Raw genomic sequence first — 57,149 nt, forward strand, 5'->3', positions numbered from 1 at the left:
TCGAACAACTGGCGGAACAGATCGCTCTCACGAAAGCGGCCATGGCGGTTCTTCGAAAAGGTCGAGTGATCGGGCACGTCGCCGTCGAGACCTAGCAGGCTGTTGAAGAAGTCGGTGGCGTAGCGGGCGTGGACGTGATTCACTCGCGCACGGATGTGATCTGAGGTTGCGGGATGCGTGGAACGGACCGGCGTTCGGGAGAGCTGTTCTCCTACATTGATCTGGAGGCGCGGGTGCGAGCGGATCATCCGCTTCGATCCATTCGGGCCGTTGCTGATGAGGCGCTTGGTGCGCTGTCGAGCGATTTTGCGCTGCTGTATTCGGGCTTGGGCCGGCCCTCGATCGCGCCGGAGATGCTGCTTCGCGCGATGCTGCTGCAAGCCTTCTATTCGGTACGGTCGGAACGGCAGCTGATGGAGCGGCTGGAGTTTGACCTCTTGTTCCGCTGGTTCGTGGGCCTTGGGGTCGACGAGCCCGTGTGGGATCACTCGACCTTCTCCAAGAACCGTGACCGGCTGCTGGCTGGCGAGATCGCCGCAAAATTCCTGACCGCAATTCTCGAGCGGCACCGCGTTCGCCGGCTGCTCTCGAGCGATCATTTCAGCGTCGATGGCACGCTGATCGAAGCCTGGGCTTCACTGAAGAGCTTCCGACCGCGCAATGACGACGATCGTGGTGCCGGCGGTGGCGGTGGCAGTCGAAATGGGCTTGCCGACTTTCGGGGCGAGAAACGGTCGAACGACACACACGCAAGCACCACGGATCCCGATGCGATGCTCTACAAGAAGGGCCCTGGAATGGAGGCGAGGCTATGCTTCATCGGCCATGGGCTCATGGAGAACCGGTCTGGTCTGCTGGTCGATGCCCGGCTCACCCGCGTCTCAGGCCATGCCGAGCGGCTCGCCGCGCTCGAGATGATCGAGCCCTTTGCTGATCGGCCGCGCGCCATCACGCTGGGCGCCGATCGCGGCTATGACGCGGCGGATTTCGTTGAAGAACTCCGCACGCTCAACGTCAGGCCTCACGTCGCACAGAACGTGAGCAAGCGCCGATCTGCGATCGATGGACGCACGACCCGCCACGCGAGCTATGCGTCCAGCATCCGGGCACGCAAACGCATTGAAGAAGCGTTCGGCTGGATCAAATCCATCGCAGGCCTGCGCAAGTCCAAGCTCCGCGGCCTTCATAAGGTCGACTGGGCCTTCACCTTTGCCGCGGCTGCTTACAATCTGATCCGGCTACCAAAGCTGCTTGGAGCGCCAGCATGAGCGTCACTGGCAAATGGCGCATCGTCGAGATGCCTGGCTTCCCGGCCGACTATCCGGATCTCGTCGAGCCAGCCTATATACAGTTCGAGAAGCAAGGTGGCGAGTTCGCCTTCGGTGCCTGCACTGGTCACATCTGGGAAGCCAGCACCACAGAAGCCACCAGCATCGACTTCTCGTGGGATGGCAGCGACGAGATGGACGAGGTCTGCGGCGATGGAGACGCCGAACTCCAGCCAGACGGCTCACTCCATGGCGGAATCCGTTACCGGCACGGCGACGATCTATCTTTCATCGCTCGAAAATGGACTTCTTCAACAGCCTGCTAGGCGGCAGAACCAGCGGTACGCCAGATTGAGATGCACCTCCTCGCACAGGCGTCGCTCCGACCTGATGCCGAAGCAGTACCCCACGATCAGCATCCGCAGCGTCAGTTCAGGGTCGATCGAAGGGCGTCCGATCGCGCTGTAGAAACCGCGCAAGTGCTCGCGCATGTCCGACAGGTCCACGAACCGGTCGATCGCCCGTAGCAGATGATCGGCAGGAACGTGCCGATCCAGGCTGAACTCGTAGAACAGGGCCTCCTGCGCCACCCGGCGCTCGCCCATCATCGCTTGGCGTCCTTCTGCATCTCGATGCTGAATCAGACACTCACCCCGAGTGCAAGGCCGACTTTTTCAACGGCATCTCCCAAATGTAGACATTCTCATTGAGGCTTGAGATTACACATGCGCCTCATTGAACCAGCGACCGGCTGAAGTCTATGAGGCGGCGACCAAACGCTTGGTGCGCTGAAGCCGGGGAATTTTCGATCCCCAAAAGTTCTTCTCGATGAACCTGATCACCGTATTGATCGAACGTGTCTGCGGCCCGCTTACGCGCGGCCCCAACCAGATCCTGGTTTGCAGCTTCAGCGCGTGCAAAGCCGATTTCATCTGGAACAATACCGTGAGTTCGTGTGACCCAACCATATTCGCTTTGCCAGACATGTCGGGAACGCGCTTCCCACTGTTCAAAGGCCGCATCGGCAGCGTCCTTTACTTCAGCTCGCGTCCAGCCGTTGATGGTCATCAAGTGCCGCGTGACCTCCTCCTCGCGACCATCAACGAGTGACTTGCCCCAATGCCGAACGTGATGGCAGTCCGGACAGAGCGCGACGACGCCCTTGAGTGTCTGGATATGCCGATCATCATCGTATTCCCAGGCTTCGTCTGCCTCCACGGGCCATCGCGGCCCCCGCCCCCCGCACACTCGACAGCGATTTCCAGCTCGAGCGTAAGCCCCCCGCCGAACGACATCCCATTGATCCTTTGGGAGTACAGAACGAAGATTTTTCCCCCAGAGCGTCTGCGGCACCATCCAGGGGCGGATATACGGCAACATCAGATCTCGCCGGTAAATCCGCGGCACGAAGGGCCGCAACCTGAAATACGCGTTACTGGTCAGCAAGCCTGCGTCGCACGCCCAAAATCTTTCCTCAACATTCCAGCGAGCTCCTGCGCGACGCGCTTCATCCTTGCGCTCGAACGGCACACACAGAGGTACGAGCTTCATTCAGACGAGGTCGCTCATTGTTGATCCGAACATCAATGCAGCTTCGTTTGGCCTTCTAACGGGCGATGATCACCGGCGGCAATGATCGAACCGCAATTTCAGCATCGATCGGACGCGAAGATCACATCAGTGGTCGGGCAATAACCTCCAACCCCCTGCTGCCATTTGACGCGCGTCGTGAACGAGGCGCCTGACGCGCGACTTCAGAAAATCACTGCCCTCCCCCCAACTGTCGCGGACCATACGCGGTCCGAACAGCGCTATTGCAATGTCGCGATGGCTCGCTCCGGACGCGCGCGCATCATGCACGCGAAGCAGTCTGCACCAGCGCGGCATCCTCTGTTCCTTCAGGAAAAAGGCTGCGCGGAACCTTCCACGCCGCCAGAGAGCGTCGAGCTGGTCGAGCGCCGGGAGAACTGACCCCAGACCGCCGAGTCCGGACACCCGCAGGCCGATGCCAATCGGACCGCGTGGCCAGCAGCGACCGTCCAGATCGATCCGCAGCCGCCGGTGTTTCTGGACAATCGCGATCGGCATGATCGATGTGCTGATCACTCCGTAACCGCAGCCATCGATGGCTGCAGGATCGATCGCCTCCGCACTACCGACAACCTGCGTCGCCGTGATCACCGTTGGATCGACCGCACGCGACCAGAGGAGGCGGGCGGAGCGGGCATCCCGCTCCGGCGCCTCGGCGAAAGTGAAGCCCCCACGCAGCAGCATCCGCGGCCGGCCAAAGCCGGGAGAAGGCCCCATCCGATTCGATCCGCACTTGAGGCTGCTGCTTGTGCCACGCGCGATATTGTGGATCGCGCCGCAACCATTCCCACATCAGCCCTGGCCGATCGACCACCTCGAGTGCCAGATAGCGCTCGGGCATCGACCAGTCTTCGGCCGCGATCAGTTCGCTGCCGATCGCCACTGCCGGATCTCAGTCATGACGCGCTGCCGCGGATCGGGTTGAACACGCACCGCTCCTTTCATCACGGGTGATGATCATCGGTCGGGCAGTTGGGATTTTCGATATGCCCCAAAGGAGGCATTGGTCTCATCGCCAGCTCGGGGCTTGATCGGGCTTTCGCCCGCCTTGACTGGATCCGAGATGCGTCACATCGGGACGTGTCGGCCGATCGATCCGTCGCGAAGCGCCGCCACGATAAGCTGAGTCCGCCGGGCCACGCCGTAGCGACCGCGTGCAGCGTTCATATACTTGGTCACCGTTTCTTCACTGAGACCCAGGATCCGGCCGATCTCCCAGTCCGTCTTGCCCTCGGCCGCCAACTCGACACATTGGATCTGCCGGCGCGTCAGTTTTGTCCGGATCGAGCTCCGCATCGGCCCGCGCAGCCTGAGCGCCGTGGAATAGGCCGCGACTGCAAGACATTGCGCAGCGATCAGGCACTGCCGCGATATGCCCGTGTCCGGACTCGACACGACCAGCGAGAGGCTGGCGGCAGGTTCACCTGGTGCGTGGAGCGGCACCGTCAATCCCGCGCCAAGACCAGCCGACTGTGCTTCTGCCAGCAAGGTCAGTTGGCGATCGCTCGGACGTAACCGCCGCATGACATCTGACCAGAGGAAGGCTGATGATGTTTGGCTTGCCAGCTGCTGGATCGGATCCCATCGGTGCAGGCCGTCCGCGCGAAACCGCTTGCCCCATTCCCGCGGATAATTCTGAAGCGAGACGAATCCGTTGGGTTTCCGCACGAGATCCCCGTGGTGGGTCAGTGCGAAGAATTCGAAGCCCAGGCTGCGAACCGTCGACGCAAGCAGCTGCTCCAGGGACCCCGGCTCTCTGACGAGCGCGCTGCGCTCGACGAACTCTGAAACCACGGAAAGCGCATAGGATTGCGGCATTTGCAGCCTCGAATCGCATCGTATTGCGTAATCCTGCGCTGTTTCTAATGCGATATTTCGAACCATCTCGGACGCCTCGAACGCGGAAAGAATCAAATTATATGAACAATATAGTTGAAATATATTGCGAGTGGACATTAGACCGTCACCAACCATCGTCGGTTGGCAGATGCCGTATTTGAGGATGGACGATCCGCGGACGGCATGCGGCGGTGCTTGAGAGATCGCTTCATCCGATGGAGGAAAGGCGGCAGCGGCGACCCTGCGTATTAAGAGCGTAATCGACGAAGCTGAAATTCACGAATGCCAGAATGGGCTTCGGTCAGCGATTTTTCGCGTAAGGTAGGGCAGATCAAGACGTGGCGCGGTCTTGAAGATGCGCTTCGACAGGCGTGCGGAGAGATGGGCATCCGCTATTTCGCGCTCAGCCAGCATGTCGACTTCTCGCGCACGCCATCGGGCGTTCGCCTCCACAATTATCCCGCCGGTTGGCAGGACTGGTACGACGCGCATGGGCTCGGCCTGAGCGACCCCGTCCACCGGGCAAGCTATCGGACTGGTCGCAGTTTCCTGTGGCGGGATATTCCCCACCTCCTCTCCTTGACGCGAAAGGACCGCGCCTTGTTGCGGCGCAGCCGCGAAGCGGGTTTCGGCGAGGGCGTGACGGTCCCCCATCATCTCCCAGGCGCGCTGTGCGGTTCATGCACCTTTGTCACGCACGCCGGTTTTTCGCTGCCTGATGGCGCGCTCGAATGGACCCAGATGATCGGCGCATTCGCCTTCGACACCGCACGCCGCATCGGTGAGCACTCAACGCCCCCTCCCCCGCGGATCAGCGATCGTCAGCGCGAGTGCGTCGTTCTGGGAGGACGCGGCATGACCAACCGCGCGATCGCCAAGCGTCTGGGCATCGCAGAGCACTCGGTGAACGAGCATCTTCGCGAGGCCCGCCAGAAGCTTGGCGTCAGCACGAAAGCCGAACTCGCCGTCAGGTTGCTCGGCTACGGCCTGATTTGCATCGACGATCTCTGGCAGCGACAGGAGCTGGAGTCGCGCGCCAATCGGGTCCGGATGCTCGGCTTTTCTCCCTAGAACAAGGGATGCTACGACGACGCGCACCCTGATCAGATCAAGCCTCTTCACATGCGGAGGTTTGTCATGATCCACGTCATACAGGGCGCCAGCAATCCCGCGGGCCGCGTGCTGCCGGCGATGTTCGAGGCGCGAAAGGCGGTCTTCGTCGATCTGCTCGGCTGGGACGTGCCCGTCATTAACGATCGGTTCGAGGTTGATCAGTTCGACGACGCCCGAGCCGTCTATATCGTCGTCACCGACGACGAAGGCCGCCATCGCGCTTCGGCTCGCCTGCTTGAAACGACGAAGCCGCATATCCTCGACACGCTGTTTCCGGATCTCAGCGACATGCCGCCGCCACGCGGCGAAACGGTGCGCGAAATCACGCGCTTCTGCCTGGATCGCGACCTGACCGCGGCCGAGCGCCGGAGCGCGCGCAACGAACTGGTGCTGGCGTTCGCCTATCACGCGCAGGAGGTGGGTATCACCACATACACCGGAGTCGCCGACCTGAACTGGTTCCGGCAGATTGTCGATTTCGGCTGGCGGTGCCAACCGCTTGGCACACCGAAACAGCACGGCTCGACCCGCCTCACCGCCATGGCGATCTCGATCGATGCCGACACGCTGCGGCTCCTGGGCGAGGCCGGGATCTCTGTCCGCTGCCCCGTTCGCCTGAGCGCCATCGCCGCATAAAGGGAGTTGCCGTCATGCCGCTATCCACCGTCACCGCGACAGCCGACACCGATCTGGTTTCGATCTGGAGCAGTCAATTGGCCGCGGAAGGCTATTGCATCATTCGCGATCTCGTCCCGACCGACAACATTGCAGCGCTCGACCGCCAGGTCATGGAAAGGTTCACGGCGACGCCCTATTGCCAGGGAGATTTCTACGGAACCCGCACCAAGCGCTTCGGTCGTCTTCTCCTGCAGGCGCCGGCTACAGCCGCGCTCGTCCAGCACCCCCTGATCGTAGCCATCGCAGAGCAACTGCTCGGCGATTATTGCGACAGGATCCAGCTGAACCTGACCCAGGCAATCGAGATCCATCCGCTTGAGATCGCACAGGCACCGCATCGCGATCAGGACATGTGGGCGGGAGAAAAGGGCCGGATGGAATATCTGCTTAACGTCATGTGGCCGCTGACGCCGTTTCGTGAGGAAAATGGCGCGACGCAGATCTGGCCGCGCTCACACGGACCGGCGGCGCTCGATCCCAGTCCAGTCACCCCCGCCATCGCGGCTGAGTGCGAGCCCGGCGACGCGATCCTGTTCCTCGGGTCCACCCTCCATTGCGGCGGCGCCAATCGTACCGCGAGGCCGCGTCGCTCGATCGTGACCGGCTATTCTCTCGGCTGGCTCAAGACCTATGAGAACCAGTTTCTCGCCTATCCGCCGAACATCGCGCGCGGCTTCGGCGAAGCCCTTTCCGATCTCGTCGGCTACCGGCAGCACCGGCCCAACCTTGGCAATTTCGAGGGACAGTGCCCCTCGCGGCTGCTCGGGCCGGACGCACCCGAACATCTCGCAGCGATTGATGCGTTGCGCCCCGATCAGGCGATGATGGTCGGCGCACACGCAGCGCAGCAGCGAACCGCAAGCCATGGACATCCGTCGTCGTCATGAATGCCGCACTGATGATGGAGCGCATCTATGACACGCTCAAGCAGCAGATCATGCAAGGCGACCTGCCGCCGGGCATCAGGCTCGATCCATCGCGACTGGCAAGCAAGCTCCACGCAAGCGTGACGCCCATCCGTGACGCATTGCATCGCTTGACGGGGGAGCGCATCGTCCAGGCTTGGCCGCAGGAGGGGTTCCATGCGCCATTGCTCTCGGAACCGGCGTTGCGCGATCTTTATGCGTGGCATGGTGAGATTCTCGCCAAGATCCTGAGGACGTCGATCTCCCACCAACTGATCGACACCGTTGGCATGGATGCCGCAGCGATCGCGATGGAACGCCGCTCAGGGCTAGAGACAAGCAGGGCGCTGTTCCGGGACATCGCATCGCGATCGCACAATCTCGAACACCGCCACGTTCTCCAGAATACCGCCGAGCGACTGGCCTGTGCCCGGCTGAAAGAAGAGCCACTGATCGAGGATGCGGCGGAAGAGGCGCAGTTGCTTATTCGCTCCTGGCGCGAAGGTGATATCAGGCGCCTGCGGCGGCTGATTGAGGTTTACCATCGGCGCAGGATCCGCCTGGTACCCGCCATCGCTGCTGCGCTCAGGCGTGACGCAGCAGACCTCAGGAGCGCATGAAAGGGCGAACAGATTATATTCGTCTAATTCAATCCGTATAAAATACTTATATGACGAAGACCTCCTAGACTGATCGAGCCGCAATAACGCGGCTCGATGATGGAGACACTTGTATGGAACGCGAAGGCGACAAGAACGACGACATCGAATTCGGTGCGGTCAGTGTCGAAACCCAAGGCCCCTCCGGCCTGCCCGTCGAAAATGGTGGTCGCCTGCCGATCACCGGTCTTTCGGACGACTGAATGCTGCGGGGGCGATCGCAATCGCGGTCGCCCCTCCTTTTACCTAGGGTTCGTCCCATGCTGCATTGCCGGCTCGCGCCCCACCTCAGCTTCTGCGAGGTTTCGGGTCGCCTGATCTTCCTCGATCTTCGCCAAGACCGCTATTTTCAGCTGGGCAACCGCAGCGCCCGGCGCTTCCGCGAGATCATCGCGAGGGGCGGCATGGTCGATCCGGACGATGATCTGGTCGCACGGGACATCCTCGTTCCCGGCGATGGCAGCGATCCGGCCGCCTGTCAGGTTGTCGTGCCGGAACGCAGCATGATCGAAGCTCACGCCGCCGACCGTCGGGGCCGGCTCTCGCTCTCCGCCGGGCTGGGCATCGTCCGTACCGCCGCTGCGCTACGAAGAGGGCCCCTCGACCATTTGGTCGGCCGCCTCCAGGCAAGGCAGGCCGGGATGCCAGCCGACGCCCCTGCGGACAGCGCGAAGCTAACCCGCCTGATCGCAACATTCGAACATACGCGCGCGTGGGTACCGATCCCGCGTGTCTGCCTGATCGACGGCCTCGCCCTGCTCGACCTGCTGCTGCGCAACACCGTCGCAGCCCGGCTGGTGTTCGGCGTCAAACTCGATCCGTTCGCGGCGCATTGCTGGGTGCAATCGGACACTACTATCCTCAACGACGCTGTCGACCATGCCCGCAATTTCACGCCGATCTTCGTGCTGTGACGCGACCCGCCTTCCTCGCGCTGATCGGATGCCGGGATGCGATCTCGCGCGACCAAGCCAGCCGATTGCGACACGCGGCCAGCGCTGCCGGGCTCATGACGACCACCGATCAGCCAGAACTGGCATTGTTCGCTGACCCCCGCTTGCAATGCCATGAGCATGACGGATGGTTCGCGCTTGGCCGGGTGTTCGGGCCGTCGCCGCGACAGCGCCAACGCATGGCGCCGAACGTTTCCCATGTCGATCAAGCGACGATGTTCGCGCAAGCCCATTGGGGCGACTATGTCCGGCTGCGTGCCAGCGGGCAGAATGCGATCGTCCAGCGCGCCGCGATGACCGGCATGCCGGTCTACTGGACCTGGCTCGATGGCGCGCTGCTGATCTTTTCGGACCTGTCGCTCGCCCTGACGGCCGGCCTCTTCCGCCCTTCGGTCGATTGGGACTTCGTCGTCCAGCGTCTGACCGTGCAGGATCTTCGCACATGCCAGACAGGGTTGAGCGGTGTCAGCGAATTGCTGCCGGGCGAAGCCCTCCTATTCGGCAACCGCGCGATCGAGGCACGGCAGCTATGGTCGCCGTGGCCGTTCGTCGAAGATCAGGCGCAGATCGAGGACCGCCTCGCCGCCGCCGCTGCTGTGCGCCGCGCCACGATCGAGGTCATGTCCGCCTGGGCTTCGGAAAGCGGCCGCATCCTGCTCGAACTGTCCGGCGGTCTCGATTCATCGATCGTCGCCGTAGCGCTTGCTGCCTGTGGTGCCGATTTCGCCTGCATCAGCGTCGCAAGCGAAGCCGCTGACGGCGATGAGCGGCGCTACGCACAAGCCGTCGCTCGTCAGATCGGCGCGCACCTGCATGAGGCGATCGCACTCACGAGCAGTATCGATCTGACCCGCGCGCCATCCACGATCACACCAAGGCCCCCGGCCAATCGCGTCCTGTCGGCTTTCGACGCCCACATCCGCCGGACCTTGACGGAAAATGGGTATAGTCGCTTCTTCAGCGGGATCGGCGGCGACAATGTGTTCGCCTCCAGCAATTCGACAGCGCCGCTGCGCGACGCCTTGCGTCGCTTCGGGCCGGGCCGTCATGCATTGGCGACGTTGACGGACGTGGCCACGCTCAACGGCACGACCATCGCCAGGGTCGCAAGAACCGCCTGGACGGCCGCGCGCCGTGCCGCACCGCCGGGCTGGACACCCGCCGACAGGTTCACGAGCCGCGATGTCGCCTCACACGATCTTGTCCGCCATCCCTGGCTCGATCGCCCACCCCGCCTGTCATCCGGCAAGCGCCAGCATGTCGATGCGCTGCTCAGGATCAGCGACTTCCTCGACCGTCCCGATCGCTTGAGCGAAGCCGAGCAGATCGCGCCGCTGCTGTCGCAGCCTCTGGTCGAAGTCTGTTTGAGGATACCGAGCTGGCTGTGGGTGGCCGGCGGACGCGATCGAGCGGTCGCCCGCGACGCTTTTGCCGACCTGCTGCCGCCGCTGATCGTACAGAGGCGAACCAAGGGAAGGCTCGAGGCGATGTGCGCCGGCGCCTATCTCGCGCAACGCAAACAGCTTGCTCCGATCCTGCTCGACGGCTGGCTGGCGCGTGCGGGCATGATCGACACCCGAGCGATCGAAGCCTATCTCGCCCGCCCGCTGCACGCTGGCGACTTCGACTATTTCCGATTGCTCGAGCTCGTCGATCTCGAGCTGTGGATCGGCTCCGTAGAATCCTGGCGGTGATGCCAGGGTCGAAGCCTTCGCCATCGCTCATATTGAGCGGCCTTGAGCGGGGACGGATCGGATCTGCCCAGAAGCCAGAAGCGGAACCAGTCGAGATTGCGCTCATAGGCCGCGCGTTTCTGGCGGGGCAGCACCTTGATGTGCGGCGCGTCAGGAAAGACGTGCAATTCTCCCATCGCGGCCGCCGACAGCCGCACTTGCAGCCGTGCCACCGACCGCGCCTCGATTTCCGGAAGCTGCATCAGCACGGGCGCGGACAGGTTCTGCGTGTTCATAGAGGGCAGACGCATCCATGCAGCCGGGTCCGTTTCCGGGTCAGCGAGGCCCCAGCGAGCCGAAAGATTTTTAGCGAAATCGGGTCGGTCGGCGGGCGCGTTCAACCAGTAGTAGCCCGGTTCCATCTGCACCGATGCGATCGAGACGGCGGCCAGCAAATCGCTGTGTGTGGCGATCCAGAACGCGACCTCGCTGCCGAAGCTGAGACCGCCCATGCCGACATTGTCCGGATCGACGAGGCCGCGGGCGGCCAGCCGTCCCACCACTGTGCGCACCGCCTCGAGACCCGTCGCATAGCGTTGCCCTGCAGGATCCGGCGCCGCGCTGACCGGCGGTGCATTGATACACAGGGCCGCGATACCTTCGGCCGCCAGCGGAACGAGCGGCCATTCGTCGCCGAGCCCGCCACGCAGAAACCCCTCGCATCGGTAATAGTTGATGAACAAGGGCGTGCGACCAGCCCCTGTTGGGCGGATCAACTGCGCGGTGATCGTCCGCCCCGCACTGTCGCGCCATTCCATGCGTTCCCTGACAAGCCCGCCAAGGCGAAGTCCGGCATTGGGCGCATGGACCACCCGGTTGCTGCCATCGAAGCCGAAGCGGACCAGACGCGGCGGCGTGAGCGATGCTGCCTCTACACAGAAGGCGGCGTCCACCGTGACCGCGCACGGCGCCTCAGCCTGCCGACCACCGTTCAGCAGCCCCCCCCCCCGCACCAGCCATTCGACGCGCTTGCTGCGGGGTGCCCACAGGGCCAGGCTCTGCGCGTGATCGGCGCCGGCGATGGCCAGCAGGACCGGCGCTCGGCCGCCCGCCCAGGCCAGCGAGGTGACACGGTCGTTACAGGCGCCAACCGTGCAACGGGCGATCACCTTTCCATCCCGTTGTATCGAGACGCCATTGCCCGCCGTCGAACGATCGGCTGTGACGATCGTCGAGCCATCGGTCGCGCTAGCTCCCGCACCCCGCTCGCGCAGCCCGCCACCAATCCATTGCGCCGCCATGGCGGCAGCGTCGGTGATCAGCCCGCTCGTCGGATCGACCAGCCGCAGATGTGGCGTCACATCGGCGAGTAAGCCCCTGCGATCGAACCATTCGCCGCTATAGCGCAATGTCGCGCGTCGTCGTGCGGTCTGGTCCCCGCGGAACAGGCTCTGCGAAAGGGTCGCCCGCCCATCGATCAGGATACCCCCGTCGCGCTCCGCTTGCTCCGCCTGTGCGATCTCATCCCGTGTCGCGCCCGTGCTGAAGAGGATCCGGCCGTCGCTGAGCAGCTGGAAATCCTCGACGTCGGCATCGTCCGACACCAATGTCCGCGAGCCGGCCCCGCCGACCATCGCCATGCGCAGTTCGACGCCCCTATCGCTCACCGCGCGATAATAGAGCGCCCGACTGTCTGGCGACCATTGTACCGCGCCGGGCTGCACGACGCCGGCATCGGACCATTCGGCGTTGCCGCCATCGCCGATCTGCCGCGGTGGATCGGCGGCTGCCTTGGTCGACGCCACAAACCACTCGGTGGGAATGGCATCGCGTTCCAGCGAAGGGCGTTCGATCCGATAGGCCACCCAGCGGCGGTCGGGCGAAACCGTCACGCCGGAAATATCGATGACCGTGGCGAGATCCGCTGATGTCGCCACCCCCGGCGACGCTGATGCAAGCATGGCCAGCAACCAGGGCCCTACCATTTCGTGATGACCTGGAAGGCGATCAGCCGTCCGACCGCGCTGGCATTGTCGGGATCATAGCCCACCGCGGAACTATATGTCCTGTTGTTGACATAGGGCGGGTTCGCATCGAGCGCGTTGTTGAGGTTGAGCGTCAACCGCAGGGAGCGATCACCACCACCAACGGCCACCGTGGCTCCGATCTGCAGGTCGACGGTCGTCCAGGACTCGACCCGTTCGGGCTCGGCCAGCACGGTATTTGTATAGGCGTCGATATAATTGATGAAGCCGGAGACGTCGAACTGGCCGGCCTGCCACCCCGCCCGGCCCCGCAGACGCAATTTGACCGGATTGGAGAATGTGCCGACGATATCGACAGCCGGGGACGTCTCGGTCAGCCGGCGATCGATCGAAAGGATCCGGCTCCCGGCAACGCCGAGATCGAGTTGCCCGCCGGCAAAGCGCGTCGCATAGCCGAGATCGAAGTCGATGCCGCGCTGATGGATTGAACCGAGATTGCGGATCTGGCCGTCGAGAATTGCGGTGATCTCGGATTGCGGGATGCTGCCGGGATTCGAAAAGGTCGGTGCCGCATAATAGGCTGCGATGACGTCAGGGCTCGGCGCAAAGTCGATGACCCCGCCATAGATATCCGGCCGAACCAGGAAGTTGAAATAGTCTTCCGATACCGAGCCAATCCGGTCACGATATCGGACATCGATATAGTTGGCGCTGAGATAGGCCCCCGGCAGCGCTACCGGGCGCAGATCGACACCCACGGTCCAGCTCGTCGCCTTCTCCGGGCCGATCCCCGGTGCATATCCGAACAGCGCAAGGACCGTCGACTGCCCGGTAGGCGAGCGTGGATCCGGCACGCGTGTCGCCTGGTACAGCGATATGGCAGGACCGATCAGTTCCTCGAAGCCCGGCGCGCGAAACGACGTCCCATAGGATCCGCGCACGGTGACGCCTTCGAGCGGCACCCATCGCAGACCCACCCGCGGATTGGTTGTGGTACCGACGTCGCTGTAATCTTCGATGCGCGCCGCGACAGACAGATCAAGTTCGCGGGCGCCGGGAAGGACCAGATCGCCGCCGATGAGCGGCAGCAGCAACTCGCCATATCCCGCAACGACCTCTCGCCCGTTTGGCACCTCCTCTCGGCGATTGACCGTAGGCTCCAGCGTGTTGACGTCGGAAATGGCCTCGGACCGATATCGTTCGCGACGAAACTCCGTGCCGAACGCGAAGCGAACCGACCCGCCGGGCAGGCGGAAGAGCGGTCCATCGGCCCTGAGCGCGCCACCCAGAATCTCGATGCGATTGAGCGTACGCCTGCCACCGCGGATCCGTGCCAGTGTATCGGCATTGCTGTAGCTGCCGTCGCCGAACGGGTTGAGCGCGGTTTCGGGGTCGGGATCAGCAAGCGCCGCAGCGACGCGCGCGCTATTCGGGAGATTGAGATCGAATGTCACTTCGCGTTGGATGCCAAGGCTGCCGCTGGCCTCGATCCGCCATGGCCCCAAGAACTTCTCCAGTCCCGCGCTGCCCGTCAGCCCTTTGACCGTTCCCCGATTGATTTGCGGTCCCAGGTCGCGATCGAAGCTGTAAAGGATTTGAACAGGCTGTGCCGTGCCGATCGGATCAACATAGAACGGGTTGGTGACCGGCACGGTCAGGGCGTTCAGCGTTTCCGCCGGCGTAATCCGGTCAAATCGGCGGCGCGCCCACAAGAGGCTGCCACGAAACGAGATCGTGTCGCCGAGTTCCTGATGGACAGCCGAGAAGACGGAATGGGTCCGCTGCTGCGGCAGGATATCCACGGCCGCGCGCGCATCCCGAAGATTGGCAGCTCCCGGCACAAGGTCCGCGGCTTGAAGTGATCGCCCATCCTGCATCGTGGGGATAGCGAACTGCTGGCCGTCAGCCGCGATGATCGTGCCTGGATTGGAATAGCCCAATCGATAGTCGGGCCCACCGAAGGGTCGAAGATCCTCGGTCGCGAAAGCGCGCTTCCGACCCGACAATCGGCCGCGGTCATAATATTCATAGGCGAGGACGACTTGCCCGCCCGACCAGCGCCTCCCGACGATCTGGCTGGCCTGGATCTCACCGAAATCGCCGTCCGCGGTGCCAGCGCGCAGGCGGGTTTCGGCCCCTTCGAACCGGTCGCGAAACCTCAGATTGACGACGCCCGCCACGGCGTCGGTGCCGTAGATCGCCGATGCGCCATCGGTCAGGACTTCGATGCGCTCAATCGCGCTCGACGGGACCATCGAAAGGTCGGCGAAAACCCCGCCGAGCCCCCCGAGCGCTGGCCGATTTCCATCGAACAGGACAAGCGTCGAGGATGTGCCAAGGCCGCGCAGGTTGATGCTGGCGCCATAGCCGTTGTTTGTGCCCGCATTGTTGCGGGTTCCGATACCGAACGTGGCCTCGTTCTGCCCTCCACCGAAATTCTGGGGCAGCGACTGGAGCACCTGCTGTGTGGTTGCGTAGCCGCTCCGATCAATCGCCGCCCGATCAATCGACACCAGCGGGGCGCCCACCGGCACGCTGCCACGAATGCGTGTACCGGTGACCGTGATCGGATCGTCCTCCCGGCCAGCAAGGGACTGCGGCGCCCGGACAATGACGAAGGCCCCCTCGCGCCTTTCAGCGCGCAATCCCGTTCCCTCGAGAAGTCGCGCGATCGCCGCTGCCGCCGACATGCGCCCGATCAACGGCTTCGCGCGCAAGCCGGCGAGCAGATCGTCACTGGCAAACAGCTCGACATCGGCGCGGCGCGCAACCTCACCGAGCGCCGCAGCGAGGTCCTGCTCCGCCATGTGATAGTCCTGCTCGGCCGTCTGCGCCATGAGACCGCTCGAGCAACCGATCAACAGTCCCCCTGCTCCAACACCCATCAACAGTTTCAAACAGATTTGCCGTTTTCCGGCCATTGTCGCCCTCCCTTTGGCCGGCGCAAACAGCGCTGGCTACGGGGGGCATGACGATGCGGCAGGCGAACACCCTACGCTTGGTCCGAAAATTATCGCTGGCTGCGAGAGCGCAGCACAAGCTCCTCGTCGGTCTCCTCCCGATCCAGTTCGAGCGCTTCGGCCAGTCGGGCAATGATCGCCTCGCCATCCTGAGCCCGGAACCTGCCAGTAACCCGGCGACTGGCCAGCGCCGGGTCCGCCAAGCGTATCCTGCGACGCGAATAGCGGCGGACATCGGCGATCACGACCGACAGCGGCGTTGCGGTGTAGGAGAGACGACCCGCTGTCCAAGCCGTGGCGTCCCGCTGCATCGGCGATATTGCGGGCGCTCCGGCCCCGGTTGCCGCCTGCAGCATCAAGCCCGGCGCAAGACGGACGACATGCTTGTCGGCAGCGCCGACATCAACGACGCCGTCAATCAATGCCACCCGAAGCATGTCGGCGCCGATCGCGACGTCGAAGACCGTGCCTCGCGCAGTCACCACATGGCCAGCAGCCGCCACGACGAATGGCCGTCGTGCATCATGCGCGACGGCGAACCGTGCCCGGCCGGCCATCAACGCGATCCGGCGCTCATTCGACGAGAAACGCACGTCGACACGCGTGCCCGCATCGAGGATCACTTGCGAACCGTCGGCAAGCCTGATCCGTCGCACCTCGCCGATCCGGGTTGCGTAGGCCACCGGCTTGGATGACGACGACCTTGTGTTTATCAGCAGCACCGAGCCAAAGATCAGCATCGCGAACAGCGCGGCAGCGGCATAGAGCCACCGCCCTCGACGAACAGCGGCGCGCCTGAGGTCCCGTGTCCGCCCAACCTTCGACCAGCGACCGATGGCTGTTTTCTGCCAGGTCTTTTCGACCGTCGTGTAGGCCGCTGCGTTGAGCGGGTCGGCTTGCCAGGCGGCGAATGCAGAACGCGCGGCATCAGCCTCGGGGCCGCGCATCCGCGCGAACCATTCGGACGCCTCGTCGATGCGCGCCTGATCCTCGCGATCGTTCGGGATCACGGTTCGGCTGTCAGCAGCCGATTCAGCGCAGCGAGCGCACGCGACATATGCTTTTCGACGGTCTTGACGCTGAGGCCGGTTTGCTCGGCGATCTCGTTGTAAGTCAGGTCGTCGAAGCGATGAGCCATGAAAATCTCGCGAGTCCTTTCGGGGAGCGCCAGCATAGCATCGTCGATGCGGGCAAGCATGTCGCGCGCTTCGAGCTGGCCATGCGGATCGGTCGAAGAATGTGCCTCAGCGCCCGGCAGCAGGATCACGTCAGCATGCCGAGCTTTTGCACGGGCATCGTCGCGCACCAGATTGAGTGCGATGCGGCTGAGATAGGCACGTGGACGCGCGATGCTCCCTTTGTCGCCGATGGCGATCAACCGCGCGAAGCAACGCTGCACCAGATCGGGTGCATCCTCGGTCTGGCGGGTCTGACGTCGAAAGAAACGGCGCAGCCGCGGCGCCTCATCGCGATAGAGGGTTTCGACGTCGGCAACGGGTGGCTGCTGATGGTCGCACTCCATCGGAAGGCCATGCCGCTCCTCCGGATCCTGCGGGCTCCACAGCCTCAGCTTCATCGGGCACGCTGGACGCGTCGCGCCGCCCATCCCTTACCATCCACGCCTATGCGCATGACCTTGCCTCCCTGCGAGGCCCACCAGCGCAAAAGCCGGGTGTTAAGAACATGCTTGAGACATGCGCTGACGCCTTTGGTCCTCGCGGACTTGGACATGCGCGCCAGCCACCCGGCAACGATTGCTGCCCTGGTTCCAACATCAAGCGAGGTTCTTAAGCCTCGGCGCCGTCATCCGGCGCGGGCGGAACCTGAAAGAGCTGATCCATCAGCGCAACCCGGTTCGAGCCGATACATCCAGAATGACATTGTTTTCTCCCTGCGCTTCATCGTCCTTGTTCGCGTTCCCGCTGCGCAGGCGACATCACCGCGCAGCTCATTGGCACTCGGGATTCAAGCCCTTGCTGCCTGGCCAATCCGCCCCTCTATCGCTGGGAGGAAAGCGAGGATCGTGCAAACTCGGCAGCCATGGAAGAAAGGTAGACCTTTTTACCTCAGCGCGTTGCAGCGATTCGCCGGTGTCAGAACCGGCAGGGTCCGCAGCCTGCGAAGCCGCACATCCTCGCGGCAGCCAACGATATCTGGGCAGCCGCAAGGGCGGGATGATCGGGGCGGCTCAGGCATCGCCGCGCATCGCGCGACTTCCAGAAGAATGCTTGCGCGTGCACAATGGAAGCGCCGCGGCGCGGCCGCGCGCCGACGGTTGAGAGGGTATGCGCATGAATCTCGTTTTCGGCATGGCCTGCGATGGCCCGACCTGGCCCGACTTCCCAGGCGACGCCGATGGCGTCTTCGGCTCGGACGTGGTCGGACCGAATGGTCTCGTCGGCGCGATCGAGACAGTGCTCGGGCTCACCGCCCCACGTCGTTCGCAGGCGGCGCGCGTCGCCCGCTACGTCGCCAAGATGCGCCCCGCGATCGAAGCGGCGCCCGATCTGTTCTTCGCCTCGTCCGCCCGGCTCGACCTTTGGGCGACTGCAAGCACGCTGCTCAGATGGCGCGACGAGCTGGTCGGCGCGGGCTGGAACGAACAGCCGGTCGGCAGTGCCCGGATCGATGCGCTCGCCTCGCTCGTCGCCGACGGCGATCCGGTTCCCGCAGGGATCGACGACCGCGTCGCCGCCCTCCGCCGGGCCCTGACCGCCCGCCCCAAGCTCCCGATCGCGTCGATCGAACTCATCGAGCCTCGCGATCTGCTGCCGCCCGGATGGCGCAATCTCATCAACGCTCTCGAGGCGTGCAGCGTCGCCGTCGTCGATCGCCCCGACCCGTCGCCGGACGCGGACGGCGATCTCGGGCGGGTCCAACGCTTCCTCGTTGATGGCAAGGTCGAAGGGCTTGCCGGCGACGGCAGCCTGGCGTTCGTGGAAGCCGATACCGCCCTCACCGGCGCGGAAGCATTGGCCGAGTGGCTCGTGCACGGCTCGGAGGAGGAGTTGCATGGCACCGTGGTCGTCAGTACCGGCGGCGACACCGCTCTCCTCGATCTTGCCCTACAAGCGCGCGGACTGCCGGCGCTTGGCCAGTCGGCGGCTTCGCCCTGGCGTGGCGCGCTACAGGTGCTGCCGCTCGCGATCGCCGTGGCGTGGGCGCCGTTCGACGCCCGGGCGCTGCTTGATCTCCTGCTGCTGCCGCGCCCCCCTGTGCCGCGACGGATCGCCCGCAGGCTCGCCAATGCACTCGGTCGCGAGCCGGGTATCGGCGGGTCGGAGTGGAAGGCGGCGTGGGAGACGATCGAAGACGGCCTCGCGGCCGAGGTGGCGAGCGGCGAGATCGACCGCGAGAAAGCGGATCGCCGTCTCGCCGGATGGCGCGAATGGACGACCGGGGGTCTTTACCGCCGCGACGCGGGCATACCCGCCGAGGCGGTTCGCGGCATCGCCGGACGCGTCCAGGCATGGGCCCTCGAACTCGACGCCGGGTCGGGCGATCCGCTGCTGCTCGCCGCCGCGGGTGCCGCTAGCGCGCTGATCGAGGCGGTCGACCTCGTGGAACTCGAAATGGTTCCGGCGCTTCTCCTCGAGCGCATGCTGGACCAGGTGACGGCGGAGGGCGCGCAGAACCCTGACCATGTAGCCACGGCCGGAGGGCTTCGCTGCGTGCGGCATCCCAGCGCGATCTGGTCGAAGGCGCCGCGGCTGCTGTGGTGGGACTTCAAGGGACCGGGCGAGCGGGTATCCTCATCGCCCTGGTCCATTGTCGAGATTGCCGCGCTCAATTCGGCGGGCTGCGTGCTCGAGACGACGGCCGACGCCGCGCGCCGCGTCGCGCGAAGCTACGCGAACGCCGTCCTCATGGCTGGCGAGCGAGTGATGCTGGTCACGCCCGCGTTCACCGGCACGGCGCAGGCAACCAGCCACCCGCTTGAACACCAGCTGCAGCCGGTTGTGGCCAAAGCGCGGCCGCTCGTGACGTGGGACGCCGAGCGGCTCCTCCAAGAGGCGGATCACCTCCTCCTCGGCCGGGATCTGCGTCGCGAGCGGATCGAAGTCGGACAGCCGCCGACGCAGAGGGCGACTTGGACGATCCCTGAAGGCGTGAAGAGCAGGCTCGCCGCGCGCACCGAGAGCGCCACGAGCTTCGAGCGCCTCGTCGAATGCCAGATGCGCTGGCTGATGATCGACGTGATGAAGTTGTCCCGCGGCCGTGCGGCGGAAATCCCGGACGCCAACCAGCTTCTCGGAAACCTCGCCCACGAGCTCGCGAACACCGTGATGCGACCGGGCGAGGCGCCGGATCCGGAGCAGGTGCTGGCGGAGGTCGCGGAGCGGTTCGACGCCACGGTGGATGCCATCGCATCGCCGCTCCGGCGGCCGGAGCACGCGAGCGAACTCGCCGCGGCCAAGGTGCGGGTGCCGCAGGCGCTCGCGAAGCTCGCAGGCATGCTGCGCGACCGAAATGCGGAGGTCGTCGGAACCGAGCTAGAACGGGACCGCACTTTCGCCGACGGACTTTCGGTCGCAGGCCGCCTCGATCTCCTCGTCCGCCATCCGGGCCAAGGTCTCGGGGTCGTAGACCTGAAGTGGAGCCGGAGCGCCACGCGCCGCCGCACCGAGCTAGCTGAAGGGCGGGCGCTGCAGCTCGCCACTTACGGCGAACTTGCGGATCCGGCCGCGAGCGTGTCCGCCGAAGGCGCCTACTACCTTCTCGCACAACGGCGGATGATTGGGCTGGCCGGCAGCTTCCTTGCCGACGAGGAAATCGCCTCGGACCACACCCTCGCCGAGACATGGGACGCCCTCGCCGGGACGTGGCGCATCTGGCGCGACCTCACACTCACCGGCACGCTCGTCGCGTCGGGAACAGACAATGCCGCGGACCATCTGCCCGCCGACCTGCCGATCGCACCCGGCACAGAGCCATGCCGCTACTGTGAGCTGACCGGCCTGTGCCGCGTCGTCGAGGAGGACATCTGATGACCGATCACCCGATCGCCGCGGTGGTCGCCTCTGCCGGTGCCGGCAAGACCTTTCGCGTCGTCAGCGACATCGCTGCCGAGGTGGAGCGCCGCGATCCGGAGGAGATCGTCGCGACCACCTTCACCATCAAGGCGGCCGACGAACTCCTCAAGCGCTCGCGCGCGAAGCTCTTCGAGACTGGCCGGTCCGATCAGGCCGCCCGCCTCCTCGGCGCGCGTTTCGGCACGGTGAACGCGGTCTGCGGCCAGATCGTCGCCGAACACGCGCTCGCGCTCGGACGTTCGCCGCGCGCGGAAGTGATCCCCGAGGGCAGCCACGGTCATGTGTTCGCGATCGCCGCTGACGCGGCGATCGAGCGCTACGCGCCGCTGCTCAATGCCCTCGGGGAAGCGATGGGACATCTCGAACCGAAGTTCGGCGGAGAGGCGGCCGCATCCGACTGGCGCAAGAGCGTCCGCCGCATCATCGAGCTGGCGCGGTCGAACGGCATCGCAGCCAGCGACCTGATCGCGTCGGCCGATCGTTCGGTCGCGACGTTCCTCAATCTTCTGCCCGAGCCAGCGAAGGACGGCGCGCGCCTCGACGCCGATCTCGGCGACGCCATCGCCGCGGCGGTGGCCGCTATACCCGAGGTGTTCAGCAAGACGGCCGACAAGACCGTCTCGCAGCTTCGCCAGACCTCGTCGGCGCTCCGCCGAAAGGAGCGGATCGGATGGCCGGAATGGGCGAGGCTCACCAAGTGCGTGTGCGCGAAGAAGGACGGGCAAATCCTCACGGATGCGCTCGAGGATGTGAATCGGGCGGCGTCGCGCCACCCGGAGCATCCGCGGCTGCGCGACGACTGCTCGACGTTCATCCGGACTGTCTTTGCGTGCGCCGCCGAAGCGCTCTCCGCCTACCAGTCGCACAAGGCAGAGCGTGGTCTCGTCGACTTCATCGACCAGGAGGCGCTGGCGCTTAAGGCGCTAGGCCTGCCAGACGTGCGCGAGCGTCTGGGCGAACGCATCGGCAGGCTCTTCGTCGACGAGTTCCAGGACTCGAGCCCGCTGCAGCTCGCCATCTTCACCTCGCTTGCACCACTCGTGGACGCAAGCACTTGGGTCGGCGATCCCAAGCAGGCGATCTACGGCTTTCGCAATGCGGACAGCGCCCTCACGCAGGCTGCGATGAAGGGCGTCGCCGCCCAGTCCGACGCCGCTCCCGATCTGCTCTCGCGCTCCTACCGGAGTCGCAAGGGTATCGTCGAGCTGGTCAACGCCGCATTCGAGCCGGCGCTTGCGGCGATGGGTCTCGATCCGGCGGAGCACGCCTTCTCGGGGACGGCGCGCTCGGAGACCGGGTTTACCCGCGCTCCGATCGACGTATGGTGGCTCGAAGGCAAGCTCGAGCTCCAGTTCGCAGCGCTCGCGGAAGCGATCCGGGAGGCGGTCGCTCCGGACACGCCGTGGCTCGTCGTGGATCGCGACGGCGCGGTGCGCCCGATGCGGGCCGGTGACGTCGCGGTGCTGTGCCGCAACGGCACCGACATTGAGAAGGCCGGCGCCGCACTCAGCGCGCTCGGATTGAAGGTCGCGGTCGAACGCAAAGGTCTCGCGCGGACGCCGCACGTCGAGCTGGTCATGGCGGCGTATCGCTTCGTGGCCGACTCGGCCGACAGCCTCGCGCTCGCGGAACTGTCCCGCTTTCTATCCGAAGACCCGCAATCCGCCGCATGGTTGCAAGCGCTCGGTGACGACGAGCCACGACAGGCGCTGGCGTCTACCGTGCCGATCGTGCCCCATCTGGACGCCCTGCGGGAACGCATCCTGTCGCTGAAGCCTTCGGATCTCATCGACGCCATCGCTCTTCTTCCGGAGGTAACGAGGCGTATCGAGTCCTGGGGTGACGTGATTGCGCGCATCGACGATCTCGAGGCGCTCCGAGGCTTTGCGCGCGACTACGAAGCGAACTGCTCAGGCGCCGGCGTGCCGGCGACCCCTTCAGGCCTCATCCTCGCGCTCGCCAGCGAGGACCCGGCTCGGCCGCGCAGCCTGCGCGACGACGCGGTCAACATCATGACCTATCACGGCGCTAAGGGACTGGAGTGGCCGTGCGTGGTACTCACGGGTCTGGGCAAGGCTCCACGCCCGCGGCTGTGGGAACCAGTTGCCGAGGCGGAGGGTGAGATCGACTGGCGCAATCCGCTTAGCGGTCGCTGGATCAGGTTCTGGCCTTGGCCCTATGGAAGCCAGGAGAAGGACGTTCATCTCGACGCCAGTGGCCCCGCCTCGCCGCTCGGCATGCAGGCGGCGGTCCGCGCGCGGGACGAGGAGGCGCGCCTACTCTACGTCGGAATGACGCGCGCGCGCGACCAGCTCGTGCTGGCGCCGCCCGCCAAGGGTCCACTCGGCTGGATTTCGGTGCTCGACGGCGCCGGCGGTTCGCATATGCAGCTGCCGCGGTCAGACGGGCAGTCGATCACAACCGGCGATGCGTCCTTCGGTGCCGGGGTGGCGACCCTAGCTGCTGCGGCGGAACCCGAACAGCGCGTGGTAGCTCCGTCCTTCGTGCGCGTGGCCAGGCCGCCCGTTGAGCGGGCCGAACTCTACTGTCGCCCGAGCTCGAGAGGCGCGCACGCCGAATACCGCGTCGTCGAACGCGTGAAGCTCGGGCCGCGCATCCCGTTCACCGGCTCGCCCGACATGCGGATGCTGGGTGAGGCAATGCACGCGATAGTGGCGGCGGATCGCGGTGACGAGCCGCACGACGCGCGACTGGAACGCGCGCAGGCGATCCTCGGGCGGTGGGGAGTGCATCAGATCGCTGCCTCCGACGCGGTCGGCACCTGCGACCGGCTCTGGTCAGAGGCAGCGAAGCGGTGGCCGGATGCCGCCCTGCAACGCGAGTGCCCTGTGGCGGCCCGTATCGGCGACCAACTCGTCAGGGGACGCATCGACCTCCTCGTCGAGCGAGCCGAGGGGTTCGCGATCGTCGACCATAAGTCCTTCCCGGGTGCGTCCGACAGCTGGGAGGCGCGCGCGATCGTCCATGGTGCGCAACTCGACCTCTATGCGGAGGCGCTCGCCAGGGCCCGGCCAGGAACGGCAAGCGAGCTTTGGGTGCATATGCCGATCGTCGGCGCACTCCTCCGGATCGAGCGCGTCGGAGGGGCAGGCTGATGCGCCTCAGGGTGGTGGATCTCGAGACGACGGGAATGGAGCCACCGGCGGAAATAGTGGAGTTCGGATACAGCGATGTGCTTCTAAACGCGGGAGCCGCGTCAATCACTCCGCCCGTCGCGTGGCTCTACCGACCGCTGAACGGCATCCCGCCCGAGACAATGGCGGTCCATCATCTTACGCCAGCCGACTTCCACCCGGAGATGGCTCCGGCGACGCCCGGACACATGCGCGCCGCTCTCGCGCACGGTGGAGCCCCGGACGTGCTGGTGGCGCACAATTGCGCCTTCGAACGCAAGTTCCTCAGGTCCGACGTGACCGGAGCGACACCCTGGATCTGCACCTACAAGGCCGCGATGCACGTCTGGCCCGACGCACCGAAGCACGGCAACCAGGTGCTGCGATACTGGCGCGGACTGTCGCTGGATCCTGCGCTGGCGATGCCGCCGCACCGCGCGGGACCGGACGCCTGGGTCACCGCTCACCTCCTTCTGGAACTGCTGAGGGTGGCATCGGTCGAGCAGATGGTCGCGTGGAGCGAGCAGCCGCGACCGATGCCGACGCTGCCGTTCGGAAAGCATCGAGGCGCCACCTGGCCCGACGTTCCGGCTGATTATCTCCAGTGGATGGTAGGGCAGGACATGGACCCCGACGTGCTGTGGCACGCACGGGCGGAGCTGGCTCGGCGTTAGGAGGGGTCGGTACATAAAACGGACCCAGATATACGCTAACGTAGACGGGTGTCGGCAAACCTCCGGATGCAGGTTCCCGTACAGCCGATCAAAGCGATAGGGTTTGCCGTACACCCTGTGATCTCGTGGGCAGCTTGCCGGATGGTCAGGGCGATCCAGACGGAAAACATGTGTTTTGCGGCAGGCTTCCCGCGTGGCCGCCGAGTTTGCTAGACCGCCCGTTGAGGGCGGAGCGCAACAGGATGATCAATGACGTCACCGACACTTGGCGCAAGCCGAGGGCAACCGGAGGAGGCATTTACGTCCTGCGGGGTAGCGTAGAGGATTACCACGAAATCGTGCGGGTAGGCGTCGCCGGCGTTCGGAAAAGTAAGACCGGCATCTATGGCCGTCTGAACCGCCACACGAAACGTTGGTCGGGTAAACTGACATTAGGTACGCATGAGTGCCAGCCATTCGATCTAATCCGAGCGTGGGAACTGCCGGACTGGACTACGGACGAACTCGCAAGCGCCGAGCATTGCCTCTACCGCGCTTTCGCGGTTCGCTTTCGGCGACGTATGACCGGGTTGCCAGACCACTCCCTCTTCGTCGTTCCTCCAGCCGCTGCACAAGCTCTGGCCGGGGCGCTGACGCAGGTCGGTTCTGACCTGCGCGCTATCGATGTGCTCAGGCTGACCGCGTCCCGCTCACCGATGCGACTGATTTGTTGATCGCGGACAGGAAGGTCCTCGACCCGCATCCTGAGCTTCGCACCGATCCGCGCGAAGCTGTAGACCATCTGCTCAGCAAGGTGGATCGTCAGGAACTCGCCGATTACAGGTTCGGCGATCCCGGGCAAATTATCGAGGAAGCGGAAAGCTGGCTGAATGAAGAAGGGCGGGTTTACCCCGCCCTTCCGTTTAATCAGTCAATCTTGAAATGCCGCCGCAGCGAGCGGAACGTTTTTTCCGAAACGGCATAGTGGCCATAGCCACGCTCGGCATTTTCCTCGGACTGCCAGTCGTCCCAAGTGAACAGGTAGGCATGCTTGTCGCCGGTGACGGTCCGGGTCCGCTTGGTAACACGGCCCTGAAAGTGACCGTAATTTTCGATTCCCGCCTCGTTGAGCAGGTTCGCCGCGATCACCGGACCGTGCTCGGCAATCACCCGGAGCCCCGCGACAGTCTGCTCGGAGCAGCCCTCGATAAACTCCTTCACCTCGTCGGGAGTCAGGTTCACCACCTCGTCCCAATCAAAGCCTTCCATGTCGTACTCGGGCACCGGACTGGCGGCTCCGCTTAGCAGGGTAGCGATTATATCCTGTAGCGATGCGGGCTTGAGCTTGCTAAGGTCTTTGCGATTCATGATGATCTTCATGGCACACTCCAGTAGGTCAGATTGACGTTTGAGGCGGTGAAGTTCCATTTCACCGCCTCAATGGCGCTTTTGATAAATTCTTTTGACATGGTCAAGTGGATTTTTGGCGGCTTGAAAATTTTTTGATAGGGTGAAAGGCTCAGGAGGAACGCTAACGCTTGGCGCTCTGCTCAATCTGGTTGCCTTAATTGCAGTTTTGTCCGGCTACTCCACCAGCAAGGTAACGATATCCCGACTTCCCCAGCCCCTATGTGGTCTGGCGAGACCACCGCCCCCGCTTCGAGGCATATCAGGGAAACACAGGCCTCGGCGATGCGCCCGATCTTCGGGCTCCATGGTGGCGGGACTACCGGGCGCCAATTAGATCAGCACCCGCTCCACCTCATCGAGGCTCACCTCGTCCGATCGCCGGTCATAGAGCTGGGTGGTGCGCGTCGAGGCATGATTGGCCATGGCGGCCGCCTTCTCCAGTGTCCCGCCGTTCCTGAGGTAGGCGGTAATGCCGGTCGCGCGGAACGAATGATTGCCGATCGCGGTCGCGATCCCGGCCGCCTGCGCCCGCCGGCGCACCATCTGAAATGCGCTGTCCGCCGGCAGCGGCGTCGCGCTGAGCTGGCCAGTGCCGCGCCCGATCGTCCGGAACAACGCCCCCTTGGGATCCCCGGCTAGGCCGCAGCCGTCGATATAATCGTGCAGATAGGCCTCGAGGCTGTGGTGGCAGGGCATATCGTGGCGCTTGCCGCCCTTCTCGTGGAGCCGCACCCACAGGCGGCGGTTCTGGGTATAGGCGTCCTCGACCCGCATCCGCAGCGCCGCGCCGATCCGCGCGAAGCTGTAGACCATCAGCGCGATCAGCGCGCGATCGCGCAGGCCGGCGTGGGTGGTGACATCGATGCTGTCGAGCAGGTGCCGCGCCTCTTGGGGGTCGAGCACCGGCGTCTTGCCGCGGCGGACGCTGTGGGCGGGGCCGCGTACCGAGGCGGCGGGATTGACCGGCACCACCTGCCCCACCACCAGCCAGTCGAACAGATGCCGGATCGCCGCGAGCCGCTGCTTGGCGGTCGGCGCGCTGCGCGCCAGGGTCAGCTCCTCGATGTATCCGGCGACGTGGAGCGGTCGCACCGCCGCGATCGACGTCATCCCATGCCCCTCGCACCAGGCTAGGAACTCCCCTACCGCCCGCCCGTAGGCCTTGCGGGTGTTGGGATTGCGGATGTTGGCCGCGAAGAACTCCAGGAAACGCAGCTGGGTCGACGCCTCGGCCGCCGCGATCAGCGCCGGCAGCGTCGTAAGGGGCGCGAGCTGGCCCATCAGGCGGCCCTGGGGCGCGGACGACCCCCGCGGATCTGCGCCGTGGGATCGATGATCGTGACGGCATCCGGTACCCTGTTCTCGACCGCATCAGCGGCCCCGAACAGTTCGATGCGGCCGCCGTCATTATAGATGCGCCCCCCAACGGTGCCGTGGACGATCGCGCGCGCACCGGGTTCGATCGTGAGGTTGCCCGCAATCGTACCATGGAGGACGAAGCGCACCCCGGCCTGCAGGGTCGCGTCGCCGGCGATCATGCCATGGAGCGCGATATCCTCCGCAATGGTGAAGGGGCCTTCGATCGTCTCATGTACCGCGCGCATTCCATCCCTCGTCCAAACATCCGATAAAGGACATTATCAGATGTAGCAGGGCGTGAGAATCCGCCCTGGCGCTGCAGCGCGATCCTACCGGTCAAAAGGCGCGTCGGCCTGGTCCTGTTCGCGACGGCGCAGCTCGTTCTCCACCGCCTCGCGGATGAACACCGCCAGCTGACGCTGCCGCCCCGCCACCGCCTCGATGCGCGCGATCGTTTCCGCCGATAGGCGGACAGTGGTCGGCACAGCCGTACCGCCTCGTCTTCAAACTCCTGCGTAAAACGTCGCTGCTTCGTCATTGAGTTCGCGTTTCCCTCCGGGAGCCCTCCACTTTTCCAGAGCGAGTTCAGCTTCTCGCTTACTTTGCGCACGACTGGGCCCTAATCAACGCGCTCGCACCGCTCCGTTCACCCCCCACCTCCTACGATGGAAAAGGCCCACCGGATCTCCTGTGCACTGCACGAAAACCTCAGGCACAGTCGTCCAAGACCGCTTCCGTAAACCGAGTCGGTGAATTGGGCAGTTAATTTAATCTTAGCATTGACGCTTGCCAGCGGACCGGTTTCGCACTTTCCAACGAAGCTGCCAGCAAGCCAGCGGCCGCACAAAAACTGAGGGCTGATGTTCTTATGACGCTGTTTCTGCACGATATTTCGATGTATCGATAATAAGTTTACGGTCGCCATTCAAAGGCAATTATGCAGCTTTTCTAGTGCCATTAGCTTTCTTTGGATCGATACCAGCCATCTCGCTATCAATACCTTGCACTTGTCATGACACTAAGGCAGAATTGTATTCGGGTCTTTGGGGGAAGGCGATGGCGGACGACGCTCAGGCTGAAATAACCGATGGGCCGGCGACGGCACCACGGGCCTCGCTCGGAACGACTTATCCGCTGGCCTTGGGACACCGGTTTTCGGCCCGAATACTGGCAGCGGGCTTCATCACTGGTTTGATATTAGCCATAGCCTGCCTTGGCTTGAGTAGCTACTATCTAATATCTTTCGAAAATCACTCCAATGCCGCCGTCAACGGAGCAATAGTCGCTGCGCAGAGAAGCCTTACTCCGAACGAGATACACATGATACAGTACAGTCTCGCCGTTCATATGTACATTGCCCGTATATTACTCCTATCTTGCGGAATATTTGCCGGACTCTCCTTCAGCTTCGTCGGCTTTGCCCTGTTCCTCATTGGCATCGATGGAGCGATCAGGCTGGATGCTCAGGGAAGCGGAGGCACCAGATACAATGTTGTAGGGCTGGCTCCCGGGGCCTTTGTCATTCTTTGCGCCGCTGTCCTGATCGGCCTCTGTGCTCGGGGATCCTTACCGGCAAACGTCAGCGCTCAAGGCGTCGTAACGGATGCCCAGGCGCAAACGGTCCAAGAACAGGATCACGATGACCCTGCAAGCGATTCGCCGACCAACGCGCTCAACGCTGCCGATGTGCGCCCACCAGAAGAAGTCGGCGCGCAGTGATGGGATTCAACCTTCGCCCATCGACAGTGATGTGTTTGGCGGTATTTTTCCTGGCACCCATGGAGATCTCTGCCCAAGAACCTACTTTCTATCCTTCGAGAGGTACAAGACAAGAGCAATGGAAGTACATTGTCGACTTGGCCGTAGAGGCGTTCGCTATCAAGAACCGAGAAAACTCTCTGACCGGGATACAAAAAAGGGATGCCTTTAAGAAGCGTACACGTACTTTCTATTTTGCTGCGGATGCGTTGCGCGATTACGCGATTCAGTATTTTAATACTGTAGCAACGAAAGAGTCATCAGCATACCTTTACGTCGCATTCACTTGCGGTCTGTACTGGGAGAATTCTGGCGATGTTTGGCGGGCGCGTGGTTGGTTTCTGGAAGCGGATAGGTATCGCGCCGCGCTCACACAACAAGGTCGAATTATACCGACATACAATGGGACGAGCATCGGGAGCCTTCTTCCGGCGCGATTGGCACGCGTTGACAGACTCGCCAGGCTCTCGGGTGGTATTCATCCGGCAACATTCTCGCTCGACATCCTTTTTAGTGATGACGAGCATGCGGCAGCCACTGAGTTCCTGCTCAAGCACGAGGCGGACATAAGCGACCTGTTCGGCTCTGCTACCCCGAACGCACCGGATGACAGCGTAGCAAAGGTGGACACACCGTGAGTTTATGCAAAGACATAAAGAGGCACGGATACGTTCGCGCCTTGGCCCACCTTCTCATTCTCATTGCACTCGCGTGGTCCACATCAAGCGCCGTCAGCGCCCAGCCTCCCTCTCCCTCCACCATGGAGCATGCGGCACAATCGGTGGGGCGTGTGATTGCTAGGGGATGCACCTCGGCTCCCCAGCGAACGGGCACAGCGTTCCTTTGGCAGGATGCCCAAACGGTTGTCACCGCGCGGCACGTCGTGGCCGGCTGTTCGGCCATTCAGGTATCGTTTCCCAGTGCTGGCCTCGTCCGGTCCGCTAGCCCGACAAGGCAATTGCGCGAGCACGACCTCGTCCTACTACGGTTGGACAGTCCAGTCGGTCTCGAACCCCTTCAAGCATCGTTCGGGCTTCCGATGGTCGGATCGCACCTAGCCGTGCTCGGTTTCGCTCTCGGCGCTCCAACGCTGGACAGCAAATCTCTCGAAGTGACTCTAGCCAATTCACCCCCGGGTTCCCGGCTGATCGACATGCTGTCAGCGACCATGCAGGACACACTCAGGGCTAGCGGAGAGCTTAACCTCGAAAGCAATGTGTTACGGCTCGATGGCAATCTCTTGCCCGGCCATTCCGGAGCGCCATTGATCGATGCGGCGGGCAGGGTACGCGCGATCGGGAGCGGAGGCCTGCAAAACGGCGCCGGGGGCATCGTATGGGCCCTCCGGGCCGACTATCTCGGAGACTTGGCTTCCGGTGCCGTGATCACAACGGTTGAGGCTGTCGAGAGTGTGTCCGGTCTAAGCTTCGCATACCAAGAGGTCCAGTCGACAGTGCGCAGGGCCACGTGCGGCGCGGCGACCTTTGCTTTTTCGCGAACCCTTCCTCTGACGGCACTCTACGAAACGGCCGATGACAAGCTAGGCCTGCAACAGCTCGCGGTCGTCGCCAACAATGCTGATTTCGTGACCGGCACGGCCGCTTACGACATATGGCTGGATGAGGAGAATGGAGCTTCGATTGCCGTACCGACCGGAAGCCTTCTTGTGGCTACCGGTGGCGAACAATGCGTGGTGAACGTATCGCCTGAGGTGCAAATGCGCATTACGGCAACAGACTTACCGTCGACCAACGAGTTCATCCGGTGGCAGCAAGTCGAAGCTGCGGCGACGGCGTTCACGCAATCGGTCGCTTCGCAATTTGCCATCCCGCTCATGCCCGACCCGGGATTTACTTATGCCATGCCGCTGAACCGGCCCAGCGATGGGTTTGTGGTGCGACGCTGGGCATATTCGAGAATGTCACCAGGATATCGTATGAATGAGGTTAATTCTGAATACTTATTTATTACGAATATGGCACGCCAGAATCGATTTTATGGCATTGCTTCTCTACGTCGTAATTTTCTGATAGATATTCTTACCGCTCAAAATTGTCAGGTTCGACCCGATGCAGACGGGTGTTCTAATCTCAGGCAACACTTTATGCACTGGAGCGCATCTTCATTGGCGGTACACTTGGCGACTATTCCTCCACAATGATCGCACTTGGCATAGATTCTGCGCACAACCGGCGAATCCGATTTCAATCCGGCGCCGATTGACACATATCTGTAGGCGCTTGCACACGTACCGACATCTGATGGTCCGTTCCCGCTAGGGGCGAAATTACAAAGCCGGCCGCGCTCCACCTCCTCGACCCGCGCGAGCTCGGCGTTGACCAGACCGCCCTTGCGGTCGGTATCGGTCCAGCGGATGCGGTCTCCGGCGTGTAGCGCGATCTCCTTCCGCTCGTAGATCGTCACCGCGTCCTGCGTGAGGTTTCGGGCAAGGCGAGCGGGCCGGAACAGTTTCTCGGCGCCGCCGCGCATCGCTAGCCGCATCCGGTCGCCCTCGATGCCGACCACCGTGCCGCGATCGCCGCGGGCAAGCCCCTGGCTCGCCAGGCCCGTGCGGATCTCGACGATGCGATCGAGCTGGTAGCCCTTCATCAGCCGCGCGCCCTCACGACCGATATTGACCCGGTCGAGCACCTCGAAACGCACGCCCGAAGGCGCGATCTCGCCCGCCGCCTTCAGCTCGGCCTGCACCGCGAGATTGGCCTCCGTGCGCATCGTGCGCCCCGCGGTGAGCAGCAGCGTGGCATCCCTCTCCTCCTTCGGCAGCGCCGCCCAGTGCGCGGCCGCGGCGCCGGCGACGTCTCCGCCGTGAACCTCGGTCGTGACCGGCCTGAGCAGGTCGAACACGCCCGACAGGTTCTTGGCGTCGAGTGCGGCGACCACCGCCTTCATCGTGACCGAGCGCGAGCGCAGATTCTCGGTGATGTGGACCGCCGCATGACCCGCCTTCTGGCTCTCCTCGAACGGCTTGCCGGCGTCGATCGCGCCGAGCTGGCGGGTATCGCCGGTCTCGATCAGGCGGGCGGCGCCGGTGATCTCGGCGAGCCGGACCAGCCGCTCCATGTCGTAAGTGCCGACCTGGCTCGCCTCCTCGACGATGATGGCGGCGCCCCTGAGTTCGGCGGTCACCCGCTCGACATGCGCCGGCCGCGCGGTGCCGTCGATCACCCGCTCGTGCCGTCCGAGAAAGCGCCGGATCGTGCTCGCCTCGGCGCCGGTCTCTCGGCCGAGCTCGTTCGCCTTCTTGTTGGCGATCGCCAGCCCGATCACAATGCGGCCTTCCGCTTTCGCGATCGCCGTCACCGGCGCCAGCGCCGCCGACTTGCCGCGCCCCGGACCACCCTGGAGGTGCACCACTCGGTCCGACGAGGACAGCATCAGCACCGCCGCCGCCTCCTGACCGGGGTTGAGACGGCGCAGCCCGAGCTCGCGCGCCGCCTCCTGCGCGCGCCGCGGCATCGCCCGCCGGCCCGATCGGCGTCGACTGCCCCCGCCCCGCCGCGACCGCGCCGAGATAGTCCTGCTCGAGCCTGACTGCGCTCTCGGTGGTCAGCATGCGGCCGCCGTCGCCCAGCAGCAGGCCCTCCGCATCCAGCGCGCCGAGCCGCGCCTCGACATCCTCGACCGCCACCGGCCCGCCCCGCTCGAGCGCGAGGTGGATCAGGTCAAGACGGGAGAAAGCCGCCTCGGTCTCGCCGAGCTCGCGCGCGGCTGACGCCACCGCCTGCGCCGCGGCATAGGCACGCGGATCGAGCCTGCCGAGCCGCTCGGGCACCAGCGGATCCCCGTCGCGCGGTGTCAGCCCCATCCGGCCCGCGATCGCCAGCCCGCGTTCCCCTGCCCCGCGCAGGACGCGCATCAGCTGCGTCCACACCGTCTCACCGCGCCCGTCCCGCTTCAGCGCCTCCGCGATCAGCTTCTTCGGACTCCACCCGTGCCGCTCCGCCAGCGCCGCCCAGGCGCCCGCGCGCTGCTCGGGCAGCAGCTCGACCTCCTTGGGGTCGCGGGTCGCCAGCACCGCCAGTTCGCGCTGGTGCGGCATGCCCTCGAGGCCGCGTTCCTTGAGATAGGCTTCGACCTGCCCCGAGCGGCTCGAGAAGGCATCGATCACCGCGCGCGGCACACCGGCGATCTCGAACGCGCCGCATGTCGGATTGCGAGCAGGCTCCGTCCGATAGCCCAGCGCCTCGACCCGGGCGCGCAGCGCGGCGTTGAACACCGCGCCGGTCACCCGCTGATTGTCGTACAGCGCATCGGAGCGCAGCGCGCGCCATTGGCCGTCGGGGCGCTGCGTCGCATTGGCGATGAAAGTGTGGACATGGAGCTGCGGCTCGTTGCTCCGGTTGACGTCGTGGAGGAAGGTGGCCGCGACCAGATTGCCGGTGCGGACCGCCTGCTGCCGCCCGCCGGTCGAGGCCCGCGCCTCAGCAAGATTGCGCTCGACCCAGGACAATGTGACCGCCGATGCAACCCGGTTCGAGCCGATACATCCAGAATGACATCCTTTTCTCCCTGCAATTTCATCGTCCCCACTGATAGATCAAACGATCAACTGCCTGCAGTTGTGTATCGGCGACCTCCAGCCGCTGCTGAAGTTCGCTCAGATCAGCTACCGCGCATTCAAGCGCTCGCGGGAACGGAACGACAGGTTTTGTGGCGCGGAGTGGCGCGAGGCAGCGCACGGCTACGCAGATGGCAAAAGACGGCCTTCCATTAGCCCGCCGACTGCTAGAAGAGGAGTGGCGAAGTCATCTCTGAGCTCCGCAAAATATTTGACGTACCTCGGTCGAAGCTTTGCGACGCTAGAGTTGGAAGACGTCAAACTCCGTATGAGATGGCTGTGTCGTTCGTCAGCCATGATCAACGCCATGTTGGAGAAACAGGATCGTGGCGACACTCCCTGAATTGGCGCGGCGGCTTAACCGCGCGATCGAGGCGAACCGCGGCATTCGCTTTGAATATGACGACCTTGCGTTGCTTGCCGCGATCGGCGTCAATGAACTTATTCAGGTCGAAAACGCGAAATTCCAGAGAGAGCAATGTCTAAAGCGCGCCAACAAAGCCCTGCCGAACCCGAGCTTTACAGCCGAGGACGATATCGGCTTGCCTGGGATCGTCTCAGAGATGGAACCCTCCGCACCCCGTTCCTGCAGATCGTCTGGTATGACGAGACCGCAGGACGTAACCGCAGCCGCAGCACGGGTACAGCGAGTATTACGGACGCGGAGGACGAACTCGACAAGCTCTACCTCCAAAGGGAACGTGGGCAAGCCATCTGCCGAGCGTGCGGGCAGCCCATCAGGACAAGCGAAAACCAACTCGTAACGGCGGCAATCGCGGACTACCTCATCGCGCGCGCCAACAAGCCGTCGATCGGGTCGATCCGTCCTCGACTGGACCATATCGATCGGTACCTCGCGGCGAGCGACCAGACAGACATCACGTGCGACATGATCGATGACGACTGGATCGAAGCCTTCCGGGAGTGGGCGATCGAAGTTCCGATCGTGTCGCCCAAGGGATTGGAACGCGAACGAACCCCCGGCACGGTGGAGGCAAGCGTCCGCCAATTCGCAGCGGTGATCAACTACGCGTTCGCGCGCAAGGACACGACCCATCCTGCAAGCTTCAGGGTGAAGAAACCGAGCGAGGTGAGCAGAACGCCTACCTATCGCGCCGATATCAAGACGCTGGCTGCGATGTTCCGCTATGCCATGGTAGCGACCGCGAAAGGAGAGCAAAGCCGAAAGCGGATCGCGCTCCTGCGATTTCTGCAATTGAGCGTTATCACCTGGGGGCGCCCTGATGCGGTACACGACTTCCGCGCTGATCCGCAGTTCGGCCAGTGGAACGCTGATGCGAGGGTGATAGACCTTAACCCGCGCAATCGCGTGCAAACCCGCAAATATCGGCCGATGGTCCCGGTGGATGACCGCGCGGCAGCGCTGATCGCGGCGCGCAAGGAAGGCTATTTCGTTGGACCAAATTCGGTCGACAAAGCCTTCGATTACATGCTCGACAGTCTCAAGCTGCCTCGCGGCGGCGAGACCGGCATGAAGCTGATCCGCCGCTCGGTCGCCACCCTCGCGCGACGACGCCTCGGCGAGGAGCATTTCATCCAGGTGGAGAGGATGCTCGGACATAGCCGAATGTCGACGAGCGACCTGTACGCCCTGTTCGAACCGGGCTTCTTGGGACGCGCGCTGGCTGTCACCGAATCAATCATGGACGATATCGAGGCGTTGGCTCCAGGGGCATTTCACCGGACCGGCACCGGACCCCAGTCGCCTCTCGACGCCAACGCCGCAAAGATTTTGCCGCAGAATCAACAAGTTAGTTGGCGCACCCGAAGGGATTCGAACCCCTGGCCTCTGCCTTCGGAGGGCAGCGCTCTATCCAGCTGAGCTACGGGTGCCTAGGCGGGGTGCCCTAGCAAAGCCCGAGCGGGTCCGCCAGCCCCGATCTTGCCCCGTGCCCAAACTTGTATCGATCAGCGCTCGCGCGTTTCGAGTTCGCCGGCGGCGGCATGCTCTGCCGGAAACAACCGCCTCGTCATCGCCTCTGCCGATTCAGCCTTGCCATAGAGCCAGCCCTGCAGCCGTGCACAACCGGCAGCACGCGCCTTTTGCGCCTGCGCCTCGGTCTCGACGCCTTCGGCGGTGATCGAAAGGCCCAGCGACTTGGCCAGACCGACTATCGCCGCGACCAGTTCCTCGGCGCCCGGATCCTTGTCGAGCGGCGAGATGAAGGAGCGGTCGATCTTCAACCGATCGAAGCTGAGCTTGCGCAGATAACCGATGCTGGCGAACCCCGTGCCGAAATCGTCGAGCGCGATGCGGATGCCGAGGTTTCGCAACTGGGTGATCACCGCCGCCGCTGCATCCGGCCGGCGCAGCAGGAAGCTTTCGGTGATTTCCAGCTCGAGACGGTCGGCGGGAAAACCGGTCTGGTCGAGCACCTCGCGAATGTCGCCCGCCAGGTTGCGATCCCAGAACTGTGCCGGCGACAGGTTGACCGCGACATCGACTTCCCAGTGGCGCGCGGCCGTGCAGGCGGTACGCAGCACATGGCGGCCGAGCGGGCTGATCAACCCCGTCATCTCGGCGAGCGGCACGAAGGTGTCCGGCGGCACGTCACCATGCGCGGGATGGCGCCAGCGCGCCAGCGCCTCCACCGCGGTCACCCCGCCGCTGCGGGCATCGATGATCGGCTGGTAGAGCACGGCGATCTCGCCCTCCTCCACCGCAGCGCGCAGATTGCCCTCCATCAGCATGCGCAGATGATGGATCTTGTCCATGTCCGGGTGGTAGGCGCGCCAGCGGTTCTTGCCTTCCGCCTTGGCGGCGTACATTGCCACATCGGCGCGGCGCATCAGCGCGCCCTCCCCCTCGCCCGCAACCCCGTCATGGTCGGGCTCGCCGGTATCCTGCGCCACACCGATGCTGACCCCCAGATTGATACTGTAGGTGTCGACCGCGAAGGGGGGCTGCAGCGCGGCGACTACCGCCTCGGCGATCGCCTCCACCTCGGCCTGCGGCGTATCGATCAGCAGCATCGCAAACTCGTCACCGCCGGCGCGCGCCACGAAGGACCCGCGCGCCGCGCGCTCGATCCGCCGGGCGGCGTTGCGCAGCAGCATGTCGCCCACCGCGTGGCCATAGACGTCGTTGGCCCCCTTGAAACCGTCGAGATCCATGTAGAGCAGCGAGAGCTGGCGGCCGTCCTTCCCCATCTCGTTGATATGGGTGATCAGCTTGCGGCGGTTGGGCAGTCCGGTCAGCGGATCATGATTGGCATGGCGCGTCGCCCGCGCCTCGCTGCGCTGGAGCGCGCGGATTGTGCGGTTGCCGCGACTGACGATCAGTTGCGCCACGACCAGCGCGATCAGCCCCACGAGCAGCAGCGCGGGCAGCACCTGCCGCCGCACCTCACTGCCTGGACGAGTCGGCGTCCAGCGCAGCCAGGCGATCGCTTGCCCGTCGCGATCGAGCATCGGTGCCGCCGCATCCTGTTCGGCCGGCGGTGTCAGCACCAGCCTCACGTCGCGCAGATGATATTGCTCGGCCATACGATCGAGATAGCGCCGGTCGAATCGATCGGCGATCACCAGCATCGTCGTCGGCCCCGGCGGCAGCGCCACCTTGTCGGTCAGCGGCACGACCGCCCCGACCGAATAGATATAGATGGCGTCGCCCTGCCGCGCGAACCCAGTGGCTACCGGCTCCCCATCGGTCGGCATGCCGCGCACCGCCGCCACGGATCGACCGAACTGCGGCCCCAGCATCGCCACCGCGTCCGTCGTCGGGCCGGCGCCATGGTTGACGTAGACCGTGCGATCCTGCCCATCGAGCACGAAGATATGGTGATAGCCCTGCGTGCCGCTGAGATAGGCAGTCACATTGTCCGCCATCCATTCGGATTGGACGGCCGCGGTGATGTTGCGCACCGCATCGTCCCACTTCGCGTAGTCGCGCAGATCGCGGCCGATCAGGTCCAAGCTGGTCTGCAGCGCGATCTGCAGCGTCTGTTCCTCGCGCAGCCGCTGCTGATCGTCCTGCGCGCGGCTGGTGAGGAACAGCAGCGCGAAAATGCAACCGAAACAGGTGACGAGCAGCGCCACTACCGGCGCGACATATTGCGCTGGCAGGTTCCGGCGCAATCGCGTCAACGCGTGGACCAGAGGCAGCATGCGTCCCTTGTCGCCGGATTGCCTTAACGATGTGTTGCGATCGAAACGGGAAAGCATGATGGACGGCCTCGCCCTGGTCCTTTATCCGCCCGCAGCCGGTTTGCGGTTGAAGCAGGAGACGAAACACGTGTCGATCATGTCGGACAGATGGATCCGTGAGCAGGCGGTGGCAAACGGAATGATCGAGCCGTTCGTCGAAAGCCAGCGGCGGGACGGTTGCATCAGCTTCGGTTTATCCTCCTACGGCTATGACGCGCGTGTCGCCGACGAGTTCAAGATCTTTACCAATGTCGATTCGGCGACGGTGGATCCCAAGGATTTCGCCGCCAACAGCTTCGTCGACCGCAAGACCGACGTCTGCATTATCCCGCCCAACAGCTTCGCGCTGGCACGGACGGTGGAATATTTCCGGGTGCCACGCGACGTTCTGGTGATCTGCCTGGGCAAATCCACCTACGCACGCTGCGGCATCATCGTGAACGTCACTCCACTGGAACCCGGCTGGGAAGGCCATGTGACTTTGGAATTTTCCAACACCACACCGCTGCCCGCCAAGATCTACGCCAATGAAGGCGCCTGCCAGTTCCTGTTCCTCCAGGGCAACGAGCCCTGCGAGGTCAGCTATGCCGACCGTGCCGGCAAATATATGGGGCAAAAGGGCGTCACCCTTCCCCGGCTGTGAGCGCCATCGGACAGGCTGGGTTCATGCGCCGGGGCGATAGTCCGCGCATGAACCGCATGCGTTTCGCCGTTGCCGCTGCCGCCCCGCTGTTCCTCGCCACGCCCGCGCTGGCGGAGGAGGGCGCTCCGTCACGAACCATCAACGTCACCGTCTATGGCGATGATGCCTGCCCGCAGGGCGATGCCGACGAGATCGTGGTGTGCGCGCGGCAGCCGGAAACGGAGCGCTATCGCATCCCCAAGAAGTTCAGGGGCAAGCGCAAAAAGGATGATGCGGCGGGCGCGAGCTGGACGTCGCGCGTCGAGGGGTTGGAGGACGCCTCACGCGCGATGCGGCCTGGGAGTTGCTCGGCCAGCGGCAGCTTCGGACAGACCGGCTGTGTGCAGTCCATGCTACGGCAGTGGTTCGCCGAGAAGCGGCAGAAGGACGCGGAAGAAGCCACGGTTCCCTGAACGACCGGCGCCGCGGCAAAACCGCGGCGCACCGGCGAAAACGAAGATCAGCGGACCGCAAACACTGCGCCGCGGTTCAACCCCTTCTTGGCGATGTCGTGCGACCAGCCGGGCTGATCGGATCCGGGCACGCTCATCAGCACATTATTGGCCTTCAGCGCCTTGCGATACAGCGCCGCCGCCTCGGTGGCGCGGCCGGTTTCGGCATAGACGAAGGCCAGGTTGAGAAGAACCGAGGGCTCCTTCGGGAACACCACCGCCTCACGTTTCAGATTCGCTTCGGCAAGGTCGAGATTGCCGGCGCTGATCGCCTTGTAGCCATAGGGGTCCGCCGCTGCCTGGCGCTCGGCTGTCGTTGCGCAGCCCGCCATCAGCGGCGCTGCGACAAGGATCGAGAACAGCACTTTCTTCATGGGATCAACCTCTCTCATGTCGTTTCAATGACAGTATTGTTACGTTCATATGACAGACATGTGAAGCGCGTTTTTGCGTTGAAATTTGCGCCCATCGCCGACCGAGGCACTGGATTAAAAAACGGTTTTTATTGCCTAATTTACCTTATCGGCGTCAGATGCGTCCATAATGATCGCATTTGCTGACGACGCTTTTTGTGACAGCGGCTGTCACAAAACCCTGCTGATTCGAGGGCTTGCGTGCCATCGTCCGAGGCGTCAGCCTGACGGGCAAAGATGCGGACGGGGAGGATGAAGGTGCGGACGCACGATCTGGTGATACATGGTGCGAGCGGCTTTACTGGCCGGCTGGTCGCCGAATATCTCTCCGACACTGCAGATCCCGCGCTGCGTTGGGCGCTTTCCGGCCGAGACCTCGACAAGCTGGCGGCGGTGCGCGACGCGATCGGCGCGCCCGATACGCTTCCGCTGATCCGCGCGGATGCAGACGATCCCGAATCGCTCGCCGCCCTCGCCGTCTCGACCCGCCTCGTGCTGACCACGGTCGGCCCCTACCAGCTTTACGGATCGGGGCTGGTCGCAGCGTGCGCTGCGGCTGGCACCGACTACGTCGATCTATGCGGTGAGCCCGCATGGATGCGCATGATGATCGACGCGCATAATGCCGAGGCGCAGGCGAGCGGCGCGCGCATATTATTCTCCTGCGGCTTCGATTCGATCCCGTTCGATCTCGGCGTGCTGATGTTGCAGCAGGCGGCGCAGCGCCGTTTCGGTAAGCCCGCGCAGCGGGTAAAGGGCCGCGTCGTCAAGATGAAGGGCGGCGCTTCGGGCGGCACGCTCGCCAGCATGCGCGCGACGATGGCGGCGGCGGCCAAGAGCCTCGACGTGCTCAGGCTGATGAAGGATCCGTTCGCGCTGACGCCGGGCTTCGAAGGGCCGCACCAGCCGAGCGGACTGATTCCCGAATATGACGTGGATGCCGGCGTCTGGGCGGTGCCGTTCGTCATGGCGACGATCAACACCAAGAATGTCCACCGCACAAATGCGTTGCTCGGCCACCCTTGGGGCACCGACTTCGCCTATGACGAGATGCTCTACACCACGCTGGGCGAGGCGGCAAAGGCCGCGGCCGAGGCGATCGCCAAGGCCAATCCGTTCGGCGACAGCCCGTTGAAGCCGGGCGAAGGCCCCGACAAGGCCGCGCGCGACGCGGGCTTCTACGAGGTCTGCTTCCTCGGCAGGACCGCCGCCGGCAACGATCTGCGGCTGACGGTGATGGGTGACCGCGACCCGGGCTATGGATCGACCAGCCGGATGATCACCGAGACCGCGCTGTGCCTGCTCGATGACGGTGCGGACGTGGCGGCGGGGATCGCGACACCGGGCGCGGCGCTGGGCGCGAAGCTTGCCGAGCGGCTGCAGGCGCGGGCCGGGCTGCGGTTTACCGAGGAGGGGTAGTTAGTAGGTGCGCTCGGGCGCCCCCTCATCCAGCAGCTATCGCATTCCCGCATCTTGGATGGATTGAGCGGGGCTGCCGCCGCGCTCCCTCGCCCCTATGGGGCGAGGGCTGAGCAGCCCCCTCAGTTCCAGCTCTCCCGCCGCAACCAGTCCTGAAGCTTCTGCCTGAGGCTGCGCATCACCAGTTGGACGTAAACGGCGTAGACCGCCGCGAAACCGCCCAGCCACCACAGCCAGTTGCTGCCGGGCACCAGCAGCAGCTTGAGCGCGACCAGCGCGGCGGCCCAGAAGATCAGCAGCACGCGGATGTTGAGTTCGAACAGTATCGATCGCCATCCCGCAGGAAAAGCCATCACCCGTGCGCCTTCAGGCGTTTCGGCCTCATCCAGCGCCACCGCCGCATTCCGCCGGCGCGTCACCCGGCCGCTGTCGACATAGGCGAACGCATCGAAGCGGCGGAATTTGTCGAAGCCCTCACCACGCTCGAATGCGAACGCGTCCGACGACATCCGCGTGACGACATAATGGCCGCCGAACCCCGCCACGATCCGCTCGAACCGCGCATCGTCGAGCGCCGGCCAGTCCAGTTCCCAGTTCACCACGCCAAGCGCCAGCCGCAGCCAGTCGATCCGCCCTTCCCGCTCCATCGCTCAGCGCCGCCGGCCTTGATGGCGGATATTCGCCGGGCGCCCGCGCTTGCCGACGATGCGCCGGTCCTTGCGCGGACGGTCGTGGCGCATCGGCATGTGATTGACGCCCTCGGGCAATTCGAAGCGCAGCGCGCCGCTCACCGGATTGGCCTCGACCAGCCGCAAGGGCAGCATCTGCCCACGCGCATAGGTGTCGCCCGATTCCTCGCCCTCCAGGGTCTGGCTCGCCTCGTCATAGCGGAAGCGTTCGGCGCCCAGCGTCGAAACCGGCACCAGCCCGTCCCCGCCGAAGCCGGCGACGGTGGCGAAGAAACCGAAGCTCTGCACGCCGGTGATCCGCGTATCGAGCACCTCGCCGATGCGGGTCGCGAGGAAGGCAGCGACATAGCGGTCGATCGTCTCGCGCTCCGCCTCCATCGCGCGGCGCTCGGCCTGGCTGATGGTTTCGCCCAGCCGAACCATCGCGCCGGCATCCTCCTCCGATAGCCGCGTCGCACGCGCCTCGGGCTCTAGCGCATAAGCGCCCACCAGCGCGCGGTGGACGACCAGGTCGGCGTAGCGGCGGATCGGGCTGGTGAAATGGGCGTAGCTGCCGAGCGCGAGGCCGAAATGGCCGGCGTTGACCGGCGCATAATAGGCCTGCGTTTGGCTGCGCAGCATCTGCTCCATCACCAGCGCGCGGGTCGCCTCGTCATTGGCATCCAGCCGCTTGATGAGCTGGTTGAAGGTGGCGGGGCGCACGACCTGGCCCAGCGCGAAGCTGATGTCGAAGGTTTCCAGATAATCCTTCAGCGCGACCAGCTTCTCGCGGCTCGGCGGTTCGTGGACGCGGTACATCACCGGCGCCTTCTTTGCCTCCAGTGCCTTGGCGGCGGCGACGTTGGCGGCGATCATATAATCCTCGATCAGCCGATGCGCGTCGAGCCGCTCGCGGATCGCGATGCTCTCGATCCGGCCAGTCTCGTCGAGCACCACGCGCCGCTCGGGCAGGTCGAGCTCCAGCGGCTCGCGTTTGTCGCGGGCGGCGGCAAGCGCGCGCCAGCAGGCCCACAGCGGCTTCAGCGCCTCCTCGACCAGCGCCCCCTCGCCCGCATCGATGCGCGCCTGCGCATCCTCATAGGCGATGTTCGCCGCCACGCGGATCACCGCGCGGGTGAAGCGCTGTTCGAGGATCTTGCCCGCGCGGTCGATCACCAGATGGCAGACCATCGCCGCGCGATCCTGCCCTTCCTTCAGCGAGCAAACATCCGCCGAGAGCCGTTCGGGCAGCATCGGCACGACGCGATCGGGGAAATAGACGCTGTTGCCGCGCTTGCGCGCCTCGCGGTCGAGCTGCGACCCCGGCCGCACATAGAAGCTGACATCGGCGATCGCGACGATCGCGCGCCAGCCGCCAGGGTTGGCGGGATTTTCGTCCGGGCTTGCCCACACCGCATCGTCATGGTCGCGCGCGTCGGCGGGATCGATCGCGACGATCGGCAGATGGCGCAGATCCTCACGTTGACCGAGAGCCTGGGTGGCGATCTCATCCGCCTCCTCCAGCGTCTCTTCCTTGAAACGGTCGGGGATGCCGAATTTGTGGATGGCGATCAGGCTGAACGCCCGCGGCGCGAAGGGATCGCCCAGCACCTCGCTGACCTTGGCGGTGATCCGCGGCGGCCGGCCGGTCTTCTCGGCGAGGACGAGATCGCCAGGCTGGGCGGGGCCGACGTCCGAAATCTGGGTGTCGCGGCGCTCGCGCTTGTCGACCGCGCGCAGCCACAGCCGCCCCTCCTGCTCCTCGACGACGCCGAGGATGAGTTCCTCGCCGCGCGCCAGCTTCTTCATCGGATGCGCCACCCAGCCGGCGCCCTTTTCCTCGGTGCGCGCAAGGATGCGGTCGCCCACGCCCAGCGCGGACCGCTTGCCGCGCTCGATCACGCGCAGTCGCGGCGGCGGCTTGCCGTCCGCCTCCCAGCGCTCGGGCACCGCCACGGGCTGGTCGCCGTCGATGTCGACGATGCGCAGCACCGTCACCTTCGGCACCCCGCCCATCTTGTGGAAGGCGCGGCCGGGGGCGCTGTCGATCAACCCCTCGTCCGCCATGTCCTTGAGCAGCGCTTTCAGCGCGATCTTCTCATGGCCATGCAGCGCGAAGGCGCGCGCGATTTCCCGTTTGCCGGCCGGCTGGTCGGAACGTGTGATGAAGTCGAGGATTTGCTGGCGGCTGGGCAAGCCCGGCGAAGGCGGTTTCGGCATCGCCGGAACATAGGGGGTTGGCCCCGCCCGTCCAACCGATATGCTGAGAAGACCTCATGGAATATGACATCCTCATCATCGGCGGCGGGATCAACGGCGCGGCGATCGCACGCGAAGCGGCGTTGCTCGGCCAGAAGGTGCTGCTCGTGGAGCGCGACGATCTCGCCTCCGCCACCTCCTCCGCCTCGACCAAGCTGATCCATGGCGGCCTGCGCTATCTGGAATATTATGAGTTCGGGCTCGTGCGGGAGGCGCTGAAGGAGCGCGAACGGCTGCTGGCGGCGGCGCCCCACCTGATCCGGCCGATGCGCTTCGCGCTGCCCCATGAAGACGGGCTGCGACCCTGGTGGCTCGTGCGGCTGGGGCTGATGCTCTACGACCGGATGGGCGGGCACATCTCGCTGCCCCACTCGCGCGGCTGGGGCGAGGAGGATGGCGCGATCCGCGCGCCGCTGAAGGATCCGGCGGTGCGCGGCTTCCTTTATTCGGACGCCTGGGTGGACGATGCCCGGCTGGTCGTGCTCAACGCGCGCGACGCCGCAGACAATGGCGCGACCATCCTCACCCGCACCGCGCTGACCGGCGCGCGTCGCATCGAGGGCGGCTGGCAGGCGACGCTGTCGGACGGGAAGGACGTGACCGCACGCGCGATCGTCAACGCGGCCGGCCCCTGGGTGACGGAGGCGCTGCGACTGACCGGCGCCAACGCCGCCGCCGGCATCCGGCTGGTCAAGGGCAGCCACATCATCGTGCCGGCGCAATATCGCGGCGACCACGCCTATATGCTGCAGCAGCCCGACCGTCGCATCGTCTTCGCCATCCCCTGGCTGGACGACAAGCTGCTGATCGGCACCACCGACGTCCCCGTCGAGCGCCCGGAGGATGCGCGTATCGACGAGAGCGAGATCGACTATCTGCTGGGCGCCGCCAACCGCTGGTTCGCGTCGCAGCTTCGCCGCGAGGATGTGTTATGGACCTACAGCGGCGTCCGCGCGCTCTATGACGACGGCGCCAGCGAGGCGCGCGCGGTAACGCGCGACTATGTGCTGGAACTGGATGCGGCGGGGGCGCCGATCCTCTCGGTGTTCGGCGGCAAGATCACCACCGCGCGCCAGTTGGCCGAGGATGCGTTGAAGAAGCTCGCACCCGCGATCGGCATCGATGCACATCCCGTAAGCCGCGCGCGCGTGCTGCCGGGCGGCTATGTCGCGGCGTTCGGCGATTTCCTTGCCGACATCCGCACGCGCTACCCGTTCCTCGGCGAAGCGCGGGCCGAGCGGATGGCGCGCGCCTATGGATCGCTGCTCTACGACATGCTGGGCGACGCCGCGGACGCGACGGCGCTGGGCGAGGATCTCGGCGGCGGGCTCGGCACGCGCGAACTCGACTGGCTGGTGACGCGCGAATGGGCGCGCACCGCGGAAGACGTGCTGTGGCGCAGGACCAAGCTGGGCATCGTCGCACCGCCCGAAACCGCCGCGCGGATCGAACGCTATCTCGGCGAGCGCGCTATCGGCCAGCCCTGAGCTGGCGCAGCAGCGCCACCGGCAGCAGCGTACCGAGCAGCAACCCGGGCAACGTCGCCGCGCCCTGCACCAGCGCATCGGCAACATGCGCGACGCCGGCGGTGCCGAACGGCTTGAACATCGCCGCCGAGATCGTACCCACCGCCGACGAGAACAAGGTCGTGCCGAGCCACACGAGAATCACGAACGCGGCGATGTGCCACCCCGCGCCGCGCGTCAGTTCCTGCGAACGACGCATCAGCGCCAGCGGGCTGCGCCCCTCCCCCAACGCCAGCAGCGGCGTGCACAGCACCAGTCGCCCGGCGAAATAGATCGCGGGCAATATGAACATCAGCGCGCCGCCGATCATCGCCAGCATCACCACCAGCCGCTGCAGCAGGTGCCACGGATACAGCCGCAGCGCGCGCACCAGCGCCTCGCCCACCGTCGGCCGATCAGGCGCGGCGAGCAGCACCGTCATCGCCAGCTCGCCATAGGCCACCCACAGCGCGTGCAAGACGAATTCGGCCTGATGCTGCTGATAATAGGCAAGCATCATCGCGAACGCATCGTCGCCCGCGGCCGGCTGCGGCATCGCCGGCAGGAAGGCATAGAGCAGCGCGGTCGGCAGCAGCATGAAGAACCCGCCGATCGCGAGCAGCAGCGGCCGCTCACGCCGGAAGGTTTCGATCATCTCCTTCCAGAGTGCATCATAAGCCGGCGGACGATCGAGCGGAGTCGGGGATGTCGGGGGTATCAGGCGAACCGCTCCCATGCACCGGGCCGGCGATCGAGCGCCTCGTGCAGCTTGGCAATGAAGATGAGCGCCGTCATCGAGAGCAGCGCGGAGGCAATGGCGGTAAAGGCCGGCGCCAGCAGCCAGGCGATGCCCGGCGCGAGCAGGCGAAAGACAAGGCCTAACACGGAGCCGACGGCAAGCGCGACCACCCCCGACACCAGCAGATACAGCAGCAGGGTGCCGAAGATCCGCCAGAAGAAGCCGCGCGTGGCGGCGAACGAGATGCGGATCGCCGCGATCGGCCCCGTCCCCGTCGCGACCAGCGGCGTGATCAGGATGAGCCGCGCCCAGGTGCACAGCACCACGATCAGGAAGGCCAGCATGTAGAGGACGAGCCAGGGCGGCAGCACCGGTGGCTGTGCCTGCAGGTCGGCCGCCCCCGTCACGACCGCGCCGACCAGCGGCAGCGCGCCGAGCATGCCGACGAGCGCGAGCAGCAAGGTCGCCCCGATCATCGCACCCAGCCGCGGCAGAGCGCCGCCGAACGCACCCTGCGCCGTCGTCGCGCGGTCCAGCCCCAGCATGGTGACGCCGATCTGCCCCAGGATCGACCACAGCGCGCCGACGAGCAGCAGGAGCATCGCCGTCAGCCGCATCGCGGGCGACGCGGTGGCGAGCGTCGACTGCAGGATCGAAGAGAACGCATCATTGACGCCGATCGTGGCGAGCGCGAGCAAAGCCGCCGGTCGCCAATGATCGGCGAGATGGCGGGTGGTGCGATCCCACACCGCGCTGATCGAGAGAGTCGCTGGAGCCATGAGCGCGGCCCTCTTGCCGCAAGCGGCGTTGCCCGACAACCGGCGATTGGGATCGGCCCTGCGCTTGCATCCGCGCAAGGCAGGGGCCAAGTGCAGCGCATGGATCAGACAGACGATCTCGACGGCGTCGAATGGCAGCAGGCGCCGGGGCTCACCGACTATCCGTCGGCGCATGACGATATGGAAGCGCGCGCGCAGGCGATCCGTGCGGGCACGGCGGCGGAGCGCATCTGGCTGCTGCAGCATCCGCCGCTCTACACCGCCGGCACCAGCGCCGATCCGGCCGAACTGATCGACCAGCGCTTCCCGGTGTTCAGCACCGGGCGCGGCGGGCGCTATACCTACCACGGTCCCGGCCAGCGCGTCGGCTATGTCCAGCTCGACCTGCAGCGCCGCGGGCGTGACGTGCGCTGCTTCGTTCATGGGCTGGAAGCCTGGGTGATCGCCGCGCTCGACCGGCTGGGCGTGCGGGCCTGGGCGGTCGACGGGCGCGTCGGGATCTGGACCGACGATGGCGGGCGGGAGGCCAAGATCGGCGCGATCGGCGTGCGCGTGAAGCGCTGGGTGACGCTCCACGGCTTCTCGGTGAACGTCGATCCGGATCTGTCGCATTTCGGCGGCATCGTGCCGTGTGGCCTGCCCGATTATCCGGTGACAAGCCTCGCCCGGCTGGGGCTTCCGTATGCAGCGGAAGCCTTCGATGCGGCACTGCGCGCGGCCGCACCGGCTTTCCTCGCGCGGCTCCAGCGGCAGACCACCCTTGAGGGGCATGCCCTTTGCGGGTAATGTCTACCTCGATTTGGGTATTAGGCGGAAGCTGCCAAATCGACAATCTAGGGAGTCATATATGCGCCACCTCGTTTCCAAGCTGATGACCGCTTCGATGGTTGCCGGTGCGGCCCTGCTCGTTTCCGCCTGCGGCGGCGAGAAGCCCGCTGCCGAAACCAACACCACGACCGAACTGAACGAAGCCGATCCGATGATGGATGGCACCGCCAACGACACCATGACCGATGGCGATGCGATGATGAACGACAGCGGCAACATGATGGACAGCAACATGATGGCCGGCAACGCGATGTAAGATCGCGCGTTCGCCTCATCAGCGAATGTAGGGGCCGTCCGGGTGATCCGGGCGGCCCTTATGATTCCGGCGTCCGCCCGATTTGCGACAGCATCGGGCGCATCGGTCAGAATTCGTTAACAAGGTGTTGAGGAAACAGGTTGAGCCGTGGCCAAAACCGGCTAATATCCCCACTTCACGGGAGAGAGTTTTGGGAAGCGTGTTGGGAAACTCGTGGCAAGGGGCCGCCAGGGCGGCAGCGGGCGCGGTCGGGGTCGCGTGCGCATTGGGAACAGCAGCGCCGGCTTCGGCGCAATTCTTTTACAAGACGACGCCGTTCGAGACCGGCCCCGTCACCGGCAGCGAGCCTGGCCTCGGCCTGCCGCTGCCCGGCGCGACGCCGGCCGAATATCGCGCGGCGCTGATCTGGAACATGCGCGCGGCGCTGAATGTCGCAGCGCTGCAATGCCAGTTCGCGCCGCAACTCGGCACGCTCGCCAATTATAATGCGATCCTGCAAAATCACCGCGCCGAGCTAAAAAGCTCGTACGACGTGCTCGCGGGCTATTTCAAACGCACCAACAAGACCGCGAAGGCCGGGCAGGACGCGCTCGATATCTACGGCACCAAGACCTACAGCGCCTTCTCCACCGTCGGCGCACAGCTCGGTTTCTGCCAGGCCGCGGGCAATATCAGCACTGCCGCCCTGTACACGCGGCAGGGCAAGTTTCACGAACTGGCGGAAAACCGCATGCGCGAACTGCGCAGCAGCCTGATCTCGCGGCGCGAGCTGAAATTCCATTATTATGTCGTGGAATATTATCGGCCCAACCTGCCGAACCTGAATTCGCTCTGCTGGGACAAGACCAACAACTACGACTTTAAGCGCTGCCCATGGGTAGGCTACACCCGCGTCGCGCGCTGAGCTGACTTGATTTCTCCTCCCCGACGCTGCGCGCCGGGGAGGAGAAAACGCGCCTCAGCGCAGCCCCAGCATCTTGTGCGTCTGCAAGGTCAGCCGCCAGAGCGGGCGGGCCATCGCAAGCGCAACCGCGGCGTCGCGATTGGCGGCATATTCGGCATCGTCCATCGGCTGGACGAGGAAGTTGGCGAAGTCCCACCCCTCTAACTCCGCAAGGTCGATCCCCGCCTGCGGCCAGACCAGCTTGAGTTCGTCGCCGCGCGTCTGCACCACAGCGCTGCCGGCCTTGGGGCTGATGCACACCCAGTCGATCCCTGGTGGCGCCGCGATCGTGCCGTTGCTCTCGATCGCGATCTCGAAGCCGGTATCGTGCAAGGCATCGATCAGCGCCGCATCCACCTGCAGCAGCGGTTCGCCGCCGGTCAGCACGACATAGGGCCGCGCCCCCTCGGCCATGCCCCACAGCGCGCCGACATGCGCGGCGAGTGCCGCGGCATCGGCGAAGCGGCCACCGCCATCGCCGTCGGTGCCGACGAAATCGGTGTCGCAGAATCGGCAGACCGCGGTCGCGCGATCCTTTTCGCGGCCCGTCCACAGGTTGCAGCCGGCAAAGCGGACGAACACCGCCCGCCGGCCCGCGCGACGGCCTTCCCCCTGCAACGTCAGGAAGGCTTCCTTGACCGCATAATTCGCCATGTCAGGGCTGCTGCGCGTAGCCCGTCGGATCGGGCAGGCCCGCCTCCTCGAAGCCCTTGGCGCGCAGCCGGCAACTGTCGCAATATCCGCAATGCAGGCCGCCGGGCGCCGGATCATAGCAGGACCAGCTCATCCCCGCGTCCAGCCCCAGCCGCGCCGCCTCGCTGACGATCTCCGCCTTGCTCATGTGCTGCAGCGGCGCGCGGATGCGGAACCGGTCCCCCTCCACCCCCGCCTTGGTGGCGAGGTTGGCGAGCGTCTCGAACGCGTCGATGAATTCGGGGCGGCAATCCGGATAGCCCGAATAATCGAGCGCGTTGACGCCGACATACAGGTCGCGCGCGCCCGTCGCCTCGGCCCAGCCCAGCGCCAGCGAGAGGAAGATCGTGTTGCGCGCAGGCACATAGGTGACCGGGATATCGTCCCCCACCCCACCCTTCGGCACCGCGATGTCGTCGGTCAACGCGGATCCGCCGAACCCGCGCAGGTCCATCGGCAACACGATGTGGCGCTCCGCGCCCAGCGTCCTGGCGATGCGGCGTGCCGATGCGATCTCGACGGTGTGGCGCTGATTATAGTCGATCGTCAGCGCGAGCAGGCGAAAACCGTCTTCGCGGGCGCGCGCGGCGCTCACCATCGAATCGAGGCCGCCCGAAAGCAGCACGACCGCAAGCGGCGATGTGGATTGGGACATGCGCCTGCGGCTATCCCCCAAGCGCCCGCAACGCAAGCGCTGACACCGTAAATCGCCCGATTCTCCTTGACGTGCGCCCCGCCGGCATGACCACTCCCGCGCTGAGTGTTGCCGGGGGGCATGTGATGATCAGCTTCCATCGATCGATCCAGTTGAAGATATTGGGCGTGGCGATCGGGCTTTTGGCGGCAATGGTCGCGGCGATGATCTTCGCGTCGCAATCCACTGCGCGGGTCAATCGCCAGCTGGCGACCTTCACCGAAGCGATGCTGCCCTTCGCATTGGCCGCCAAGGATATGCGCGCCGCCATGCTGACCGAACAATGGGCGATCCTGCATCGTGAACCCGGCCTGTGCGGCGCCGGCTTCGCAGGGCGGAGCAAGGCGATCCAGCAGCAGCTTGCGACCATGGAGACGATCCGCCGCCGCGGCGAGAGCATCGCCATCCTCGAGATCAACCGTTCCAAGTTCGTCGAACTCCGGCCGCTGGTGGCGGAAATCGCCGAGCGTCATGGCCAGTTGATCGCCGATGTGCGCCGGCTGTGCGCGGCGGGCGACAGCGAGACCGGGCGGATCGCCGGTGCGCTCGCCCGCGACCGCGCGATCGAGATCGAGCATCATGTCGACGATCTCAGTGACGATATCGCCGTCTTCTCCCGCCAGAGCGTCGACATGGTGCAGGCCAATGAGCAGCGGGCGCTCTATGCCAACCGCCTACTGGTGGGCATCGCGGCACTGGTTGGCGTCTATCTCGCCTGGCTCGTGGCGCGCGGCCTCACCCGGCCGATCGAGCGGCTGCGGCAGGGCGCGCTGGCGGTACAGTCCGGCAATCTCGAACGCGAGGTGCCGGTGACGACCACCGACGAGATCGGCGACGTCACCCGCGCGTTCAACGCGATGATCGGCGAATTGCGGTTGAAGGAGGAGATCAAGGCGACCTTCGGCCGCTATATTGACCCGCGCATCGTTTCCACCCTGATCTCGGCCGACGCGCAGCGATCGATGGCCGGGCAGCGCCAGTCGGTCACCATCTTCTTCTCCGACCTCGTCGGCTTCACCCCCATCGCCGACCGGCTGACGCCGGATGGGCTGGTGACCCTGATGAACGCCTATTTCAGCGCGATGTCCGAAGCGATCCGCGCCGAACATGGCATCATCGACAAATATATCGGCGATGCGGTGATGGCGTTCTGGACGGCACCGTTCGTCACCGAGGGCAATCAGGCGGAGGCCGCCTGCCGCGCCGCCCTGGCGCAGTTCGATCGCCTCGCGGAGTTCCGCCGCCAGTTGCCCGATCTCATGCGGCTGCGCCACGATCTGCCGCCGATCGACATCCGCATCGGCCTGTCTTCCGGCGAGGCGGTGGTGGGGAGCATCGGATCGGATGCGGCGCGCAACTTCACCGTGATGGGCGATGTGGTCAACGCCGGATCTCGGCTGGAAAGCGCCAACAAATTCTACGGCACGCGCATCCTGATCGACCAGGCGGTCCGCGATCAGGCGGGCGCGGCGATCGCGGTGCGGCAGGTCGATTGCGTCATCCTCAAGGGCCGCAGCGAGGCGAGCGCGATCTTCGAACTGCGCGGCCTCGACGGCGACGCCGCGCGGGACGAACTGGTCGAGCGCTATGACGCCGCCTTTGCGGCCTACCGGGAGGGCGATTGGGCGACAGCGCAAGAGGGGTTCGACGCCTGCCTCGCCCTCGCCCCCACCGACGGCCCCGCCCGCCTGCTCGCCGCCCGCACCGCGGCGCTGGCCGCCGATCCGCCGCTCGGCTGGTCAGGGGTGTGGAAGATGGAGACGAAATAGGCGCGGGTGGATTGTCCGAGCGCCGAGACGGAAACCTGCAATAATTCCCCCTCCCCTTCAGGGAAGGGGTTGGGGTCGGGGCGAACGTAGCGAGCTTCCGGCAATGCCGGAAACCGCGGCGTCGGGGGCATTGAGCCCCCGCCCTCGCTCCCCACCCCCGAGCCCCTCCCCTGAAGGGGAGGGGAGAGGCTTGACGTAGGTTCAAGTAACGGGCTCGCCCCCTGCTCAATTCGCCTCGATATGCCGCTCCGCCTCGCTGATCAACGCAACCTCGGCAAAGTCCAGTTCTTCCTGCAGGATCAGGAACGCATCGGCGCTCACTTTCTCCTCGTGAAGCAGTTCCTCAAGCCGCGCCCGCTGACGGTGGATCGCGGCGAGCCCGACGCGGCGCTTCTCGTCGATCAGGGACCGATCGAACGGATGGACCGCGGCAATGCGGGCGACCTCGAACGACAGCCGCCAATGATCGGCCATCTGCCCCTTTTCGGCATCGAGTGCGCCGAGCGCATGGCGGGCCAGTTCCGCCCGCCCCTCGACCAGCTCGCCATCGATGCCGTCGCCGGTATCGAGCCCCAGCAGGCGCACCAGCGGCGCCAATGTCAGCCCTTGCAGCACCAGCGTCACCAGCACCACTGCGAAGGCGGCGAGCACGATCAGGTCGCGCTGCGGGAAGCTGGCGGGCAGCGCGAAGGCGCCCGCCAATGTCACCAGACCGCGCATCCCAGCCCAGCCGACGAGAATGCCCTGCCGGAAAGTTGCCGCCCGCCCCGCGCCGCGGACCCCGGGAAGATGCCAGGCCAGCCGGTTGTAGATCAGCACCCATGCCATCCGCACCACGATCACGCACAGCACCACAGCGCCCGCGAACCATGCCGCCTCGCGCAGCCGCTCCGCCGACATTTCCCCCACGATCGTGCGTGCCTGCAGCCCCATCAGCAGGAAGGCGAGCACGTTGAGCACGAACACCATGGTATCCCACGTCGCGAAGCTCTGGATGCGCATGCGCGGCGGCGTCTGGATATTGCCGGCATGGCCTATCGTCATGCCCAGCGCGACGAGGCATAGCACCGCCGACAAATGCAGTCGCTCGGCGATGATCCACATCCCGAACGTCATCAGGAATTCGGCGGCATTCCCGCCCAGTGTCCCGTTGGTATAGCGCCGCAGCCAGAGAAACAGCCGCCCGCAGACGATCCCCAGCAGGATGCCGCCGGGCGCCGCGAGCCCGAGCCGCACCGCCAGTGCGCCATCGACCGCATGGCTTTCATGAAAGGCGAGCGCGCCGGTGAACAGCAGCAGCGCGGTTGCGTCGTTGAGCAGACTTTCGCCACGCAACACCGTGACGGTACGTGACGGCATGCGCACGCTGCTGAGCACCGCCGTCGCCGCTGCCGCATCGGGCGGCGAGACGATCGCGCCCAGCGCGATCGCAGCGTAGAGCGGCAGTCCGGCAAGCGCGACGCCCAGCCCGGCGACCGCCGCCGCGCTGATCAGCACTGCGCCAATCGCCAGCGCCGCCAGCGGCCGCCACAAGGATCGCGCCGACGAGATCGGGAAGTCGTAGGCGGCATCGAGCAAGGCAGGTGCGATGAACAGCGCCAGCGACAATTGCGGGTCGAGGCCGATCGCGGGCGTGCCCGGCACAAGCGCCAGCACCAGTCCGGCTGCCGCCAGCATCGTCGGATACGGGATCGCCAAACGGCGTGAGACTTGGAGCAGTAGCAGCGCGATCGCGAGCAGCAGCAACAGGCTTTCGAGGAAGGTCATGCGCGGCCCCCCTGCGCTTGCCGCATGCCGAGCCCGCGATCGATCGCGTCGGCCGCCGCGATGCCGCTCTGCCAGGCGCCATGCGCGGTCGAGAAATCGGTGACCGAGCAGGCCTCTCCCGCGAAGCACAGCCGCTCGTCCACCGGCCGGGCGAGCGTAACGCGCGCCGCCGCGCGCCCCGGCAACGCATGGCTGTAGGAACCGCCGATCGTCGGTTCGCGCCGCCATTGGGTGACGACCAGCGGCGTCAGCCCTTTCACGAAATCGCTGCCGAGCAGGTGGCGCAGCTCTTCGATCGCGAAGGCGTTCGCGGCCGCTTCGCCCCCACGCTCCAACGCCTCAGCCTGTCGCCCGCCGAGATAGCATTCGATCAGCGGCCGGCCAAACGGACGGAGATAGTAGCTGCCCGTAGCGGCGCTGTCGGCGCGGCCGAGAAGATGCGATTCGGGCGGCACCATCTCGGGCTCCGCCATCGCGAAGAAGATCTTGTCGGCGAGACCCAGCGGCAGACCGGCGGCGGCATGGATATGATCGTCGGCCACGCCGGGCAACCGGACGCCGCCCTGTGAGAGCACCGCCGTAGATACGGCGACGATGGCGGCCCGCGCCCGGATCGCCCCGTCCGCGGTCTCCAGCGTGACGCCCGCATCCATCGCAATGGCAGTCACCGGTGTGCCGAGCCTTGTGGGCACGGCGCCGCCCAGCCCGGCGAGGAAGGCGCCATAGCCGCTCTCCAGCCGCCAGTTGGTCTCGGTCGCGGCATCATCATAGTTGACGAAATCCGCCGCCGACAGCCGATCGAGCTCGGTACCGTTGACGAAGCTGCTGAGCCCGTCGACGAAGCCACGCCAGCGATCGTCGGCGGGCATCGCATCCGCCGCGCAATCGCTTGGCGGAGGATCGTGCCGCAGCCGTTCGCCCCAGCGCTCATAGGCGGTCCAGGCGGCGTGCTGGTCATGCGCCGAGATGCCGAGGTTGCGGAGCTGCCGGCACCACGCCCCCTCGCTGCGATCGAAGCGCAATCCAAGGCTTTCGGCGATCGGCGCGAGCGGGTTGCGCTCGGCGCTGTGTAGCCAGCCGCAGCCGAGATCGATGGCATGGCCGGCAAGCGAGACGGTGTGCGCGCGGCCGCCGAGACGTGGCAGCGCCTCCACCAGCAATATGCTGCGCCCCAGTTCCTGCAGGCGGCGTGCCGCGGCGATGCCCGCAACCCCGCCCCCGACGATGGCAACGTCCAGTCCGGCCATGCACCCGCCCACGATTCGCGGCACCTTCGCTCGCAGGCTTATACCAAGCCGCGATGAGCATGAACTCATCGCAACTTGGTTAAGCCCGCGCGGCGCCTGAGCGGATCCTCACTCGATCGGTCGCAGACCGAGCGGCACGGTATCAGCAGCAAGTGCCGCAGCGGATGCAACTTCCCCGCACCATCGTCGTTCTGTCGGCCGCCATCGCAATCCGGAGAGACTGATGTCCGCCATGCCCATCGAGCTGCTGAGCGCCGCCGACTTCGAATTTCCCGCGGTCATGCTGACGGGGCCGGTCGACTACAACATGTACCAGTTCTTCCGGCAGGCGCTGTCCAACGCGCCGCGCGAGGGGCTGGTCGTCGTCGAACTGTCGACGTTGGGCGGCGACCCCGAGGTCGCGCGGATGATGGGCGAGGATATCCGCTATCACAGCGATCTTCATCCCGAGCGCCGCATCGTCTTCCTCGGCAAGACCGCGATCTATTCCGCGGGCGCCACCTTCATGGGCTTCTTCGCGCGCGGCAATCGATATCTCGCCCGCGGCACGCGGCTGATGATCCACGAGCGCCTCCTGACCAAGCAGATCAATCTCCAGGGGCCCCTCACCTCCTGCATCGCCACGCTGAAGCAGACGCTGCATGAGATCCAGGCCTCGATCGAGATCCAGAACGAGGGCTTTCAGAACCTGATCCTGGGCTCAAGCGTGACGATGGACGAGGTGCTGAACCGCGCCACCGAGAACTGGTACCTCGAGGCCAACGAGGCGCAGCAGCTCGGCCTGATCGAGGCGGTGATCTGAGTTTCAGGGATGGCGCAAATTCATGTTGCGCCGCACCACCGGATGACGTTCTCTAGGCGCCATGCTCAAGGCCGCTGTCCACCACCTCACCGCCTATCATTATGACCGGCCGATCAGGCTGGGGCCGCAGGTCATCCGCCTGCGGCCGGCGCCCCACAGCCGCACCAAGGTGCCGAACTACGCGCTCAAGATCGAGCCGCAGGGGCACTTCCTCAATTGGCAGCAGGATCCGCACGGCAATTGGCAGGCGCGCATCGTCTTCCCCGATCCGGTCGACCATTTCCAGATCGAGGTGGATCTGCTGGCGGACCTCGACGTCATCAACCCGTTCGACTTCTTCGTCGAACCCTATGCCGAACAATATCCCTTCACCTACGACGATGCGCTGACCAGCGATCTCGCCGCCTATTTCGAGGTGGACGAGGAAGCCAAGGGCGCGCTGTTCGAGGAACTGGTCGCAGAGCATGAGGGGCATGAAGGCCGCACGATCGACTTCCTGGTCGACATCAACAGCGGGCTGCAGAAGCGCGTCGGTTATGTGATCCGCATGGAATCGGGCGTGCAGACGCCCGAGGAAACGCTGGAGGTCGGCACCGGATCGTGTCGTGACAGTGCCTGGCTGCTGGTGCAGTTGCTGCGCCGGCTGGGTTTCGCCGCCCGCTTCGTCTCCGGCTATTCGATCCAGCTCGTGGCGGATGTCGAGCCGGTCGACGGGCCAAAGGGCGTCACCCAGGACGTGGTCGACCTGCACGCCTGGGCGGAAGCCTATGTACCTGGCGCCGGCTGGGTGGCGATGGATGCAACCTCCGGCATGTTCGCCGGGGAAGGCCATATCCCGCTGTGCGCGACGCCACACTATCGCTCCGCCGCGCCGATCTCCGGCCTTGCCGAACCCGCGGAAGTCGATTTCCGCTTCGAGATGAGCGTGGCGCGCATCGCCGAAGCGGTGCGCATCACCAAGCCCTTCACAGATGCACGCTGGGCAGCGGTGCAGGCGCTCGGTGAGCAGGTGGACAAGGATCTGGTCGCGCAGGACGTGCGGCTGACGACGGGCGGCGAGCCGACCTTCGTCGCGGTGGGCGCCGGCGAGGCGCCCGAATGGAATGGCGAGGCGGTGGGTCCGACCAAGGCGGGCTTTGCCGACAAGCTGGTGCGCGAGATGCGCGATCGCTTCGCCCCCGGCGGCATGATCCATCACGGTCAGGGCAAATGGTATCCCGGCGAAAGCCTGCCGCGTTGGGCCTTCTCGGTCTATTGGCGCGGTGACGGCATTCCGGTGTGGCGCAACACCGCGCTGATCGCGACAGAGGACGGCGATGGCCGGCCTGCGACCACCGCCGATCAGGCGGCGCAGTTCCTTGCTGGGCTGACCGACGCGCTCGGCGTGAAGCGTGATTTCATCCTGCCGGTCTATGAGGATCCGGTCGCCTGGTCGCTCAAGGAAGCGGAACTGCCCGCGAACACTGCGGCGACCGATCCGAAGATCGACGATCCCGAGGTGCGCGCCCGCATGGTGCG

General features: G+C 65.2%; 50 protein-coding genes, 1 tRNA gene and 4 pseudogenes (1 of these 55 running past the window's edge). 27 read left to right on the plus strand and 28 right to left on the minus strand.

What is annotated here, in order from left to right:
- Positions 1-152 (minus strand): annotated as a pseudogene (locus FHS96_RS12810) (IS5/IS1182 family transposase); the annotation flags it as partial.
- Positions 153-173: 21 nt separating this feature from the next.
- On the opposite strand from FHS96_RS12810, the gene FHS96_RS12815 reads away from it, so the two are divergent.
- Both FHS96_RS12815 and FHS96_RS12820 read left to right on the plus strand, forming a co-directional pair.
- Complete coding sequence (locus tag FHS96_RS12815) at positions 174-1,268, plus strand: IS5 family transposase (protein WP_429591815.1); 1,095 nt, start codon at positions 174-176, stop codon at positions 1,266-1,268.
- The gene (locus tag FHS96_RS12820; protein ID WP_429591818.1) at positions 1,265-1,594 is read left to right on the plus strand and encodes a hypothetical protein; all 330 of its coding nucleotides are present in this window, start codon (positions 1,265-1,267) and stop codon (positions 1,592-1,594) included. The genes FHS96_RS12815 and FHS96_RS12820 overlap by 4 nt, the downstream gene beginning before the upstream one ends.
- Here the strand turns inward: FHS96_RS12820 and FHS96_RS12825 are convergent.
- The 6 genes and pseudogenes from FHS96_RS12825 to FHS96_RS12850 all read right to left on the minus strand — a co-directional run.
- Positions 1,592-1,876: pseudogene (locus FHS96_RS12825) on the minus strand (transposase); the annotation flags it as partial. The gene FHS96_RS12820 and the pseudogene FHS96_RS12825 sit on opposite strands and share 3 nt — an antisense overlap.
- Before the next feature lie 124 nt (positions 1,877-2,000).
- Positions 2,001-2,486: a hypothetical protein gene (locus FHS96_RS12830; RefSeq protein ID WP_429593084.1), complete on the minus strand. Its 486-nt coding sequence runs from the start codon at positions 2,484-2,486 to the stop codon at positions 2,001-2,003.
- Between the two features lie 252 nt (positions 2,487-2,738).
- Positions 2,739-2,819, minus strand: a pseudogene (locus tag FHS96_RS12835) (DUF5710 domain-containing protein); the annotation flags it as partial.
- A 126-nt stretch (positions 2,820-2,945) separates the two neighbouring features.
- Positions 2,946-3,539 carry a DUF2285 domain-containing protein gene (locus tag FHS96_RS12840; protein WP_429593046.1) on the minus strand — a complete coding sequence of 198 codons (594 nt, stop codon included), beginning with the start codon at positions 3,537-3,539 and terminating at the stop codon, positions 2,946-2,948.
- Complete coding sequence (locus FHS96_RS12845; RefSeq protein ID WP_429593048.1) at positions 3,421-3,699, minus strand: transcriptional regulator domain-containing protein; 279 nt, start codon at positions 3,697-3,699, stop codon at positions 3,421-3,423. Before FHS96_RS12845 ends, FHS96_RS12840 begins: the two co-directional genes overlap by 119 nt.
- Before the next feature lie 227 nt (positions 3,700-3,926).
- Positions 3,927-4,676: a helix-turn-helix transcriptional regulator gene (locus FHS96_RS12850; RefSeq protein ID WP_429591821.1), complete on the minus strand. Its 750-nt coding sequence runs from the start codon at positions 4,674-4,676 to the stop codon at positions 3,927-3,929.
- Between the two features lie 303 nt (positions 4,677-4,979).
- On the opposite strand from FHS96_RS12850, the gene FHS96_RS12855 reads away from it, so the two are divergent.
- The 7 genes from FHS96_RS12855 to FHS96_RS12885 all read left to right on the plus strand — a co-directional run bounded on the left by FHS96_RS12855 (position 4,980) and on the right by FHS96_RS12885 (position 10,699).
- On the plus strand, positions 4,980-5,768 hold the full coding sequence (locus tag FHS96_RS12855; protein ID WP_429591824.1) for an autoinducer binding domain-containing protein: 789 nt from the start codon (positions 4,980-4,982) through the stop codon (positions 5,766-5,768).
- A gap of 66 nt (positions 5,769-5,834) precedes the next feature.
- Positions 5,835-6,446: an acyl-homoserine-lactone synthase gene (locus tag FHS96_RS12860; RefSeq protein WP_429591827.1), complete on the plus strand. Its 612-nt coding sequence runs from the start codon at positions 5,835-5,837 to the stop codon at positions 6,444-6,446.
- 77 nt (positions 6,447-6,523) lie between these two features.
- Positions 6,524-7,375, plus strand: a complete 852-nt coding sequence (locus tag FHS96_RS12865; protein WP_429591830.1) for a phytanoyl-CoA dioxygenase family protein — start codon at positions 6,524-6,526, stop codon at positions 7,373-7,375.
- Positions 7,372-8,013 carry a GntR family transcriptional regulator gene (locus tag FHS96_RS12870; RefSeq protein ID WP_429591833.1) on the plus strand — a complete coding sequence of 214 codons (642 nt, stop codon included), beginning with the start codon at positions 7,372-7,374 and terminating at the stop codon, positions 8,011-8,013. The genes FHS96_RS12865 and FHS96_RS12870 overlap by 4 nt, the downstream gene beginning before the upstream one ends.
- A gap of 113 nt (positions 8,014-8,126) precedes the next feature.
- A complete protein-coding gene (locus tag FHS96_RS12875) occupies positions 8,127-8,255 on the plus strand; it encodes a benenodin family lasso peptide (protein ID WP_429591836.1) in 129 nt (42 codons plus the stop codon).
- A gap of 57 nt (positions 8,256-8,312) precedes the next feature.
- On the plus strand, positions 8,313-8,966 hold the full coding sequence (locus FHS96_RS12880) for a lasso peptide biosynthesis B2 protein (protein WP_429591839.1): 654 nt from the start codon (positions 8,313-8,315) through the stop codon (positions 8,964-8,966).
- Positions 8,967-9,061: 95 nt separating this feature from the next.
- Positions 9,062-10,699: an asparagine synthase-related protein gene (locus FHS96_RS12885; protein ID WP_429591842.1), complete on the plus strand. Its 1,638-nt coding sequence runs from the start codon at positions 9,062-9,064 to the stop codon at positions 10,697-10,699.
- Here the strand turns inward: FHS96_RS12885 and FHS96_RS12890 are convergent.
- The 4 genes from FHS96_RS12890 to FHS96_RS12905 all read right to left on the minus strand — a co-directional run bounded on the left by FHS96_RS12890 (position 10,633) and on the right by FHS96_RS12905 (position 17,229).
- A complete protein-coding gene (locus FHS96_RS12890) occupies positions 10,633-12,615 on the minus strand; it encodes an Atxe2 family lasso peptide isopeptidase (RefSeq protein WP_429591844.1) in 1,983 nt (660 codons plus the stop codon). The two genes, FHS96_RS12885 and FHS96_RS12890, sit on opposite strands and share 67 nt — an antisense overlap.
- Positions 12,616-12,656: 41 nt before the next feature.
- Positions 12,657-15,500 carry a TonB-dependent receptor domain-containing protein gene (locus tag FHS96_RS12895; RefSeq protein ID WP_429591847.1) on the minus strand — a complete coding sequence of 948 codons (2,844 nt, stop codon included), beginning with the start codon at positions 15,498-15,500 and terminating at the stop codon, positions 12,657-12,659.
- A gap of 173 nt (positions 15,501-15,673) precedes the next feature.
- A complete protein-coding gene (locus tag FHS96_RS12900; RefSeq protein ID WP_429591849.1) occupies positions 15,674-16,633 on the minus strand; it encodes a FecR family protein in 960 nt (319 codons plus the stop codon).
- On the minus strand, positions 16,630-17,229 hold the full coding sequence (locus FHS96_RS12905) for an RNA polymerase sigma factor (RefSeq protein WP_429591851.1): 600 nt from the start codon (positions 17,227-17,229) through the stop codon (positions 16,630-16,632). The genes FHS96_RS12900 and FHS96_RS12905 overlap by 4 nt, the downstream gene beginning before the upstream one ends.
- Before the next feature lie 685 nt (positions 17,230-17,914).
- Between FHS96_RS12905 and FHS96_RS12910 the strand changes: the two genes are divergently transcribed.
- From FHS96_RS12910 to FHS96_RS12925, 4 genes are all read left to right on the plus strand, one after another.
- Positions 17,915-20,611 (plus strand): PD-(D/E)XK nuclease family protein, encoded by a 2,697-nt coding sequence (locus FHS96_RS12910; protein ID WP_429591854.1) that lies wholly within the window; start codon positions 17,915-17,917, stop codon positions 20,609-20,611.
- Positions 20,611-23,772, plus strand: a complete 3,162-nt coding sequence (locus FHS96_RS12915) for a UvrD-helicase domain-containing protein (protein WP_429591857.1) — start codon at positions 20,611-20,613, stop codon at positions 23,770-23,772. Before FHS96_RS12910 ends, FHS96_RS12915 begins: the two co-directional genes overlap by 1 nt.
- Entirely contained in the window at positions 23,772-24,464 is a 693-nt protein-coding gene (locus FHS96_RS12920) for an exonuclease domain-containing protein (protein WP_429591860.1), read from the plus strand. The genes FHS96_RS12915 and FHS96_RS12920 overlap by 1 nt, the downstream gene beginning before the upstream one ends.
- A gap of 242 nt (positions 24,465-24,706) precedes the next feature.
- A complete protein-coding gene (locus FHS96_RS12925) occupies positions 24,707-25,177 on the plus strand; it encodes a hypothetical protein (protein WP_429591862.1) in 471 nt (156 codons plus the stop codon).
- Between the two features lie 193 nt (positions 25,178-25,370).
- Here the strand turns inward: FHS96_RS12925 and FHS96_RS12930 are convergent, their stop codons facing one another.
- The 4 genes from FHS96_RS12930 to FHS96_RS12945 form a co-directional block, all read right to left on the minus strand.
- On the minus strand, positions 25,371-25,823 hold the full coding sequence (locus tag FHS96_RS12930) for a hypothetical protein (RefSeq protein WP_429591865.1): 453 nt from the start codon (positions 25,821-25,823) through the stop codon (positions 25,371-25,373).
- 360 nt (positions 25,824-26,183) lie between these two features.
- Positions 26,184-27,134, minus strand: a complete 951-nt coding sequence (locus tag FHS96_RS12935; protein WP_429591868.1) for a tyrosine-type recombinase/integrase — start codon at positions 27,132-27,134, stop codon at positions 26,184-26,186.
- Entirely contained in the window at positions 27,134-27,457 is a 324-nt protein-coding gene (locus FHS96_RS12940) for a hypothetical protein (protein ID WP_429591870.1), read from the minus strand. The genes FHS96_RS12935 and FHS96_RS12940 overlap by 1 nt, the downstream gene beginning before the upstream one ends.
- Positions 27,458-27,541: 84 nt before the next feature.
- Complete coding sequence (locus FHS96_RS12945; protein ID WP_429591873.1) at positions 27,542-27,697, minus strand: hypothetical protein; 156 nt, start codon at positions 27,695-27,697, stop codon at positions 27,542-27,544.
- Between the two features lie 571 nt (positions 27,698-28,268).
- Here FHS96_RS12945 and FHS96_RS12950 point away from each other — a divergent pair.
- From FHS96_RS12950 to FHS96_RS12960, 3 genes are all read left to right on the plus strand, one after another.
- Positions 28,269-28,931, plus strand: coding sequence for a hypothetical protein (locus FHS96_RS12950; RefSeq protein WP_429591876.1), 663 nt, complete (start codon positions 28,269-28,271; stop codon positions 28,929-28,931).
- Positions 28,931-29,608: a hypothetical protein gene (locus tag FHS96_RS12955; protein ID WP_429591879.1), complete on the plus strand. Its 678-nt coding sequence runs from the start codon at positions 28,931-28,933 to the stop codon at positions 29,606-29,608. The genes FHS96_RS12950 and FHS96_RS12955 overlap by 1 nt, the downstream gene beginning before the upstream one ends.
- Before the next feature lie 122 nt (positions 29,609-29,730).
- Positions 29,731-31,131, plus strand: coding sequence for a S1 family peptidase (locus FHS96_RS12960; protein ID WP_429593051.1), 1,401 nt, complete (start codon positions 29,731-29,733; stop codon positions 31,129-31,131).
- Here the strand turns inward: FHS96_RS12960 and FHS96_RS12965 are convergent.
- Positions 31,026-32,447, minus strand: a complete 1,422-nt coding sequence (locus tag FHS96_RS12965) for an AAA family ATPase (protein WP_429591882.1) — start codon at positions 32,445-32,447, stop codon at positions 31,026-31,028. The two genes, FHS96_RS12960 and FHS96_RS12965, sit on opposite strands and share 106 nt — an antisense overlap.
- Before the next feature lie 538 nt (positions 32,448-32,985).
- Positions 32,986-33,441, minus strand: a pseudogene (mobF, locus tag FHS96_RS12970) (MobF family relaxase); the annotation flags it as partial.
- Positions 33,442-33,875: 434 nt separating this feature from the next.
- Here mobF and FHS96_RS12975 point away from each other — a divergent pair.
- On the plus strand, positions 33,876-34,313 hold the full coding sequence (locus FHS96_RS12975; protein WP_429591884.1) for a hypothetical protein: 438 nt from the start codon (positions 33,876-33,878) through the stop codon (positions 34,311-34,313).
- Positions 34,314-35,326: 1,013 nt separating this feature from the next.
- On the opposite strand, the gene FHS96_RS12985 is transcribed toward FHS96_RS12975, so the two are convergent.
- Together FHS96_RS12985 and FHS96_RS12990 are read right to left on the minus strand one after the other, a co-directional pair.
- A tRNA-Arg gene (locus tag FHS96_RS12985) sits at positions 35,327-35,403 on the minus strand.
- A 75-nt stretch (positions 35,404-35,478) separates the two neighbouring features.
- On the minus strand, positions 35,479-37,677 hold the full coding sequence (locus tag FHS96_RS12990) for a bifunctional diguanylate cyclase/phosphodiesterase (protein ID WP_429591887.1): 2,199 nt from the start codon (positions 37,675-37,677) through the stop codon (positions 35,479-35,481).
- A gap of 127 nt (positions 37,678-37,804) precedes the next feature.
- Here FHS96_RS12990 and dcd point away from each other — a divergent pair, with 127 nt between their 5' ends.
- Positions 37,805-38,359, plus strand: a complete 555-nt coding sequence (gene dcd, locus FHS96_RS12995) for a dCTP deaminase (protein WP_429593054.1) — start codon at positions 37,805-37,807, stop codon at positions 38,357-38,359.
- 47 nt (positions 38,360-38,406) lie between these two features.
- Complete coding sequence (locus FHS96_RS13000) at positions 38,407-38,811, plus strand: hypothetical protein (protein WP_429591890.1); 405 nt, start codon at positions 38,407-38,409, stop codon at positions 38,809-38,811.
- A gap of 47 nt (positions 38,812-38,858) precedes the next feature.
- Here the strand turns inward: FHS96_RS13000 and FHS96_RS13005 are convergent, their stop codons facing one another.
- The gene (locus FHS96_RS13005) at positions 38,859-39,224 is read right to left on the minus strand and encodes a tetratricopeptide repeat protein (protein ID WP_429591893.1); all 366 of its coding nucleotides are present in this window, start codon (positions 39,222-39,224) and stop codon (positions 38,859-38,861) included.
- Positions 39,225-39,515: 291 nt separating this feature from the next.
- Here FHS96_RS13005 and FHS96_RS13010 point away from each other — a divergent pair, with 291 nt between their 5' ends.
- The gene (locus FHS96_RS13010) at positions 39,516-40,682 is read left to right on the plus strand and encodes a saccharopine dehydrogenase family protein (RefSeq protein WP_429591896.1); all 1,167 of its coding nucleotides are present in this window, start codon (positions 39,516-39,518) and stop codon (positions 40,680-40,682) included.
- Positions 40,683-40,804: 122 nt separating this feature from the next.
- Here the strand turns inward: FHS96_RS13010 and FHS96_RS13015 are convergent, their stop codons facing one another.
- Positions 40,805-41,329, minus strand: a complete 525-nt coding sequence (locus FHS96_RS13015) for a hypothetical protein (protein ID WP_429591899.1) — start codon at positions 41,327-41,329, stop codon at positions 40,805-40,807.
- A 3-nt stretch (positions 41,330-41,332) separates the two neighbouring features.
- Entirely contained in the window at positions 41,333-43,570 is a 2,238-nt protein-coding gene (gene rnr / locus FHS96_RS13020; protein WP_429591902.1) for a ribonuclease R, read from the minus strand.
- Between the two features lie 56 nt (positions 43,571-43,626).
- Between rnr and glpD the strand changes: the two genes are divergently transcribed.
- A complete protein-coding gene (gene glpD, locus FHS96_RS13025; protein ID WP_429591904.1) occupies positions 43,627-45,096 on the plus strand; it encodes a glycerol-3-phosphate dehydrogenase in 1,470 nt (489 codons plus the stop codon).
- Here the strand turns inward: glpD and FHS96_RS13030 are convergent.
- Both FHS96_RS13030 and FHS96_RS13035 read right to left on the minus strand, forming a co-directional pair.
- Positions 45,080-45,769 (minus strand): hypothetical protein, encoded by a 690-nt coding sequence (locus FHS96_RS13030; protein WP_429591907.1) that lies wholly within the window; start codon positions 45,767-45,769, stop codon positions 45,080-45,082. The two genes, glpD and FHS96_RS13030, sit on opposite strands and share 17 nt — an antisense overlap.
- A 62-nt stretch (positions 45,770-45,831) precedes the next feature.
- Complete coding sequence (locus FHS96_RS13035; protein ID WP_429591910.1) at positions 45,832-46,632, minus strand: hypothetical protein; 801 nt, start codon at positions 46,630-46,632, stop codon at positions 45,832-45,834.
- A 99-nt stretch (positions 46,633-46,731) separates the two neighbouring features.
- On the opposite strand from FHS96_RS13035, the gene lipB reads away from it, so the two are divergent.
- The 3 genes from lipB (at position 46,732) to FHS96_RS13050 (ending at position 48,620) form a co-directional block, all read left to right on the plus strand.
- A complete protein-coding gene (gene lipB / locus FHS96_RS13040) occupies positions 46,732-47,418 on the plus strand; it encodes a lipoyl(octanoyl) transferase LipB (RefSeq protein ID WP_429591913.1) in 687 nt (228 codons plus the stop codon).
- A 61-nt stretch (positions 47,419-47,479) separates the two neighbouring features.
- Entirely contained in the window at positions 47,480-47,716 is a 237-nt protein-coding gene (locus FHS96_RS13045) for a hypothetical protein (protein ID WP_429591916.1), read from the plus strand.
- A 265-nt stretch (positions 47,717-47,981) separates the two neighbouring features.
- Positions 47,982-48,620 (plus strand): hypothetical protein, encoded by a 639-nt coding sequence (locus FHS96_RS13050; protein WP_429591919.1) that lies wholly within the window; start codon positions 47,982-47,984, stop codon positions 48,618-48,620.
- A 54-nt stretch (positions 48,621-48,674) separates the two neighbouring features.
- Here FHS96_RS13050 and queE read toward each other — a convergent pair whose 3' ends face one another.
- Together queE and queC are read right to left on the minus strand one after the other, a co-directional pair.
- The gene (gene queE, locus FHS96_RS13055; protein WP_429591922.1) at positions 48,675-49,313 is read right to left on the minus strand and encodes a 7-carboxy-7-deazaguanine synthase; all 639 of its coding nucleotides are present in this window, start codon (positions 49,311-49,313) and stop codon (positions 48,675-48,677) included.
- Position 49,314: 1 nt separating this feature from the next.
- Positions 49,315-50,007 (minus strand): 7-cyano-7-deazaguanine synthase QueC, encoded by a 693-nt coding sequence (queC, locus tag FHS96_RS13060; protein ID WP_429591925.1) that lies wholly within the window; start codon positions 50,005-50,007, stop codon positions 49,315-49,317.
- Between the two features lie 125 nt (positions 50,008-50,132).
- On the opposite strand from queC, the gene FHS96_RS13065 reads away from it, so the two are divergent.
- On the plus strand, positions 50,133-51,815 hold the full coding sequence (locus tag FHS96_RS13065; RefSeq protein ID WP_429591928.1) for an adenylate/guanylate cyclase domain-containing protein: 1,683 nt from the start codon (positions 50,133-50,135) through the stop codon (positions 51,813-51,815).
- A 225-nt stretch (positions 51,816-52,040) separates the two neighbouring features.
- Here the strand turns inward: FHS96_RS13065 and FHS96_RS13070 are convergent, their stop codons facing one another.
- Both FHS96_RS13070 and FHS96_RS13075 read right to left on the minus strand, forming a co-directional pair.
- Entirely contained in the window at positions 52,041-53,582 is a 1,542-nt protein-coding gene (locus tag FHS96_RS13070; RefSeq protein ID WP_429591931.1) for a cation:proton antiporter, read from the minus strand.
- Complete coding sequence (locus FHS96_RS13075; protein ID WP_429591934.1) at positions 53,579-54,829, minus strand: flavin monoamine oxidase family protein; 1,251 nt, start codon at positions 54,827-54,829, stop codon at positions 53,579-53,581. The genes FHS96_RS13070 and FHS96_RS13075 overlap by 4 nt, the downstream gene beginning before the upstream one ends.
- Before the next feature lie 232 nt (positions 54,830-55,061).
- On the opposite strand from FHS96_RS13075, the gene FHS96_RS13080 reads away from it, so the two are divergent.
- Positions 55,062-55,631, plus strand: a complete 570-nt coding sequence (locus tag FHS96_RS13080; protein ID WP_429593057.1) for a peptidase S14 — start codon at positions 55,062-55,064, stop codon at positions 55,629-55,631.
- A 61-nt stretch (positions 55,632-55,692) separates the two neighbouring features.
- Positions 55,693-57,149 carry the 5' portion of a transglutaminase family protein gene (locus FHS96_RS13085; protein ID WP_429591937.1) on the plus strand. 1,885 nt of this gene lie beyond the right edge of the window, so 1,457 of the gene's 3,342 nt are visible here — the first part of the coding sequence; it begins with the start codon at positions 55,693-55,695; its stop codon lies beyond the right edge, outside the window.

Source organism: Sphingomonas zeicaulis (genome assembly GCF_050433225.1).
GTDB lineage: Bacteria > Pseudomonadota > Alphaproteobacteria > Sphingomonadales > Sphingomonadaceae > Sphingomonas_D > Sphingomonas_D zeicaulis.

Bases quoted from the DNA above. Each gene is read 5' to 3' on its own strand.
- FHS96_RS12815 (WP_429591815.1), top strand. From the start codon at position 174: ATGCGTGGAACGGACCGGCGTTCGGGAGAGCTGTTCTCCTACATTGAT.
- FHS96_RS12820 (WP_429591818.1), top strand. From the start codon at position 1,265: ATGAGCGTCACTGGCAAATGGCGCATCGTCGAGATGCCTGGCTTCCCG.
- FHS96_RS12845 (WP_429593048.1), bottom strand. From the start codon at position 3,699: ATGCCCGAGCGCTATCTGGCACTCGAGGTGGTCGATCGGCCAGGGCTG.
- FHS96_RS12850 (WP_429591821.1), bottom strand. From the start codon at position 4,676: ATGCCGCAATCCTATGCGCTTTCCGTGGTTTCAGAGTTCGTCGAGCGC.
- FHS96_RS12855 (WP_429591824.1), top strand. From the start codon at position 4,980: ATGCCAGAATGGGCTTCGGTCAGCGATTTTTCGCGTAAGGTAGGGCAG.
- FHS96_RS12860 (WP_429591827.1), top strand. From the start codon at position 5,835: ATGATCCACGTCATACAGGGCGCCAGCAATCCCGCGGGCCGCGTGCTG.
- FHS96_RS12870 (WP_429591833.1), top strand. From the start codon at position 7,372: ATGAATGCCGCACTGATGATGGAGCGCATCTATGACACGCTCAAGCAG.
- FHS96_RS12875 (WP_429591836.1), top strand. From the start codon at position 8,127: ATGGAACGCGAAGGCGACAAGAACGACGACATCGAATTCGGTGCGGTC.
- FHS96_RS12880 (WP_429591839.1), top strand. From the start codon at position 8,313: ATGCTGCATTGCCGGCTCGCGCCCCACCTCAGCTTCTGCGAGGTTTCG.
- FHS96_RS12885 (WP_429591842.1), top strand. From the start codon at position 9,062: ATGACGACCACCGATCAGCCAGAACTGGCATTGTTCGCTGACCCCCGC.
- FHS96_RS12895 (WP_429591847.1), bottom strand. From the start codon at position 15,500: ATGGCGCAGACGGCCGAGCAGGACTATCACATGGCGGAGCAGGACCTC.
- FHS96_RS12905 (WP_429591851.1), bottom strand. From the start codon at position 17,229: ATGGGCGGCGCGACGCGTCCAGCGTGCCCGATGAAGCTGAGGCTGTGG.
- FHS96_RS12910 (WP_429591854.1), top strand. From the start codon at position 17,915: ATGAATCTCGTTTTCGGCATGGCCTGCGATGGCCCGACCTGGCCCGAC.
- FHS96_RS12915 (WP_429591857.1), top strand. From the start codon at position 20,611: ATGACCGATCACCCGATCGCCGCGGTGGTCGCCTCTGCCGGTGCCGGC.
- FHS96_RS12920 (WP_429591860.1), top strand. From the start codon at position 23,772: ATGCGCCTCAGGGTGGTGGATCTCGAGACGACGGGAATGGAGCCACCG.
- FHS96_RS12925 (WP_429591862.1), top strand. From the start codon at position 24,707: ATGATCAATGACGTCACCGACACTTGGCGCAAGCCGAGGGCAACCGGA.
- FHS96_RS12930 (WP_429591865.1), bottom strand. From the start codon at position 25,823: ATGAAGATCATCATGAATCGCAAAGACCTTAGCAAGCTCAAGCCCGCA.
- FHS96_RS12935 (WP_429591868.1), bottom strand. From the start codon at position 27,134: ATGGGCCAGCTCGCGCCCCTTACGACGCTGCCGGCGCTGATCGCGGCG.
- FHS96_RS12940 (WP_429591870.1), bottom strand. From the start codon at position 27,457: ATGCGCGCGGTACATGAGACGATCGAAGGCCCCTTCACCATTGCGGAG.
- FHS96_RS12950 (WP_429591876.1), top strand. From the start codon at position 28,269: ATGGCGGACGACGCTCAGGCTGAAATAACCGATGGGCCGGCGACGGCA.
- FHS96_RS12955 (WP_429591879.1), top strand. From the start codon at position 28,931: ATGGGATTCAACCTTCGCCCATCGACAGTGATGTGTTTGGCGGTATTT.
- FHS96_RS12960 (WP_429593051.1), top strand. From the start codon at position 29,731: ATGGAGCATGCGGCACAATCGGTGGGGCGTGTGATTGCTAGGGGATGC.
- FHS96_RS12965 (WP_429591882.1), bottom strand. From the start codon at position 32,447: ATGCCGCGGCGCGCGCAGGAGGCGGCGCGCGAGCTCGGGCTGCGCCGT.
- FHS96_RS12990 (WP_429591887.1), bottom strand. From the start codon at position 37,677: ATGCTGCCTCTGGTCCACGCGTTGACGCGATTGCGCCGGAACCTGCCA.
- FHS96_RS13000 (WP_429591890.1), top strand. From the start codon at position 38,407: ATGAACCGCATGCGTTTCGCCGTTGCCGCTGCCGCCCCGCTGTTCCTC.
- FHS96_RS13005 (WP_429591893.1), bottom strand. From the start codon at position 39,224: ATGAAGAAAGTGCTGTTCTCGATCCTTGTCGCAGCGCCGCTGATGGCG.
- FHS96_RS13010 (WP_429591896.1), top strand. From the start codon at position 39,516: ATGAAGGTGCGGACGCACGATCTGGTGATACATGGTGCGAGCGGCTTT.
- FHS96_RS13015 (WP_429591899.1), bottom strand. From the start codon at position 41,329: ATGGAGCGGGAAGGGCGGATCGACTGGCTGCGGCTGGCGCTTGGCGTG.
- rnr (WP_429591902.1), bottom strand. From the start codon at position 43,570: ATGCCGAAACCGCCTTCGCCGGGCTTGCCCAGCCGCCAGCAAATCCTC.
- glpD (WP_429591904.1), top strand. From the start codon at position 43,627: ATGGAATATGACATCCTCATCATCGGCGGCGGGATCAACGGCGCGGCG.
- FHS96_RS13030 (WP_429591907.1), bottom strand. From the start codon at position 45,769: ATGATCGAAACCTTCCGGCGTGAGCGGCCGCTGCTGCTCGCGATCGGC.
- FHS96_RS13035 (WP_429591910.1), bottom strand. From the start codon at position 46,632: ATGGCTCCAGCGACTCTCTCGATCAGCGCGGTGTGGGATCGCACCACC.
- lipB (WP_429591913.1), top strand. From the start codon at position 46,732: ATGGATCAGACAGACGATCTCGACGGCGTCGAATGGCAGCAGGCGCCG.
- FHS96_RS13045 (WP_429591916.1), top strand. From the start codon at position 47,480: ATGCGCCACCTCGTTTCCAAGCTGATGACCGCTTCGATGGTTGCCGGT.
- queE (WP_429591922.1), bottom strand. From the start codon at position 49,313: ATGGCGAATTATGCGGTCAAGGAAGCCTTCCTGACGTTGCAGGGGGAA.
- queC (WP_429591925.1), bottom strand. From the start codon at position 50,007: ATGTCCCAATCCACATCGCCGCTTGCGGTCGTGCTGCTTTCGGGCGGC.
- FHS96_RS13065 (WP_429591928.1), top strand. From the start codon at position 50,133: ATGATCAGCTTCCATCGATCGATCCAGTTGAAGATATTGGGCGTGGCG.
- FHS96_RS13070 (WP_429591931.1), bottom strand. From the start codon at position 53,582: ATGACCTTCCTCGAAAGCCTGTTGCTGCTGCTCGCGATCGCGCTGCTA.
- FHS96_RS13075 (WP_429591934.1), bottom strand. From the start codon at position 54,829: ATGGCCGGACTGGACGTTGCCATCGTCGGGGGCGGGGTTGCGGGCATC.
- FHS96_RS13080 (WP_429593057.1), top strand. From the start codon at position 55,062: ATGCCCATCGAGCTGCTGAGCGCCGCCGACTTCGAATTTCCCGCGGTC.